Source organism: Kitasatospora sp. NPDC090091 (assembly GCF_044747365.1).
Classification (GTDB): Bacteria; Actinomycetota; Actinomycetes; order Streptomycetales; family Streptomycetaceae; genus Kitasatospora.
Genome location: NZ_JBIVDY010000005.1, coordinates 401,201 through 457,370 on the forward strand (window position 1 = coordinate 401,201; position 56,170 = coordinate 457,370).

A 56,170-nucleotide genomic window follows, 5' to 3' on the forward strand; every position below is an offset into this window, starting at 1 on the left:
CACGATGTAGCCGCCGCCCGCGTCCACCGCCGCCGAGGCGTCGCTGGAGCCGGTCAGGTAGCGGCTGTCGGCCGAGTGCTGCACGGCCGCCGAGGCCGCGTAGTGCAGCGTCTTCGTCGCGGTCTTGCCGCCGAGGCCGGTGACCTTGATGGTGAGGTCGGTGTAGCCGACGCCCTGGGCGGCGACCGCGAGGGAACGGGTCCCGGTGGTGCCGGTGACGGTGACGTCACCGGTGCGGGCCACCGAGCTGCGGGTGGTGGCGGAGGCGGCGACGGTGAGCGCCGAGGCCGCGGCGCCGCTCTGCGCGACAGTGACGGTGACGGTCGGGTCGCCGGTGGCGCCGACCGCGCCGGAGAGGTAGCCGGCCGAGAGCGTGATCGTGGGAGTGCCGTACGTCACGGCGGCGGCGGATCCGGCGGGCAGCGCGAGCACCGGCAGAGCGGCGACGGCGACGGCCAGCGGCAGCAGGCCGCGGGAGAGACGGGACACGGGGACAGCCCTTCGACGTGGGGGGCGGTGCGAGGTCCGGACCAGGGTGGGGCCCCTCGGCGAACGCCGCCCCTCCGACAGCGGGCCGCCGGACGAACAGCAACCCTCGTGCGGCTCCGCGCGGCCGGCGGGCCGTACCGTGGAGCGGCACCCGACAGAACGGTTCCACCATGACCGCCCCGCGCCCCTTCGTCCTGCTGAGCGCCGCCGTGTCGCTCGACGGACACCTCGACGACGCCGGCCCCGAGCGGCTGCTGCTCTCCAACCCGGCCGACTTCGACCGGGTGGACGAGGAGCGCGCCGCCAGCGACGCGATCCTGGTCGGCGGCAACACCCTGCGCGCGGACAACCCCCGGCTGCTGGTCAACGACCCCGCCCGGCGGGCCGCCCGGCTCGCGGCCGGCCGGCCCGAGTACCCGCTGAAGGTCACCCTCAGCGCGAGCGGCGCGCTCGACCCGTCGCTGCGGTTCTGGCACACCGGCGGCGCCCGGCTGGCGTACACCACCGACGCCGGTGCGGCCGTGCTGCGCCCCGCACTGGACGGGCTGGCCGAGGTGGTGGCCCTCGGCGGCACGGTGGACCTCGGCGCGGTGCTGGACGACCTCGGCGCGCGCGGGGTGCGCCGGCTGATGGTCGAGGGCGGCAGCAGCGTGCACACCCAGTTCCTGGCCCGGGGCCTGGCCGACGAACTCCAGCTGGCCGTCGCCCCGTTGCTGGTCGGGCAGGCGGACGCGCCGCGCTTCGTCCACCCCGCGGCCTTCCCCGGCGGCCCGGTCCGCCGGATGCGGCTGCTGGAGGCACGTACCGTGGGCGACGTCGTCCTGCTCAGGTACGCCCCGAAGGAGCCCGCCCCGTGACCGCCGACCTCGACTTCCTGCGGAGGGCCGTCGAGCTCTCCCGCCAGTGCCCGCCGTCCGGGACGGCGTTCTCGGTCGGCGCGGTGATCGTCGGCGCGGACGGCGAGGTGCTCGCGGAGGGCTACAGCCGCGAGTCCGACCCGCACGACCACGCCGAGGAGGCGGCCCTGGCCAAGCTCCCGGCCGACGACCCCCGGCTGCGCGGGGCCACCGTCTACAGCTCGCTGGAGCCGTGCGGACGGCGCGCCTCGCGTCCGCGGCCGTGCGCCCGGCTGCTGATCGCGGCGGGCGTCCCGCGGGTGGTGGTGGCCTGGCGCGAGCCGGCCACCTTCGTCGCGGAGACCCAGGGCGCGGCGCTGCTGGAGGCGGCCGGAATCGAGCTGGTGGAGCTGCCCGAGCTGGCCGAGGAGGCCCGCGCGGTCAACGCCCACCTGCTGGGCTGAGCCCGGCGGCCGGTGCCGGGGCCGCGCCCGAGGGTGCGGCCCCGGCACCGGTGGCTCAGCAGTGGGCGCGGGTGGCCAGCCAGCCGGCCATCGCCCGGACGCCGACGCCGATCGCCCGCTCGTCCGGGGTGAAGGTCTCGTAGTGCGGGTAGCTCGTCTCGATCCCCGACCCGGGGGTGCGGACCCCGAGGAAGGTGTAGGTGCCCGGGATCCGCTGCAGGAACAGCGCGTAGTCCTCCCCGTTGAAGGGGTAGGCGGTGTGGTTCACCGTCACCCCGCCCGGACCGAGCACCCGGCGCAGGTGCCGGGCCAGCGCGTCGGTCTCCTTCTCGGGGCAGACCAGCGCCGGGAACGGCGGCTTCGGGAAGGCGACCGCTCCCGCGTACGGCTGCGCCAGCCGGCGGAGCTCCTCGCGGATCTCGGGGGTCCGCTCCTCCGGCCAGCAGCGGAACTTCACCGCGACCGTGACCCGGCCCTCGGCGTCCGGCTTCTCCCCGGCCCTGGCCTGGGTCACCAGGAACCGGGCCAGCGGCCCGTCCGGCGTCTGCACGTCCGCGACCATCCGCTCCAGATCCGCGGGCAGCTGCGGCAGGGCCACCGTGCTGAGCGCGGAGATCTCGCCCGCCAGCCGGGCGGCCGCCCCGAGCGCGTCCGGACCGGTCAGTGTGATCAGCGCCTGATCCTGGCCGGGCAGCCCGGTGCCCGGGGTCACCGCGAACTGCCCCACCGGGTAGGGGCCGCAGTGCAGCGCGTGGATCTCCTCGGCGCCGGTGCGTTCCAGCACCCGCTCGCCGATCATCGCCTCGGCCCCGCGCAGGCTCTCCTCGCCGGGCTGGAAGAAGAACGCCACCGTGCCGCTGAGCCGGTGCCGCAGCTGCGCCAGCACCTGCGCGACGCCGACCCCCACGGTGGTGTGGATGTCGTGCCCGCAGGCGTGCGCCGCCGGGCGGTCCGGCTTCCGCGGCATGATGCCGTCCCCCGGCACGGCGTCCATGTCGGCGCGGTACGCCACCGTGCGCCCGGGGCGGGCACCCCGCAGGACGGCCACCACCCCGGTGCCGGGCACCGGGTTGCCGTCCTTGTCCACGGTGGCCCCCACCCCGGTGGTGACCTCCAGCCCGGCGGCCCGGAGCCGCTGCGCCACCGCCGCGGCGGTGTGCGTCTCGTGGCCGGCCGTCTCGGGGTTCGCGTGCAGCTCCCGCCGCAGGGCGAGCAGGTCGCCGTCGAGCCGCGCGGCCACCGCGTCGACCGCGGCCTGGTCGATCGGGTTGCGCCGGTGCGCGGAGTCCGCCGCGGCGGCCGCCGTCCCGGACGCCAGCACGGCACCCACCCCCGCGGCCGCGGTCCCGCCCAACAACGTCCGTCGGCTCAGGGCAGGCCTGTTCGAACGAGTCATGATTCCCCCATCGCATGATCAACTCACATCTGATCGACAGTCAATCAACCGACGACCGGGGGACGTCAATGTCCCACCGTCTCGAAACGGAACCGCCCGGCCACCGTCCGGGGACAGCAGCCGGGCGCTCCCGGATCCACACAGGGGTCAGACGTTGAAGCGGAACTCCACCACGTCGCCGTCCTGCATGATGTACTCCTTGCCCTCGATGCGGGCCTTGCCCTTGCTGCGGGCCTCGGCGATGGAGCCGGTCTCGACCAGGTCGTGGAAGGAGATGACCTCGGCCTTGATGAAGCCCTTCTGGAAGTCGGTGTGGATCACGCCGGCGGCCTCGGGGGCGGTGGCGCCCTTCTTGATCGTCCAGGCGCGGGTCTCCTTGGGACCGGCCGTGAGGTAGGTCTGCAGGCCCAGGGTGTCGAAGCCGACCCGGGCGAGGGTGGCGAGGCCGGGCTCCTCCTGGCCCATCGACTGGAGCAGTTCGAGCGCCTCGGCGTCGTCCAGCTCGATCAGCTCGGACTCGATCTTGGCGTTGAGGAAGATCGCCTCGGCGGGGGCCACCAGCTCGCGCTGGGCGTTCTTGAAGTCCTCGTCGGCCAGCTCGTCCTCGTCCACGTTGAAGACGTAGAGGAAGGGCTTGGCGGTCAGCAGGTGCAGCTCACGGATCGGGGCGGTGTCGAAGCCGGCCTCGAAGAGCGTCTTGCCGGTCTCCAGGATCGCCTGGGCGGCCTCGGCGGCGGCCAGGACGGGGGCGGTGTCCTTCTTCAGGCGCGCCTCCTTCTGGAGCCGGGGCAGCACCTTCTCGATGGTCTGGAGGTCGGCCAGGATCAGCTCGGTGTGGATGGTCTCGATGTCGTCCTTGGGCGACACCTTGCCGTCCACGTGCACCACGTCCGGGTCGGTGAAGGCGCGCACGACCTGGCAGATCGCGTCCGACTCGCGGATGTTGGCCAGGAACTTGTTGCCCAGGCCCTCGCCCTCGCTGGCGCCGCGCACGATGCCCGCGATGTCGACGAAGTCGACGGTGGCCGGGAGGATGCGCTGCGAGCCGAAGATCTCGGCGAGCTTGGCGAGGCGCTCGTCCGGGACGCCGACGACGCCGACGTTGGGCTCGATGGTGGCGAACGGGTAGTTGGCCGCCAGCACGTCGTTCTTGGTCAGGGCGTTGAACAGGGTCGACTTGCCGACGTTCGGCAGGCCGACGATTCCGATCGTGAGCGACATGAAGCGAAGTCCCGTGGGCTTGGAGGAGTTGGGTCGGCACCGTGCGGGCCGATCCCCCAGTCTACGGGCAGCGGGTCAGGCGCCGGCCGCCGCCGGTAGCGGCTCCAGGAACTCCAGCCGGTTGCCCAGCCGGTCGTGGCTGTGGAAGCGGCGGTGGCCGGGAAGCTCGCCGTCCCAGACGACGTCGTGACCGTGGGCGGCCAGGTGGTCGGCGAGCGCGTCCAGGTCGTGCACCTGGATCCCGGGGTGGCCCTTGCGGGAGGGACGGAACTCCGCCACCACGCCCAGGTGCACCTCGACCCCGCCGCCGCGGAACCAGCAGCCGCCGCGCGCGGCCAGCACCGGGGGCTTGGGGAGCTCGGCCATCCCGAGCACGCCCTGCCAGAAGGCGCGGCACTCGTCCTCGGCCCCGGCCGGGATGTCCAGCTGCACGTGGTGCAGCCGCGCGAAGGCGAATCCCGTGCTCATGCATCCCCCCGGACGAGTTGATCGACGATCACATCAGTACTCCGTTCGAAGACACGGAGCAAGCTCCCGAACGGCCATTACACAGTGTGGCGATGATCGGACCGTACGTTGGGTGGGTGGAGCAGAGCATCCGAACCCAGCCGCCAGGGCCCAGACGCCGACCGCCGAACGGCGCGGCCGGGGCCGCCGTCCCCGGCCCCGGGCGGGCCCCCGAGACCGCCGGACCGGTCGGAGCGGCCGCCCCCGCCTCCCGGCTGCGCCCGGTGGCCGGCGCCACCGACCGCGGCCGCTCGGCCGGCGCCCGGCCGCGGCTGCACCTGCCGTTCGCCGCGCGCTCCGGTGAGCGCGCCGACGGGCGGTCCCCCGAGCGCACCGGCGAACGCGGTGACGGCCGCCCGAACGGCCGCCTCTACGGGCGCCGGCGCACCGGGCGGCCGACCCGGCTGACCGCGGTCGGCACCGGCGTGGCCGCGATGGCCGCGACCGTCGCGGCGGCCGGCCTGGACCGGCTGCTCTTCGGCGGACTCGGGGTGCTGTTCGGCGTCGGCTACCTGCTGGTCTGCTTCCAGCTGGCCGTCCGGGTGCGCTTCGCCGACCTGCTGGCCGCGCCGATCAGCGGGCCGATCGCGTTCGCCGCCGCCCTGCTGCTGCTCGGCCCGGTCGCCTCCTCCGGGGTGACCGCCCAGGTGGTGGCGCTGGCAACCGGACTGGCGCTGCGGGCCGGCTGGCTGTTCTCCGGCACCGGCCTGGCCGCCGTGATCGTGCTGGCCCGGTTCGTCGCCCAGAAGCGGATCCACCGGACGCGCTGAGGGGCGGCCCACCGGCCGCCCCTCCCCACCGCACCCGCCCACCGCACCCGCCCGGGCCCTCCCGGCGATCCGGTCAGCCGGCGACGCGGGCCGCCGCCATCGCCGCCCCGACGATCCCGGCGTCGTTGCGCAGCTCCGCCGGGACGACCTGCGCCCCTCGCGCGCGCAGCAGCGGCAGGAACTTCTCGTGCTTGCGGCTCACCCCGCCGCCGATCACGATCAGCTGCGGCGAGAAGAGCATCTCCACCAGGTCGAGGTACTCGTCGACCCGCTCGGCCCACTGCGCCCAGCTCAGCCCGTGCCGCTCCTTGGCCGCCGAGGAGGCCCGCCGCTCGGCGTCCTTGCCGCGCAGCTCCAGGTGGCCCAGCTCGGTGTTGGGCACCAGCGCGCCGTCCACGAACAGGGCGCTGCCGATGCCGGTGCCGAAGGTGAGCACCAGCACCACGCCCGGCCGGCCGCGGCCGGCGCCGTGGGTGAGCTCGGCCAGCCCGGCGGCGTCGGCGTCGTTGAGCACGGTGGCCGGCAGGTCGAGCGCCTCGCGGAACAGCCCCTCGGCGTCCAGGCCGATCCAGCCCTTGTCGACGTTGGCGGCGGTCCTCGTCCGGCCGTTCACCACCACGCCGGGGAAGGTCAGGCCCACCGGGCCCTGGTGGTCGAAGTGCCGGACCACCTCGCGGACGGCGGCGACCACGGCCTCCGGTGCGGAGGGCTTCGGGGTGAGGACCTTGTGCCGCTCCTGGGCGAGCACGCCCCGGCCGAGGTCGACGGGGGCACCCTTGATGCCCGACCCGCCGATGTCCACACCGAATACCGCCGTCATGACGACCGCCCTCCGCCGACTCCGTTGTCCACGACCGCAGGCCGGGTTGTCCACAGCCTGTGCATACCTCTGCACCAAGCTACGAGAGCCCGCGCGGGTGCGCACAACGGAAGACCCGGCACCCCGTGGCGGGGTGCCGGGTCTGCGGATCCGGGGTCAGAGCTTGCCGGCGGCCTCGGCGCGCAGGTCGCGGCGGAGCTCCTTGGGCAGCGAGAAGGTCAGGTGCTCCTCGGCGGTCTTCACGGTCGACACGTCGCCGTAGCCGCGCGCGGCCAGCCACTCCAGGACGCCCTCGACCAGGATCTCCGGCACCGAGGCGCCGCTGGTCAGGCCGACCGTGGTGACGCCCTCCAGCCAGGACTCCTGGAGCTCCTCGGCGAAGTCCACCAGGTGGGCGGCCTTGGCGCCGTACTCCAGGCCGACCTCGACCAGGCGGACGGAGTTGGAGGAGTTCTTGGAGCCGACCACGATCAGCAGGTCCGTCTCGGGCGCCATCTGCTTGACGGCGACCTGGCGGTTCTGGGTGGCGTAGCAGATGTCGTCGCTGGGCGGGCTGACCAGCAGCGGGAAGCGCTTCTTCAGCTCGCCGACGGTGGCCATGGTCTCGTCCACCGAGAGCGTGGTCTGGGAGAGCCAGACGACCTTGGACTCGTCGCGGACCTGCACCTGCGCGACGTCCTCGGCCCCGTCCACCAGGTGGATCCGGTCCGGGGCCTCGCCCATGGTGCCGATGACCTCCTCGTGGCCCTCGTGGCCGACCAGCAGGATGTCGAAGCCCTCGTCGGCGAAGCGCACGGCCTCCTTGTGCACCTTGGTCACCAGGGGGCAGGTGGCGTCGATGGTGGCGAGCTTGCCGGCCTTGGCCTCGTCGTGGACGGAGGGCGCGACGCCGTGGGCGGAGAACACCACGATCGAGCCCTCGGGCACCTCCTCCGTCTCGTCGACGAAGATCGCGCCCTTCTTCTCCAGGGTCTGCACCACGTACTTGTTGTGGACGATCTGCTTGCGGACGTAGATCGGCGCCCCGTACTGCTCCAGGGCCTTCTCCACGGCGATCACGGCGCGGTCGACGCCCGCGCAGTAGCCCCGGGGGGCGGCGAGCAGGACACGGCGCTGCGCGGTGTTGGACATGGCTCCATCGTACGGGCGGCGGCGGGCCGCGCCGACGCGTGGCGCCTTCGGCCCGGTTTCGACCGCCGATGCCCGATCGTGGTCCCCATGAGCGAGCGAGTCGGAACCGGCGGCCTGCGGCGCAGCCTGGGCGTGCGCGATCTGATGGTCTACGGGCTGCTGTTCATCGCCCCGATGGCGCCGGTCGGCGTGTTCGGCGTGCTGGACGCGAAGAGCCACGGCGCGGTGGCCGCGGTCTACCTGGCGGCGACCGTCGCGATGGGGTTCACCGCCTGGTCGTACGCCCAGATGGTGCGGGCGGTGCCGCAGACCGGCTCGGTGTTCGCCTACGCGCGGGCCGGCCTGGGCGAGGGGCCCGGGTTCATCGCCGGCTGGATGGCGATGCTCGACTACCTGCTGATCCCGGCGGTGGCGTACCTCTTCTCGGGCATCGCGCTGCACTCGCTGGTCCCGGGCGTGTCGCGCTGGGTCTGGACGGCCCTGGCGGTGCTGGTGACCACCGCACTCAACCTGGCCGGGGTGCGGACGGCGGCCGCGGTCGGCTTCGCCGTGCTGGCGATGGAGCTCGCGGTGCTGGCGGTGTTCACGGTGGCGGCGGTGGTGGTGCTGGTGCGGGACGGCGCGCAGCGCGGCTGGGACACGCCGCTGACCGCTGTCGGGGGCTTCTCCGCGACCGCGGTGCTCTCGGCGGTCTCCGTGGCCGTGCTCTCCTTCCTGGGCTTCGACGCGATCGCCACCTTCGTCGAGGAGGCGGTGGGCGCCTCGGCGGCGGTGGCGCGGGCGGTCCTCTGGTGCCTGGTGCTGGCCGGTGTGCTCTTCGTGACGCAGACCTACCTGGCGGCGCTGCTGGAGCCGGTGACCCTGCAGGAGCTGGCCGCCGACCCGGCCGCCCAGGGCTCGGCGTTCTACGACACCGTGGAGGGCTCGGTCGGGCACTGGCTGCACGTGCTGGTGGCGGCGAGCAAGGCGATCGGCGCCGCCTTCGCCGCGCTCGCCGGCCAGGCCGCGGCCGGGCGGCTGCTGTACGCGATGGCCCGGGACGGGCGGCTGCCGCGCGTCCTCGCCGCCGTCGACCCGGCCTCGGCGGTGCCGCGCCGGGCGCTGCTGGCGGCGGCGGTGATCACGATGGCCGCGGCGGTCTGGGCGGCCGAGCGGGACGACGGGCTGGACCGGCTGACCTCGGTGGTCAACATCGGCGCGCTGACCGCCTTCGCGCTGCTGCACGCCTCGGTGGTCGGCTGGTACGCGGTCAGGCACCGCTCCCGCAACTGGCTGGGGCATCTGGTGCTGCCGGTGCTGGGCATCGCGGTGATCGGGGCGGTGGTCTACGAGGCCTCGCACACGGCGCAGATCGCCGGACTGGTCTGGTTGGCGGTGGGAGTCGTCGTCCTGCTCGTCCAGGGGGCCTCCGCTGTCGGCATCCGCCGATAGCCTCGTACGCATGGCCAACACCAGCTCCCCCGAAGCCCCGCTCCCGGTCGGCAAGGTCTCCGCGCTGATCGGCGGCTGGATCGACCGGCTCGGCGCGGTCTGGGTGGAGGGGCAGATCACCCAGCTCAGCCGGCGGCCGGGCGCGGGCGTGGTGTTCCTGACGCTGCGCGATCCGCAGGCGGACGTCTCGCTGACGGTGACCTGCTTCCGCTCGGTCTTCGACCGGGTCGCGGACGTGGTGCAGGAGGGCTCGCGGGTCGTCGTGCACGCCAAGCCGGAGTGGTACGCGGCGCGCGGGCAGCTCTCGCTCCGGGCGGCGGAGATCCGGATGGTCGGGCTGGGCGAGCTGCTGGCCCGGCTGGAACAGCTGAAGCGGCGGCTGGCCGGCGAGGGGCTGTTCGCGGCCGAGCGGAAGAAGCCGCTGCCGTTCCTGCCGCAGTGCATCGGCCTGGTCACCGGGCGCGGTTCGGCGGCCGAGCGGGACGTGCTGGAGAACGCCCGGCGGCGCTGGCCGGCGGTCCGCTTCGAGGTGCGCAACGTCCCGGTGCAGGGCCTGAGCGCGGTGGAGCGGGTGAGCGCGGCCGTACAGGAGCTGGACGAGCACCCCGAGGTGGACGTGATCATCGTCGCCCGGGGCGGCGGCAGCGTGGAGGACCTGCTGCCGTTCTCGGACGAGAGCCTCGTCCGGCTGGTCGCGGCGGCGCGGACGCCGGTGGTCAGCGCGATCGGGCACGAGCCGGACCAGCCGCTGCTCGACTTCGTCGCCGACCTGCGCGCCTCCACCCCGACCGATGCCGCCAAACGGGTGGTGCCGGACGTCGGCGAGGAGCTGGCGAAGGTGCGGAACCTGCGCGACCGGGCCCGCCGGCACGTCCTCGGCCGGGTCGACCGGGAGCAGCACGGGCTGGACGGCGTGCGCAGCCGCCCGGCGCTGGCCGTGCCGCACCGGATGCTGGACGGGCGCGGCCAGGAGGTCGCGGCCCTGCTGGAGCGGGCCCGGCGGACCCTCGGGCACCGGCTGGACCACGCGCAGAGCGACCTCGGGCACACGCTGGCCCGGGTGGTCGCGCTCTCCCCCGCGGCGACCCTGGAGCGCGGCTACGCGGTGCTCCAGCGGGCCGACGGCACGGTGGTGACCGACCCGGCGCAGGTCGGGGCGGGCGACGCGCTGCACGCCCGGGTGGCGGGCGGCGGTTTCTCCGTCACGGTGGCCGACGGCCCGGAGTAGGCCCTGTCCGGCCGAGCCGGGCGGAACGGGGGGCACGGTGTCGGTGTCAGCCCCTACGCTGGCACCCATGGCAGAGCAGGAGCAGGTGGAGGCGGCGCCGCGGACGCCGGACGACGCGCTCGGGTACGAGCACGCCCGGGACGCGCTGCTGGAGGTGGTGCGGCAGCTGGAGAACGGCGGCACCTCGTTGGAGGAGTCGCTGGCGCTGTGGGAGCGCGGCGAGCAGTTGGCGAAGGTCTGCCAGCGGTGGCTGGACGGCGCCCGGGCCCGGCTGGACGCGGCGCTGGCCGCCGAGGAAGGCGCGCCCGAGAGCGGCTGACGATGCGTCAGCCCAGGTCAGAGCCCCGGTGACGCAGCTCACATTGACGCCCGGGAACAGTTGAATCTTCACTCATGTTGTGCACGTGTGATCGGCGCCCGCCGGTCGGACCGACGAATTCCGTCCCCGTCACTCTTGAGGTGTAGAGAAGCATGACCACCGACGCTCTGGTACTGGACACCGCCGCTCAGGACCTGCTCTTCCGCGAGGCCCGTACCGCCAACACCTTCTCCGACGAGCCGGTGACCGAGGAGCAGATCCAGGCCGTCTACGACCTGGTGAAGTACGGCCCGACCGCGTTCAACGCGCAGCCGATGCGCGTCGTCCTGGTCCGCTCCGCCGAGGCCCGCGAGCGCCTCGTCGAGCACATGATGGACGGCAACAAGGCCAAGACCCTCTCCGCCCCGCTGGTCGCCATCCTGGCCGTGGACAACGAGTTCCACGAGGAGCTGCCGACCCAGCTGCCGCACTTCCCGCAGGCCAAGGACCTCTTCTTCACCGAGCGTCCGGTCCGCGAGTCCACCGCCAACCTGAACGGCGCCCTGCAGGCCGGCTACTTCATCGTCGGCATCCGCGCCGCCGGTCTGGCCGCCGGCCCGATGACCGGCTTCAACGCCGCGGGCATCAACAAGGAGTTCTTCGCCGACGGCGAGCACTCGGTGCTGGCCGTGGTGAACATCGGCAAGCCGGGCGAGGACGCCTGGTTCCCGCGTTCGCCGCGCCTGGCCTACGACGAGGTCGTCACCACCGTCTGAGCCTCCCGGCACGGCGAAGGGCCCCGCACCGGTTCCGACCGGTGCGGGGCCCTTCCGCACGGACTCGCCGCGACCGCGGAGACCCGGCCGCAGAAACCCGGCCGCACCGGCCCGCCGCGCCGCGGGGCGCGCCGCCGGCCGGTGCCGGGGCGCGGGACTACTTCAACGCCTGCGCCAGCTCGGCCAGCTCCTCGTACGAGGCGGTGCCGGTGAGCACGGTGGTGGCGGTGCCGCTCCGGCTGGTCAGCGCACGGTCCTTGGTGCCCTGCAGCCGCTCCCAGGCCTTCCCGGCCACATCGGCGGTGCCGTCCGGCTTCGCGCCGGCCACGACCGAGGAGAGCAGCGCGTCGCGGTCGAGGTCGCTCTGTTCGAGCGCCGCGTACTGGCCGGACGGGGTCACGAAGCCCAGGTGCCAGGCGTTGCCTTTGCCCCTGCCCAGCGAGGCGGGCTCGTAGCTCACCGAGGTGGCCCGCCACCGGTCGGACAGCCCCTCCGGGGAGAGCAGCGGGTACGGCGCGGCACGCTTCGCCGAGGCGGCGGCCACCTTGTACTCCTTCGCGTGGACCCCGTCACCGCTCGCGTCGTGCGGCAGGAACAGGTACCCGATCCAGACCACGACGCCGACCGCCAGCATCGACAGGACCATGTCCCGCACCGTCTGCCGGCCCCTCATGCCTCTGCTCTCTCCAGCCACCCCCACATGGTGACTCATCCGGTCCCGGACACCGGCACCCGGGGTGCCCTCGTACGGGTGAACAGGGGCAAACCGACCGCTTCCGGGCCCGGGCGGCGACCCGCGCCACAGACAGTCATGTCGTGGGCAGATACGATCGCAGAACCCTCACCACGGCGTTCGACCTGGCAGTAGTCGGGCGCTCACTGGCCGTCGCGTACAGAGAGGTAACGACGATGACCACGCAGTACCCGCACACCCTCCCCCGGGCCCTGGAGGTCGCGCCGGAGGCTCCCGACCGGAACCTCGCGCTCGAACTCGTCCGGGTCACCGAGGCCGCCGCGATGGCCGCCGGGCGCTGGGTCGGCCGCGGCGACAAGAACGGCGCCGACGGCGCCGCCGTCAAGGCCATGCGCACGCTCGTCTCCACCGTCTCGATGAACGGCGTCGTCGTCATCGGCGAGGGCGAGAAGGACGAGGCGCCGATGCTCTACAACGGCGAGCGGGTCGGCGACGGCACCGGCGCCGAGTGCGACGTCGCGGTGGACCCGGTCGACGGGACCACGCTCACCGCCAAGGGCATGAACAACGCCGTCGCGGTGCTGGCCGTCGCCGACCGCGGCACCATGTTCGACCCCAGCGCGGTGTTCTACATGGACAAGCTCGTCGCCGGCCCCGAGGCCGCCGAGTTCGTCGACATCACCGCGCCGCCGGCCGTCAACATCCGCCGGGTCGCCAAGGCCAAGGGCTCCGCCGTCGAGGACGTCACCGTGGTCATCCTCGACCGGCCGCGCCACCAGGGCCTGGTCCAGGAGATCCGCGAGGCCGGCGCCCGGATCAAGTTCATCTCCGACGGCGACGTGGCCGGCGCCATCATGGCCGCCCGCGAGGGCACCGGCGTCGACCTGCTGATGGGCGTCGGCGGCACCCCCGAGGGCATCATCGCGGCCTGCGCCATGAAGTGCATGGGCGGCGTGATCCAGGGCCGGCTCTGGCCGAAGGACGACGCCGAGCGCCAGAAGGCCCTCGACGCCGGCCACGACCTGGACCGCGTCCTCACCACCAACGACCTGGTCAGCGGCGAGAACGTGTTCTTCGTCGCCACCGGCATCACCGACGGCGAGCTGCTGCGCGGCGTCCACTACCGCCAGGAGACCGCCACCACCAGCTCGCTGGTCATGCGCTCCAAGAGCGGCACCATCCGGGAGATCCACTCCACCCACAAGCTGTCCAAGCTGCGGGCCTACAGCGCGATCGACTTCGACCGCGCCAACTGATCCCGGACGCACCCGCGTCGACGACGCCCGCGGCCTCGGCGGAATCCCCCTCCGCCGAGGCCGCGGGCGTTCCCGCCGTCCGGGCCCGCGCTCAGCCCGCTATCCGCCGGCCGGCCGGCACCCGGGCCGCCTCGCGCAGCTCGGTGTCCCGGCGCCGCCGCCGGGCCAGCACCACCCGGCGCTCGGCGGCCGTCAGCCCGCCCCAGACGCCGTACGGCTCCGGCTGGGCCAGCGCGTGCTCGCGGCACTCCAGCAGGACCGGGCAGCGGGCGCAGACCTGCTTCGCCTGCTCCTCGCGCGAGAGCCGGGCCGCCGTCGGCTCCTTGGAGGGCGCGAAGAACAGCCCCGCCTCGTCCCGCCGGCAGGCCGCGCCGGTGTGCCAGGGGTCGTCGTCGCCCTGCGGCTGCGACTGCGGCGCGGGCCGGTGCTCCAGCACCCGGGCGGTCGCTACCTGCGACACGACGGGCGGGGTGGTGGGCGACGCGACTGGCGCGGTGGGGCGGGACTCGATCGGATGCAGCACGGCCGTACTCCTGACGAGGCTCTCGGACACGGGGAAGCTCGCGCCCCTGCCCGGCTGCGAGCCCCCGCTCTTCACCCCCCGGGCCGGCCTCAGGCCGCCTCCGGTGCGCAGCCGTACAAGAAGCGATGTGCGAGAGGAACTACCCCACCGCGCCGCGATTCATGCACACTGCATGCAATCGACTACAGCCTGCACTCGCCGCAACGGCGAGTGCCCGGGCGGGAGTTGTTCCCACCCGGGCACTCGGGTACCCGGTCGCGGCCGGCGGCGGGGCCGCCGACCTGCCGGTTCTGCCCCGCACCGGTCAGATCGAGGAGGCCAAGGCGGCCTATTCGGTGCCGAGTTGCTTGCGCACCCATTCCTTGAGCTTCTTGCCCTTGCGCGGCTTGGCCTCGCAACCGCCGAACACCGCCGCGCCCTTGACCCGGACCACCGGTGCGTAAGGGTCCGCCGCCGTCTGCTCCTTGACGTCGAAGCCGCCGAAGATCCCGACGCCGCTGCCGTGCAGGCTGACGTTCTCCGGCACCTTGATCTCGACCCCGCCGAAGACGGCCATCACCTCGATGACCACCTCGGGCGACTCGAAGACGGCGTCGGTCAGGTCGATCTCGACCCCGCCGAACGCCGCGACCGCCCGCAGGTGCGAGCCGACCCGCCAACGCCCCTTGCGGGACGCCCCGCCGAAGATCGCGACCATGGTCGGTGCCTCCTGCCGGGCCGGCAGCCGCACCGGCCCGTCCGGGCGCGGGCCCTGCTCCGGGGCGCCCAGCGGGGGCTTCTCGAAGGAGATCGAGCGGTGCACCGGAAGGTCCCTGGTCAGCGGCACCAGGTCGCCCAAGGTCTTGGCGGAGTAGGCGGCTTCGATCCGCTCGGCGTGCTCCTCGACGTCCAGCCGGCCCTCGGCGTAGGCGTCCCGCAGGAGCTCGGCCACGCGTTCGCGGTCCGCGTCGGAGGCCCTCATCTCCGCCTCCGCCACCGGGGCGTGGTCGGCGCGGGCCGGCGGCTTCGTCTCCGGCTTGGTCATCGGTACGGGCGGCTGGCCCTGGTCGTCCCTCGACGGCGAGTTGTCCACGGAGTCAAGACTAGCCACCGGGGCAAGCCCCGTACGCATGTCCGAGTGAGCCCGGTCACGCAGGCGGACCTGTCCGCGTACGGCGCTCCGGCGGGTCCTACCCTTGAGGGTGCTTCGCCGACGCAGCCGGAACACGGAACACTAAGGACCTCCCCCATGGCTCCCACGCCAGACTTCGAGTACAGCGACCTGCTCCCCCTGGGCGCCGACCCGACCCCGTACCGCAAGCTGACCTCCGAGGGTGTCTCCACCTTCGAGGCCGGCGGCCGCACCTTCCTCCAGGTCGAGCCCGAGGCCCTGCGGCTGCTCACCGCCGAGGCGATGCACGACATCTCGCACTACCTGCGCCCCGCCCACCTCGCCCAGCTGCGCCGCATCCTGGACGACCCGGAGGCCAGCCCCAACGACCGCTTCGTCGCGCTGGACCTGCTGAAGAACGTCAACATCTCGGCCGGCGGCATCCTGCCGATGTGCCAGGACACCGGCACCGCGATCGTCATGGGCAAGCGCGGCCAGAACGTGCTGACCGAGGGCGGCGACGAGGCCGCCGTCGCGCGCGGCGTCTACGACGCGTACACCAAGCTCAACCTGCGCTACTCCCAGATGGCCCCGGTGACCATGTGGGACGAGAAGAACACCGGCAACAACCTGCCGGCGCAGATCGAGCTGTACGCGACCGACGGCGACGCGTACAAGTTCCTCTTCATGGCCAAGGGCGGCGGCTCGGCCAACAAGTCGTACCTGTACCAGGAGACCAAGGCGATCCTGAACGAGGCGAGCATGCTCTCGTTCCTGGAGCAGAAGATCCGCTCGCTCGGCACCGCCGCCTGCCCGCCGTACCACCTGGCGATCGTGATCGGCGGCACCAGCGCGGAGTTCGCGCTCAAGACCGCCAAGTACGCCTCCGCGCACTACCTGGACCACCTGCCGACCGAGGGCAACGCGAAAACCGGGCACGGCTTCCGGGACCTCGAACTGGAGGCCAAGGTCACCGAGCTGACCCAGAAGATCGGCATCGGCGCGCAGTTCGGCGGCAAGTACTTCTGCCACGACGTGCGCGTGGTCCGCCTGCCGCGCCACGGCGCCTCGCTGCCGGTCGCGATGGCCGTCTCCTGCTCGGCGGACCGCCAGGCACTGGGCAAGATCACCGCCGAGGGCGTCTTCCTGGAGCAGCTGGAGACCGACCCGGCCAAGTACCTGCCGGACACCACGGACGACCACCTCGACGACGACGTGGTGCGCATCGACCTCGACCAGCCGATGTCCGCCATCCGCGCCGAGCTCTCCAAGTACCCGGTGAAGACCCGCCTCTCGCTGACCGGCACGCTGGTCGTGGCCCGCGACATCGCGCACGCCAAGATCAAGGAGCGCCTGGACGCCGGCGAAGGCATGCCCAAGTACCTCCAGGACCACCCGGTCTACTACGCGGGCCCGGCCAAGACCCCCGAGGGCTACGCCTCCGGCTCCTTCGGCCCGACCACGGCCGGCCGGATGGACTCCTACGTCGACCAGTTCCAGGCCGCCGGCGGCTCGATGGTCATGCTCGCCAAGGGCAACCGCAGCAAGCAGGTCACCGACGCCTGCGCCCAGCACGGCGGTTTCTACCTCGGCTCCATCGGCGGCCCGGCGGCGCGGCTCGCCCAGGACTGCATCAAGAAGGTCGAGGTCCTGGAGTACGCCGAGCTCGGCATGGAGGCCGTCTGGCGGATCGAGGTCGAGGACTTCCCGGCCTTCATCGTCGTCGACGACAAGGGCAACGACTTCTTCCGCGAGACCACCGAGGGCCCGCTGATCACCAACCTGCGCGTCCGCTCCAAGGAGTAGCCGCTCCCGCCCCGACGGCACCCCTGACCGCCCCGGACCGCCCCGGCCGCGACCTCGCGGCCGGGGCGGTCCCGCGTTCCGGCGTGGCGGGCTCAGGCGTCGAAGTCGTACTCCAGGACGTAGGAGGCCGCGTCGAGGGTCATCTCGTTGAGCTCGACCACCTGCCCCTCGTCCGCGAAGGCCGTGCGGCAGATCAGGATGACCGGCGTGCCGGCCGAGAGCTCCAGGCGGGCGCTCTCCTCCGCGCTGGGCATCCGCGAGCGGACCTCCTCGCGGAAGTGGACCGGCTTCGCACCGATCTCCGCCAGCCGCGCGTAGGTGCCGCCGGGGCCGGTGTCCTCGCGGGTGATCGCCGTCCCCGCGACCAGGCCGGCCGGCAGGTACGAGGTGGAGAGCAGCACCGGCTTGCCGTCCAGGACGAACCGCCGGTGCCGGACGCACATCGGCGCGCCCGGGTCGGCCCCGAGCACCCGCGCCACGTGGTCCGGCGCCCCCTGCTCGGTGACCGAAACCTGGTCGACGACCAGCGTGCGCCGGTCGATGTCCGCCGACCATATCGACCGGCCCGAGCCCCACTGCCCCTCGGCGAGCCGCTGGATCCCGCGCCGCCGCAGCGGCCGGAAGTCGCGGACGAAGACCCCGGCGCCCCGGCGCGCCTCGGCGATGCCCTCGCTCTGCAGCACCCCGAGCGCCTGGCGGGCGGTCATCCGGGCGACGCCGTACTCGTCCATGAGGTCGTTCTCGCCGGGCAGCCGGTCGCCGGCGCGGTACTCGCCGGCATCGATGGCCGCCTTCAGCGTGTCGGCGATCCGCTGGTACTTGGGCTGTTTCTCGCCACTGCTGCCGACCATCGCCTTCTCCTCGTCCTCGCCCGGAAATCGTAGGCGCGCCCGCGGCCGTCGGTAAGCCGATAGGACCGGTCAGGGCCGTTGACATCTCTAGAGATATTAGCTTCTCTAGAGATGCTGGTCAGTACCAGAGCAAGGAGCACTGCGGTGAGCACCCGTAAGCGCGACGCCGCGGCCTACCGACCGCGAGTGGGTGAACTCGTCCTCGACAGCAGGACCGGACGCACCGGCATCTACATGGACACCATCGGCGGGGAGCACTACCTGCGTCCCGAGGCCGGCGGCCGCGAGTGGACGGCCCTCCCGGGCCAGGTCGGGCCGGTGCCGGACCGGGCCCCCGGTCCGGACCGGACCCCGACCCGAGCCCCCGGCATTGCCGCGGAACCGGATCGGGCCCCGACCCCGGCAGCGGAGTGCGGCTTTCGCAGGGAATCGGATCACTCGCCCGAAAAGTCGGCATTTGCGGCAATCAAGCAGAGATCCGCCCAGGAGACGCTATGGGGGATCTTGCAGGGTTCACGGCGAATCCGGAATTCCGGAACGGCCTGACGCCCCCTCCGTTATCGATAGCCGCAATGGCGAGTGCCCTACGCTCCGCATCATGCGGGGCGCAGGGCACTGGCGTGGCGCATGTTACGGGTGGGCCGCGATGATGCCCTGCGGCTCGAAGACCTCGCCCGGCTCACCGGTTGCCGGAGCAGTGGGCTCCACGACACGCTCGGACTCGTCGCCGAACAGGTCGTCTTCGAGGTCCGCCTTCTGATCGGCGGTCGGCTCGGTGTATTCGGTCGGGTTCGAGGACGCGGCCACTGCGCCCTCGACCGCCTTGCCCGCCTCCACAGCGGCCTCGTCGGCCGTCTTGGTCGGCTCGGGGGTCTCGCTCTGGTTGTTGGCCATGGGCGGCCGCCTTTCAGTCATCAAATGTCTTCGGCCCCACCGGCATGGCGCGGGCGCGTCGCCAGTATCGTAGGGTTGATTAAATGTCCGATAAACATCGTGCGGCTTGCCGTGTTGTCCGGCAGAGTCGGCCCTCCGCCTAAGCTGAAGCCATCACACGGCGGACCGCCGAGCGCCCTTCGCGGAATCGACACCACAGGCCATCGGGGGACTTCATGGAGTTTCGGGAAACGCCGCCCGCACCGGCGCTGCGCTTCCAGGTACTCGGTCCTGTCCAGGCATGGCTCGACGGCAAGCCCCTCGCGCTCGGCTCACCCCAGCAGCAGGCCGTCCTGACCACCCTCCTGCTGCACGCGGGACGCCCCGTGACCACCCAGGACCTCGTCGACGGCCTCTGGGGCGACCGGCCGCCGGCCCAGGCCATCGCCGCCCTGCGCACCTACGTCTCCCGTCTGCGCTCCGTCATCGAGCCCAAGCGCGAGGTCCGCGCACCGGCCGAACTCCTGGTCTCGGTGGCCGACGGCTACGCCCTCCACATCCCCCGCGACGCGCTCGACGTGACGGTCTTCGAGAAGCTCGCCGCCGAGGCCGCCACGGCCAGGGCGGCCGGCGAGGTGCAGGACGCGCACGAGCTGCTGCTGCAGGCGCTCGGCCTCTTCAGCGGACGCCCGCTGACCGGCGTCCCCGGGCCGTACGCCGAGGCGCAGCGGCTCCGCCTGGCCGAGCGCCAGATCGCCGTCGCCGAGGAGCGGTGCACCGCCGCCCTGGACATCGGCCTGCACGCCGAGGTGGTCGGCGAGCTCAACTCGCTCACCGCCGAACACCCGCTGCGCGAGCGGCTGCGGGAGCTGCTGATGCTCGCGCTGTACCGCTGCGGACGCCAGGCCGAGGCCCTGGGCGTCTACACCGACACCCGGAAGCTGCTCATCGACGAGCTGGGCGTCGAACCCGGTACCGGCCTGTCCACGATGCACTCGCGCATCCTGGCCGCCGACCCGGCGCTGACGCCCGCCGCCGCGGCGGCAGCCGCCCCCGTCCGCGAGGACAGCCCGGTCGCACCGCCGCCGCCGGCCCAGCTCCCTGCCGACGTCTCCGACTTCAGCGGACGGGAGGAGCTGGTCTCCGAGCTCTCCTCCGCCCTGATGAACGCCACCGGGCAGGCGGTCGTGGTGACCTCACTCGCCGGCATCGGCGGCGTCGGGAAGACCACACTCGCCGTCCACGTGGCCCACCGGGTGCGGGCCGAGTTCCCCGACGGGCAGCTTTACGTCGACCTCCGCGGCGCCGGGGCGTCGCCGGCCGACCCGGCGGTCGTCCTCGGCGACTTCCTGCACGTCCTCGGTGTCACCGAGAACCCCGACTCCCTCGAACAGCGTGCGGCCCTCTACCGCTCGCTGCTCGCCAGCCGGCGGATGCTGATCCTGCTCGACAACGCCCAGGACGCCGAGCAGATCCGACCGCTCATTCCGGGTGTGTCCGGCTGCGCCGTGCTCGCCACCAGCCGGGGCCGGCTCGCCGGCATTCCGGGCGCGCACCTGGTGGACGTCGAGGAACTGACTCCCCAGGAGGCACTGGCCCTCTTCTCGGCCATCGTCGGCGAACAGCGCGTCGCCGCGGAGCCCGAGGCCTCGATGGCGGTCGTGGCGGCCTGCGGCTTCCTCCCGCTCGCCGTCCGCATCGCGGCGGCCCGGCTGGCCAGCCGGCCCCGGTGGAGCGTCTCGGACCTGGCTCGTCGGTTAGCCGACCAGCGGCGCCGGCTGGACGAGCTCCAGCTCGGCAACCTGGCGGTGGAGACCACGATCGGCCTCGGCTACGGACAGCTGTCCCCGGCCGAGGCGCGCGCCTTTCGGCTGCTCTCCCTGATCGACTCCCCCGACATCCCGCTGGCGGCCGCCGCGGCGCTGCTCGGGGTGGACGAGCTCACCGCCGAGGACCTCGCCGAGGCCCTGGTCGAGGCCAACATGCTGGAGTGCTTCACGCCGGGCCGCTACCGGTACCACGACCTGCTCCGGCTCTACGCGCAACGCCAGAACGAGCGCACCGGCGACGCCGAGGAGCAGCGGTTGGCCACGCTGCGTCTGCTCGACCTCCTGCTGGCCACCGTCTACAACGCAGCCCGCGCGATCGAGCCGGACGACCAGTTCCCCGACCCGCTGAACCCACCGGCGTCGACCGGCCTGGCGCTGGCGACGAGCGAGGCCGCACGGGACTGGCTCCGTGCCGAGAACGCCCTGATCCTCGGGGCCGTGGAGGCCGCGACGGACGGGCCGCGAGAACTGCGGTACCCGGCGGTCGACCTGCTGATCCTGCTGAACAGCCTGGGCGCGGACCCCACGCACGGGCCCCGGGTCCGTCGGGCCCTGGAGATCGCGGGCCAGAGTGCCGGCGACGACTGCGAAGCGCTCGCCCGCGTCCACTTCGCCATCGGCGCCCTTCAGGGACTCACCAGCGACTTCCAGGGTGCGGAGCACTCCCTGCGCCGGAGTCTCGAATTCCAGGCGACGGCCGACACCGTGCTCCGTTCGGCCGCCACCAACATGCTCGGGATCATCCTCAGCATCGGCAACCGGCCCGCCGAGGCCCTGGCCTTCTTCGAACAGGCCCTCGCCATCAGCCGGGTGGTCGGAGCACCGATCGGCGAGGCCCGGTTGATCAGCAACATCGCCCGCGTCCAGCAACGGCTCGGCATGACGGAGACGGCCGTCCAGTCCGCCACCGACGCGGTGGCCGCGGCGCGCACCTCGAAGAACGGGCCGTGCCTCGCGGACACGCTCTACCAGCTCGGTGTGGTGCTCTCCTCGGGCGCCGCCGTGGCGCACCTGCGCGAGGCCCACGAGCTGTACCAGTCCCAGCAGAACCCGCTCTGGCAGGGCTACACCCTGGCCCGGCTCTCCTCCTCGCTGCTCTCCGCCGGGCAGCACGCCGAGGCGGCCGAGTCCGCCGAGGAGTCGCTGGCCATCGGGCAGGAGCTGGACTCCGCCTACTGCCAGGGGCTGGCCAACGCCGCGCTCGGCGAGGCCCTGCTCGGCCTCGCCCAGCCGGCGCGCGGTCTGGCGTGTCTACAGGAGGCCCACGCCATCTTCACGCGGCTCGGTGTGCCGGAGGCCTCCCCCGTTGCGGACCTCATCTCCCAGCAGCACACCGAGCCCCTCTCTCCCCCTGCGCCGTAGGCCGCCGTCCCCCCGGTCGGCAGCCTCCCCCAGGCGTTCGGTGCTCCCGCAGCCCCCCGGCTGCGGGAGCACCCTCAACGCTTCCCCGGCGCTGGACTCCACTGTGCACCGGGCCGATTGACGTTCGATAAACGACGGATTGTCAGCTCGAACCGCGGCGAAAGCGCAGGTCAGCGGCGCCTTTCCGGCAGGCGGGCGGCGTGCGGGCCGGTGCCGCACCACCCCGCCCCGCACCGATGTGCTTCCGCAACCCGGGCCGACGCACCCAACCGTCACGAGTTGGCCGGAAACGGACCCCATGGCGGAGTGATCACGCATATTCTCAGATGCCAGTACACACAGGTGCACTTTCCGGGCGGAGCATCCGGAAAGGGCAGCGCGGCGGCGCTCCCACGGTGCAGAGTGTCCCTGCACGGAGATTCCGTGCACTGTGTCAGCGTGCAGTCAGTGTGACGCGGGGAGCGTGACGTACCGCCACCGGCAGCGGGGCAGCACGGGCGCCGGGCGGACGGCGGCCCGGCCTCGTCCGGCCGACCGGAGGCCCGGGTGGAAAGGTGCCTCTCAATCGTGACGACCGGACAGATATCGGACCCGTTCCCCCTCGACGAAGACGCGGACGGCGACGACGGTCCCCACGTGCTGCGACGGCGGGCCGAACGGGCCCTTCAGGCCGTCGCCTTCGACACCATCGGCGCCGGCTACGCCGAGGCCTTCCCGGTCAAGGACGGCCAGCTCGCCTGCGGGCGCCGGCTGCTGGAGCGGCTCGAACCGGGCGACGCCGTCCTCGACGTCGGCTGCGGCACCGGCGACCCGACCGTCGGGCAGCTGACCGCCGCCGGGATGCGGGTCACCGGCATCGACCTCTCGGACGGCATGCTCACCCGGGCCCGGGCGGAGCGCCGTCCCGGCCCGCACGCGCCCGTCCTCCACCGCATCGACATGTACGACCTGGCCACCGAACGCGCCGACCGGGCGTGGGGCGTCCCCGCCCTCGGACCGCGCGGGAAGGGCACCTTCGCCGCCGTCACCGCCTTCTTCTCCCTGATGCTGCTCCCCCAGGACGAGATCCCCACCGTGCTGGCCCGGCTGCGCGAACTCCTGCGGCCCGGCGGGCTGCTGGCGCTCGGCACGGTCGAGGCCGACCTGGATCACGTTCCGCTCCCGTTCCTCGGACGGGAGCTTCGCATCAGCGGCTATCTGAGGGAGGATCTGGAACGGGTTCTGGTGGAGTCCGGGTTCGCCGTCGAGGAGCAGTCGGGGCACTCGTACGCTCCGGCCAGCACCTCGCTGCCGCCGGAGGAGCAACTGTTCCTGTGCTGTCGACGCGTCGGCTGAGCCCGGACCAACCCGGAAGACCACACATTCCACACCACTCCCCAGGACAGGCAGCCGTGCGCGACCAGCTCAACCCCGAGGCCGGACAGCCGCCTGCCCTGCCGGACCAACGCCGCCCTCCGCACCCGCCACCCCACCCGGCCGGTCCCGCCGCGCCACTGCCCGCACAGCCACTGCCCGCACAGCCGCTGCCCGCGCAGCCGGGCCCGGCCGGGGCCGCCCACGACCGGGTCGCCGAACGCCTCGCCTACCTCGACTCCGCCACCCGCCGGATCAACACCGCCCTCGACCTCGCCGCGACGCTGCGCAACATCTGCCGGGTCCTGGTGCCCACCCTCGCCGACGCCGCCGTCGTCCACCTGCGCGACCCGCTGCCCAACGTCGAGCGCGAGCCCGGCTTCCCGGACGAGCTGCGGATCCACCACAGCCTGGGCACCCGGCTCGGCCGCCGCGGCCGCTCCACCGCCGGGGGCGAGCAGCGCGGCTCCCGCCACGACGGCCGCTACGGCCCCCGCTACGGCGCCCGCTCCAGCGCCGACACCGGGCCGGCCACCCCGGTCACCCGGGGCGGCGCGCTGGCCCACACCCTGCTCAGCCGCCGGCCCGCCGAGCCGGCCGTCCTCGGCGCGGACGGCTGCGCCGAGGGGGACTCACGCGCCACCGAGCGCTCCACCGAGCTGCTGCGCGAGCTGTACGGCGCCCGCGGGGTGGCCCGGCTCGGCGCCGGCAGCTCGGTGCTCGCACTGCCGCTGCGCGGGCGCAAGGCCGTCCTCGGCCTGCTGGTGCTGATCCGCCGGCCGCCCGGGAAGACCGGCCGGCCCGCGTTCGACGCCACCGACACCGCGACCGCCGCCCACCTCGCCACCCAGGCCGGGCTCGCCGTCGACACCGCCCTGCGCTACGCCCGCGAGTGGGAGATAGCGAACGAACTCCAGCGCAGCATGCTGCCGTTGCGCCTCCCGCAGCCGCACGGCGTCCGGCTCTCCCAGCGCTACCTGCCCGGCGAGCGCGGCGCCCAGGTCGGCGGCGACTGGTACGACGCGGTGCCGCTGCCCGGCAACCGGGTCGCGCTGATCGTCGGGGACGTGATGGGCCACTCGCTGACCTCGGCCGCCATCATGGGCCAGCTCCGCACCAGTGCGCAGACCCTGGCCGCCCTCGATCTGCCGCCGCACGAAGTCCTCTACCACCTGGACGAACAGGCCCAACGCCTTGGCCGCGAGCAGCACCTCGCCACCTGCGTCTACGCGGTCTACGACCCGATCGCCAACCGGGTGGTGCTCGCCAACGCCGGCCACGTGCCGCCCGTCCTGGTCCAGCCCGACGGCAGCGCCGAGCTGCTGGAGCTGGACGCGGGCGCGCCGATCGGCGTCGGCGGGGTCGACTTCAACTCCGTCGAGCTCCCGGCCCCGCCCGGCTCCGCGCTGCTGCTCTTCACCGACGGTCTGGTGGAGACCCGCAACCGCCCGATCAGCGACGGGCTGGAGCTGCTGCGTGCCCGGCTCGCCGGCGCACAGCTCCATGCCCCCGAGCACCTCTGCCACGAGGCGCTGCGGATCCTGCCGCCCGGCGACCGGGGCGACGACATCGCGCTGCTGGCCGCCTGCTTCGACGGCATCCCGGCCGGGGACGTCGCGCACTGGTACCTCCAGCCGCGCAACGAGACACCGGGCAGGGCGCGCCGGCTGGCCGCGCACACGCTGCGCCGCTGGGGGCTGGAGGAGCTCACTGCGGCCACCGAGCTGATGGTCAGCGAGCTCGTCACCAACGCCGTCCAGCACGCCACCCGGCCGGTCACCCTGAGCCTGGTGCGCACCACCCGGCTGCGCTGCGAGGTCGGGGACGACAGCCCGCTGCTGCCCCGGCCGCGCCGCACCGGGCCGGACGACGAACGCGGGCGCGGGCTGCAGATCGTGGCCCGGTGCGCCGAGCGCTGGGGCGCCACCCGGCTGGGCACCGGCAAGGTGGTCTGGTTCGAGCAGCGCCTCCCCTGACGGCCGGGGACCCGACGGACGGGGCCCGACGGGCACGGACGGCCGGGCCCCGGCGGTCGTGCACCGCCGGGGCCAGCTGAGTCCGCTCGCGCCGGACGGCGCCCGTCGGTGTCAGACCCGCTCCGGGACCTTCGCCGGCTCGGCGGCCTCCGCGCCCTCCAGCTGCGCCATCAGCTGCTCGCCCTCCATGTCGACCCGCGGGACGACCTTCTCCAGGGCCTTCGGGAACCACCATGCGGCCTTTCCGAACAGCGCCATCGCCGCCGGCACCAGCGCCATCCGCACCACGAAGGCGTCCACCAGCACGCCCACCGCCAGCGCGAAGCCGATCGGCTGGACGATCGGGTCGTGGCCGAAGACGAAGCTGCCGAAGACCGAGACCATGATCAGCGCAGCCGCGGTGACCACCCGCGCGCCGTTCTTCACCCCGGCGACCACCGCGTCCCGCGGCGCCATCCCGTGGACGTGGTGCTCCTTCATGCCGGAGACCAGGAACAGCTCGTAGTCCATCGCCAGGCCGAACAGCACCCCGATCAGCAGGATCGGCACGAAGCTCACCACCGGCCCCACCTTGGGCACGTCGATCAGGCCGTCCAGCCAGCCCCACTGGTAGACCGCGACCACGGCGCCGAGTGAGGCGGTGATGCTGAGCAGGAAACCGGCCACCGCCTTCAGCGGCACCAGGACGGAGCGGAAGGCCAGCGCCAGCAGCACCAGCGCGATGCCCACGATCACCGCGACGAACGGCGGCAGCGCGTCGCCCAGCTTGGCCGAGACGTCGATGTTGGCGGCCGTGGTGCCGGTGACGTCGATCCGGGCGCCGGTCGCGGCCTTGATGCCGTCGCGCTGGTCGCGGATCTCGTTGACCAGCGTCCTGGTGTCGGCGTGGTCCGGGCCGGTGTGCGGGATGACGGTGAGCAGGGCGGTGCGGCCGGCTGCGTCCACGGCCGGCGGCAGCAGCGTCTGCACGCCCTTGAGCGTGGAGAGCTGCTGTGCCACGCCCTGCACCGCCTGATCCGGCTGCTGCGCGCCGCCGGCGTCGACGACCACCACGAGCGGCGCGTTGAAGCCGGGGCCGAAGCCCTCGCTGACCAGGTCGTACGCCTTGCGGGCGTCGGTCCCGGCGGCCTGCGAGCCGCCGCCGGGCAGGCCGAGGGTGAGACTGGCGGCCGGCACCGCGAGCGCGCCCAGCGCGGCCAGGCCGGCCAGCAGCACGGCGGCCGGCCGGCGGACCACGAAGGTCGCCCAGCGCTCGCCCAGGGTGGTCCGGTCCGAGGTCCGCAGCGCGCGCCGCCAGACCGGCAGGCGGTCGATGGCGCGGCCGGCGAAGCCGAGCAGCGCGGGCAGCAGGGTGATCGCGACGAGCACCGCCACCACGACGGCGCCGGAGGCCGCCAGGCCCATCACGGTCAGGAACGGCACCCCGGCGACGGAGAGCCCGGCCAGGGCGACCACCACGGTCAGGCCGGCGAAGACGACCGCACTGCCGGCCGTCGCGTTGGCGCGGGCCGCAGCCTCCTCCGGCTCCAGGCCCTCGGCGAGGTGGCGGCGGTGGCGGGAGAGGATGAACAGCGCGTAGTCCATGCCGACCGCCAGGCCGATCATCAGGGCCAGCACCGGCGCGGTGCTGATGATCTCGAACGAGCCGGAGAGGGCGAGCAGCCCGGCGAGCGCCACCCCGATGCCGACCAGGGCGGTCAGCAGCGGGAGTCCGGCGGCGACCAGCGAGCCCAGGGTGATCACCAGGACCACGCCGGCCACCATCAGGCCGACCGCCTCGCCGCCGTCGACCTGGGCCATCCGGTTGTAGGCATCGCCGCCGTAGGCCACCGTCAGCCCGGCCGCGCCGGCCGGGTCGGCGGCCGCCCGCACGGCGTCGCGCTGCCCGTCGGTGATGTCGCCGAGCTTCCGGTCGAAGGAGACCAGCGCGATGGCGATCCGGCCGTCCGGGGAGACCGCCTTCGTGGCGTACGGGTCGGGGGCGCCCGCCACCCCGGGGACGGCGGCGATCCGGCCGACCGCTTCGGTGACGGCCTTGGCGGTCTCCGGCGCGGTGATGCCGCCGGGCTGCGGAGCGGCGAAGACGACCTGCGCGGAGCCGTGGCCCTGGGCGGGGAAGGTGTCCTTGATCCGGTCCAGGGTGGCCTGTGCCTCGGTGCCGGGGACCTTGAACTCGTCGCTGGTCTTGCCCGCGAACGCCCCCGCGGCACCGCCCACGGCGATCAGGACGGCGAGCCAGACGGCGAGCACGGCGCGCCTTCGGCGGAAGCAGAACCGGCCGAGTCGGTACAGGTACGTGGCCATGGAGAACCTTCGATCAGGTCGGTCGGGCAGGCGGGTGCCCGAGCGGGTCGTGATCCACCGTACGCTCGACTTGGTCACATGACAAAGTCTGGCGACATGAGCTCATGACAAGTTCAATCGACACGGTTGTCCGACCATGGCGATACGCTGATCCAATGGCCCATGTCCCCGCCTCCGAACGACGCCCCCAGCTGATCCAGGCCGCCATCGATCTGATGAGCCGCGAGGGTGTCGCCGCCGGCAGCACCCGGGCGATCGCGGCCGAGCTCGGGGTGGCCCAGGCGACGGTGCACTACACCTTCGGCACCAAGAAGGACCTCTACCGCGCCGTGGTCGAGCAGCTGACCGCCGAGTTCATCGGCCACGTCCGCGCGGCCGCGCCGGGCGCCGGCGCCTTCGGCGGCCAGGTCCGCGCGATGGTCTACGCGCTCTGGGACAGCGCGGTCGGGGAGGGCGGCAAGTGCGCGCTGATGTCCGAGTTCTCCGCACTGGCGATGCGCGACGCGGACCTGCAGGAGATCATGCGCGCGCTCCAGTACGAGATCGAGGAGACCGCGGCCGAGCTGCTGACCGCGCTCGCCGCCGCGCACGAGCAGCCGCTGGCGGCGCCCGCGGCCGACGTCGCCGTCCACTTCCTGGCCGGCTTCCAGGGCCTGACCGACCGCTACCTGGTGCTCCGGGCGGCCGGCGAGGAGCCCGACCAGGAGTCGCGCCGGGCCCTTGACCTGCTGGTCGCCACCACCGTCGCGCTCTGTCTGGGCGCACCCGCCCGGCTGCCCTGAGCCCCGGAGCCGGGCCCGGGCGCCGCGAGGCCCCCGGCCGGTACGCGGCTCAGCGGCGCGTGACGCAAGGGCCCGACGGCCCACGGAACGTCAGCAGACGATCCGCACCGGCAGCTCGGCCAGCACCTCGCGCAGGCTCGCGGCGAACCGGTCGTACTCGGCGCTGCGGGCCGAGCCCGGGCGGGTGGCGAGCCCGATCCGGCGCCCCGGCGCGGGAGCGGCGAACCGGACGGCCGCCAGCCGGTCGGTGCGGCCCGCCTCGACGTCCAGCGCGGTGGCGGGCAGCAGCGTGACGCCGAGCCCGCCGGCCACCAGCTGGACCAGGGTGGAGAGGCCGGCCGCCCGGGTGGTGGAGCCATGGGGGTACCCCCGGCCGGAGGCCGGGGCAGGGTCGGCGCCGACCTCCCGGCAGATGTCGAGGGTCTGGTCACGCAGGCAGTGGCCCTCCTCCAGCAGCAGCACGTCCAGGTCGAGCAGCACGTCGCGCGGGGCGTCGATCCGGCCGGCCAGCGGGTGCCCGGGCGGGGTCACCAGGACGAAGTCCTCGTCGTACAGCGGGATGTCCCGGGTCGGCGCACTGCCGCCGGCCGGCAGCGCGAGCAGCAGCACGTCCAGCCGGCCGGCCGCCAACCCCTCCAGCAGCGACGGCGTCCGCTCCTCGTGGACGTGCAGCTCCAGCTCCGGGTAGCGGTCGCGGACCAGCCGCAGCACGGTCGGCAGCAGGTACGGCGCCACGGTCGGGATGACCCCGAGGTGCAGCGGGCCGGTGAACGGGCGGCGGGCCGCCTCGACCTCCTCGGTGAGCGCCTGCAGCGCGCCGAGCACCCGGTGGGCGTGCTCGGCCACCCGCTCCCCCAGGGGGGTCACGATCACCTTGCGCGTCGTACGCTCGATCAGCTGCGCACCGAGCGCCTCCTCAAGCGCGGCGACCGCGCCCGACAGGGCCGGCTGGCTGGTTCCGGTCGCGGCCGCGGCCTCCCGGAAGTGCCGGTGCTCGGCCACCGCGGCGAAGGCCCGCAGCTGGGCGACGGTGGGTGTCCGGGTGCCGCGGGATGTGGCACTCGCCACAGCGCCGTCGGGTTTGCGGGCGCCCGCCTTGCGCCCCTTGGGGCTGGGCTGGGAAGTCGGGGTATTGATAGCTCTCTCCGATCAGACACATCGAGTGTAGCTATTTCCCTGATCAGTCCACGATGTGGAATCGTGGAGAGCGTTCCGCAATCCGGACAAACTCCCCTCATCTCACTTCAGGAGAAGCGAACGTGCTCACGATCGGTGACAAGTTCCCCGAGTTCGAACTCAACGCCTGCGTCGACCTGGACGCCGCGAACGCCTTCGCCGAGATCAACCACAAGTCCTACGAGGGCAAGTGGAAGATCGTCTTCTTCTGGCCGATGGACTTCACCTTCGTCTGCCCGACCGAGATCGCCGCGTTCGGCAAGCTGAACGAGGAGTTCGCCGACCGCGACGCCCAGATCCTCGGCGTCTCCGGCGACTCGGAGTTCGTGCACCACGCCTGGCGCAAGGACCACAAGGACCTGCGCGACCTGCCGTTCCCGATGCTGGCCGACGTCAAGCACGACCTGATGCGCGCCTGTGGCGTCGAGGCCGCCGACGGCACCGCCCAGCGCGCGGTGTTCATCGTCGACCCGAACAACGAGATCCAGTTCGTCATGGTGACCGCCGGCTCCGTCGGCCGTAACCCCAAGGAGGTCCTGCGCGTGCTGGACGCCCTGCAGACCGACGAGCTGTGCCCGTGCAACTGGAACAAGGGCGAGGACACCCTCGACGCCCAGGCCCTGCTGGCGGGCTGACCACCATGGCTCTCGACGACCTGAAGTCCGCCCTGCCGGACTACGCCAAGGACCTCAAGCTCAACCTGAGCGCGGTCATCGGCAACTCCGACCTCCCCGCCCAGCAGCTCTGGGGCACCGTGCTCTCCTGCGCGATGGCCACCCGCAGCGCCGAGGTGCTGCGCCAGCTGGAGCCCGAGGCCAAGGCCAACCTCTCCCCGGAGGCGTACAACGCCGCCAAGGGCGCGGCCGCGATCATGGGGATGAACAACGTCTACTACCGGACCACGCACCTGCTCTCCGACAAGGAGTACAGCAGCATGCGGGCCGGTCTGCGGATGAACATCATCGGCACCCCGGGCGTCGAGAAGGCCGACTTCGAGCTCTGGTGCTTCGCGGTCTCCGCCATCAACGGCTGCGGCCAGTGCCTCGACTCGCACGAGGGCGTGCTCCGCAAGGCCGGCGTCGAGCGTGAGGTCATCCAGGCCTCGGTGAAGATCGCCGCGATCCTCCAGGCCGTGGCCGGCGTCCTCGACGCCGAGGCCGCCCTGGCCACCGTCGACGCCTGACGCAGACCGGGCGCACGACAGACGCGCGAAGGCCCCGCCGGACACCACGCCCGGCGGGGCCTTCGCGCGTCGGCGCGTCCGGGCGTCGGCGCGTCCGGTGGGCGTGCTCAGTCGGCCGCGGGCCGGACCGCGGCGGGCAGGTCGGGCACGGACGCAGCCGCGGCCGGAGCGGCGGAGGCAGCGGCGGCCGGAGCCGGCCGGTCGGCCGGGGCGGCGTGGGCGTGGCTGCGGGTGGCGGCGGCCTCGCGGGCCGCCACCAGGGCGGTGAAGACCGCCTGGCCGGCCTCGTTGCGGCGGCGGAGGTGGGTGACCACGGTGTTGGTGACCGCGATCAGCGGGACGGAGACGACGGCGCCGCCGATGCCGCCGATGATCGAGCCGGCCGCCACCCCGAGGACCACGCCGAGCGGGTGGACGCGCACCGCCCGGCCGAGGATCAGCGGCTGGAGCACGTGGCCCTCGATCTGCTGCACGGCGATCAGCACCACCAGCACCATCAGCGCGGTGAACGGCGTCGTGGTGACCAGTGCGATCAGCACCGCGACGGTCCCGGTGACGAGCGCACCGACCAGCGGGACGAAGGCCCCGAGGAAGATGATCACCGCCAGCGGCAGTGCCATCGGCACCCCGAGCAGCTGGATCCCGACGCCGATGCAGACCGCGTCGATGAACGCCACGCAGACGGTGCCGCGGACGTAGGCGGTGAGGGTGGCCCAGGCCTTCGGGCCGGCGCCGGCCATCGCGTACCGGGAGTGCCGGGGCAGCCCGCGCAGCGCCCAGTTCCAGATCCGCTCGCCGTCGTAGAGCAGGAAGAAAGTGGTGAAGAAGGCGAGCAGGACGGCGGTCAGCACCTCGACGGCGATCTGCGCGCCGGTCAGGCCGGCCGAGGTGAGCTGCTCGGTGTTGGTGCTGATCGCCTTGGTGATCTGGTTGGCGAAGTCGGTGATCTGCTGCTGGGTCAGGTGCAGCGGCCCGGTGATCAGCCAGTCCCGCAGGGTGGCGACACCGTCCTGGACCTTGGTGGTGACCGTGTTCAGGTTGGTGGTCACCTGCCAGACCACGAACCAGCCGACCAGCCCGATGCCGGCCAGGCCGCTCATGAACACCCCGCCCGCGGCCAGCGAGCGCGGCACGCCGTGCCGGCGCAGCCAGGAGACGGTGGGCTCCAGCAGCGCCGAGATCAGCAGCGAGGCGAGCACCGCGAAGGCCACCAGCCGCAGCATGTCGACGATGTAGAAGACGACGTAGAGCGCGGCGCCGAGCAGCAGCAGCCGCCAGGTGGACTCGGCGGCCACCCGCAGGCCCCAGGGGACGGCCTCGGCCGGGGTGGCGGGCCGGCCCGGGTGGTACTCCCGGCCGAACGCGGCATGGCCGGTCGGACTCGCGAAGGCCGGGGCCGGCGGCGCGACGGCGCGGGCCGTCTCCTCACGGGGCCCCGGCAGCGGCGCGGAGACCGGTTCCGCCGGGAGCGGCGCCGGCACCGCCGGCGGCGGCTCCACCGCGAGCGGGGGCTCGTAGGCCTCGGCCGCGATCGCGGCGCGCCGGCGCCGCTCGATCACCGCGGCCGCGCTCGCCACCACGGCCGCCCCCTTGGCCACGGTCTTGAAGGCCTTCCCGCCCCACGCCATCCTCGCTACCACCGCTCCCCGCTGGGCCCGCCGCGCCGGCGGGTACGCCGTGGGTCGCGCCACGGCCGTCAGGGATGAAACTACCCGCCCGGTGCACGGCGAGTCCGGCGGGCGGGTGGGTTGGCGGCGCCCGGGGCCGCTGCGAGCGGCCCGAGCCGGGCCCGCCGGCCGGGAGAGACCGGGGCAAAACCACCCGGACCGGCGGGTTTCAGGCGCGCGACAACGGGGAGGAGTCGGACGAGAACACAGGCCAACTGTCGGCGGACCGGCCGGTGCAGGAAGCAACCAGGACCCCTTCCCGTGCCCCGCGTCCGCATCCAGGACCGCACCGCCCGTGGGCGCACTGGTCAGCGCAGCCCGGGCGGGGCGGCCCGCCCCGCAGGCACGACGCAGCCCCCGACCCCGCTCAGGGCGGTCGGGGGCTGCGTCGGACGTCCCGGGTACCGGTTGTCTCTAGTACCAGTGGTGCGACTGCCAGAACGACCAGGCGCCACAGGGGCTGCCGTAGCGGCTGTTCATGTAGTTCAGGCCCCACTTGATCTGGGTGGCCGGGTTGGTGCGCCAGTCGGCGCCGGCCGAGGCCATCTTGGAGCCGGGGAGCGCCTGGACGAGGCCGTAGGCGCCGGAGCTCTTGTTGGTGGCCGTGTAGTCCCAGCCGCTCTCGCGCTTCACGATCTGGCTGAAGCACTGGAACTGCGCGTCGCTGCCGACGATCTGCTGGGCGATCTCCTGGACCGAGCCGGGGCTGACCGAGACCGGCGGGGCCGAGGTGTCGGTGGCGGCCATCGCCGAACGGGCCTTGGAGCGGTTGGCGGCGGCCTCGTCGGCCTTGCGCTTCTCCTCGGCCGCCTTGGCGGCCTTCTCCGCGTCGGCCTTGGCCTGCGCGTCGGCGGCGGCCTTCTGGCGCGCGGCCTCCTCGGCGGCCTTCTGCTCGGCCGCGGCCTTGGCGGTCGCCTCGGCGGCGGCCTGCTGGGCGGAGGCCTGCGTGCCGATGTTGTCGCTGATGGTCTGCGCCTGGGCGCCAGAGGGGACTTCGGCAAGCAGGGTCGCGCCGGCGACGTCGACCGTCTGCACGGCCTTGCCCTCGCTGCCCGAGGCCATGCCCACGACGGCACCGACAGCGGTGACGGCGGTGGCGGAGGCCACAGCAACTCCCCGGACCGAGATCCGAGTCACATGGATTCCTTCCAGCATCGCCCACGCGTGACCGTGCGGACGCAACATGCCCCTTGGCGCTGCCCTCCGTACGGTGCTGGTCACGGGAGGTACTGACCCGGCGTCCGGCCGCGGTGGCGACCGGGCGTTGAGATCGGGCGGCGTACGGCTCATCGGTGTTCAATTGTGCGTCCACCCACCGGAGTTGGCGGACCGTCCGGACCGGACCACCGGTCGCCCGGGGCCCTGTCATGCCGTACGCGGGGCCTGACAGAACCCTCACCATGCCGCACCGGACGCTGTCGACGCAATTCCCCGTTGCGTGGCGGATGTCACATTCACCGCACCGGGGTTCTCCGGACAGAAAGCACTCGATGTGATGAAACGGGCGGAGGCCCGCTCCGTCAGGAGCGGGCCCCACGCCCGGAATTGACCATATTGTCCGACTATGCCCGGAACGCTCCGGTCACGGGTGGATGTCCTCCAGCATCTCCGTGACCAGCGCCGCGATCGGCGAACGCTCGGACCGGGTGAGCGTGATGTGCGCGAACAGCGGATGCCCCTTCAGCTTCTCCACCACCGCCACCACGCCGTCGTACCGGCCGACCCGGAGGTTGTCCCGCTGCGCCACGTCGTGAGTGAGCACCACCCGGGAGCCCTGGCCGATCCGCGACAGCACCGTGAGCAGGACGTTCCGCTCCAGCGACTGCGCCTCGTCCACGATCACGAAGGCGTCGTGCAGGGAGCGCCCGCGGATGTGGGTCAGCGGCAGGACCTCCAGCATGCCCCGGGAGATGACCTCCTCGATCACGTCCGGGGTGGTGACGGCGGAGAGGGTGTCGAAGACCGCCTGCGCCCAGGGGCTCATCTTCTCCGTCTCGGAGCCCGGCAGATAGCCGAGCTCCTGGCCGCCGACCGCGTACAGCGGCCGGAAGACCATCACCTTGCGGTGCTGCTGCCGCTCCAGCACGGCCTCCAGACCTGCGCACAGGGCCAGCGCGGACTTCCCGGTGCCGGCCCGGCCGCCCATCGAGACGATGCCGACCTCCGGGTCGAGCAGCAGGTCCAGCGCGACCCGCTGCTCGGCGCTGCGCCCGCGGAGCCCGAAGGCCTCGCGCTCCCCGCGCACCAGCCGGACCCGGCCGTCGCCGGTGACCCGGCCGAGTGCCCGGCCGCGCTCGGAGCTGAGCACCAGTCCGGTGTGGACGGGCAGCTCGGCGGCTCCCTCGACCGCCACCGTGGCGTCGTGGCCGGCCGCGAACAGCGCGTCCACGTCGTCCGCCGGGACGTGCAGCTCGGACATGCCCGTCCAGCCCGAGGTGACCGCCAGCTCTGCCCGGTACTCCTCGGCGAGGAGCCCGACCGAGCTGGCCTTGATCCGCAGCGGGAGGTCCTTGGAGACGACGGTGACGTCGTACCCCTCGGCCTGCAGGTTCCGGGCGACCGCCAGAATCCGGGTGTCCGCCTCGCCCCCGCCGGCCCGGTAGCCGACCGGCAGTATCGACAGGTCGGAGTGGTTGAGCTCGACCCGGATGGTGCCGCCGAGCTCGCCGACCGGGATCGGCTCGTCGAGCCGGCCGAAGCGGATGCGGTAGTCGTCGAGGAGTCGCAGCGCCTGGCGGGCGAAGTAGCCCAGCTCCGGGTGGTGCCGCTTGGCCTCCAGCTCGGTGACGACCACCACCGGAAGGACGACCTCGTGCTCCTCGAAGCGGGTCATGGCGAGCGGGTCCGCCAGGAGCACGCTGGTGTCGAGAACGTACGTGCGCCGGTCTGGTGTCCGGCGGCTCTTGGAACTGACCACTAGGCCTCCAGAGCGGATGACCCTGCGTCATCCGCGGCAAGCCGGCCCCCGCTGCCCCGGTGGCCTCGGGGCCGGTCTGATCGGAGTATTCCCAGGCGAGGGGCGGTGCATTCGCGTCCCCGGCGAACTGACGGATCATTGCCGGTGAACGTTTGGCCTCGCACTCCGTCCGGGTACGCCAGCTCTACTGGACGCAGATCGGCCCCACGGGCGCTGTGCGCCGCGGGGCCGATGGGGTGGGAGGGGTCTCCCGGTGGGGCGGAAGGGGCCTCAGAGACCCATCCGCCGGTTCCGCTGCTCGAACGCGCGCAGGGCGCGAAGGAAGTCGACCTTCCGGAAGGCCGGCCAGTACGCCTCGCAGAAGTAGAACTCGCTGTGCGCGCTCTGCCAGAGCAGGAAGCCCGAGAGCCGCTGCTCGCCCGAGGTGCGGATGACCAGGTCCGGGTCGGGCTGGCCCTTGGTGTAGAGGTGCTCGGCGATGTGCTCGACGTCGAGGATCTCGGCCAGCTCCTCGATCGAGGTGCCGCGCCCGGCGTGCTCCTGGAGCAGCGAGCGGACGGCGTCCGCGATCTCGTGCCGGCCGCCGTAGCCGACGGCGACGTTGACCGTGATCCCGTCGATCCCAGCGGTCTCCTCGGCGGCGCGCTTGAGCACGTCGGCGGTGTGCTGCGGCAGCAGGTCCAGCGCGCCGACCGGGTTGACCCGCCAGCGGCGGGCGGCGGCCAGGCCGGTGACGGCGTCCTCGATGATCCCGAGCAGCGGGACCAGCTCGTCCGCGGGCCGGGAGAGGTTGTCGGTGGAGAGCATCCACAGGGTGACGACCTTGACGTGCGTCTCGTCGCACCAGCCGAGGAACTCGCTGATCTTGTCGGCGCCGCGCTGGTGGCCGTAGGCGGTGGAGCCGCCGGTGGCCTTCGCCCAGCGGCGGTTGCCGTCGAGGATCACGCCGATGTGGTGCGGGGTGCGGGCCAGGTGCACCTCGACCCGGCGACCGTAGAGGCCGTACATACCGTCCAGCAGGGTGCGCAGCCCCGGCGTGCGTTCGACGACATCGCGCAGACCCATGGTTTTCGGCCCCTCCGTAACTCTTCACCGGGGTGCGTCACAACCCCGGGCGCAGCCTACTCCCGCCCGGACGTGCTGGGTAAAGCCGCAGGTAGCGGTCAGGTCACGGTCCTGTGCGGACTCTGTCGCGACCGGTACGGCAGCCGTGGCCGGAAGACATCCGCCGGGCAGCCGGCCGCCTCCGGGAGAGACGGCTACGGAACGGTATCCGGTTCCTTAAGGAATCCGTAAGCCGGCCGTTCCGTCCTTGACGGCCGGCAATGGTCTAGTCCAGCTTTTGACCCAGGCGGAAGAGCACCGGACTCCCGCCCGCCAAGGCACCACTGCGGATGCATGCCCTCCCCCACACGCGGCCGCCGCGCCCCCCACCGCGGCGGCCGCTCCTTCCCCAGGAGCCCACCTCCATGGCCCGTACGCAGAACCAGCCCGCGCACCGGCGCCGGCGCAGCCCCCTGCCGGCCCTCGCCGCCGGCGCCACCGCTCTCGCCCTGGCCGGCAGCGGTCTGGCCCTCCTCGCCGGCGGCGCCAACGCGGCCGCCGGCAACCTGGTCACCAACGGCGGATTCGACGGCGGCTCGCTAGCCGGGTGGTCCTGCACCGGCGCCGCGGCCGGCGTCACGGCCCCCGTCCACTCCGGCAGCGGCGCGCTCCAGGCCACCCCGGGCGCCGGCGACACCGCCGAGTGCACCCAGACCGTCAGCGTGCTGCCCAACACCAGCTACACGCTGAGCGCCTGGGTCCAGGGCCCGTACGTCTACCTCGGCGCGCGGGGCACCGGCGGCACCGAGCCGAGCACCTGGTCGAACCAGAACAGCTGGAACCAGCTCTCCTCGACCTTCACCACCGGCGCGAACACCACCAGCATCACGGTGTACCTGCACGGCTGGTACGGCCAGAGCGCCTACCTCGCCGACGACGTCACGCTGAGCGGCCCCGGCGGCACCTCCACCCCGAGCCCCACCGCGACGCCCACCCCCACGCCGACGGCCACCGCGACCGCCACCCCCACGGCCACCGCGACCCCGACGCCGACCGCGACGCCCACCCAGACCGCCACCCCGACGCCCACGGCGACCGCCACCGGCACCACCCCGCCGGCCACCGGCCTGCCCAAGCACGTGGTCACCGGCTACTGGCACAACTTCGACAACGGTGCGACCGTCCAGAAGCTCGGCGACGTCCAGAGCGCCTACGACATCATCGCGGTCTCCTTCGCCGACGCGGTGCCCACCCGGACCGGCGCGATCAGCTTCACCCTCGACCCGGCGCTCTCCAAGGCCCTCGGCGGCTACACCGACGGACAGTTCCGCGCCGACGTGAAGGCCAAGCAGGCGGCCGGCAAGAAGGTCGTCCTCTCGATCGGCGGCCAGAACGGCGCGATCACCGTCGGCGACGCCACCGCGGCCGCCGCGTTCGTGGACAGCGCCTACGCGATCATCAAGGACTACGGCTTCGACGGCGTCGACGTCGACCTGGAGAACGGCGTCAACCCGACCCACCTCGGCAACGCGCTGCACAGTCTCCAGGCCAAGGCCGGCCCCGGCTTCATCCTGACGATGGCCCCGGAGACCATCGGGATGTACAGCACCGCCGGCGCCTACTTCCAGCTCGCGCTGAACACCAAGGACATCCTGACCGTCGTCAACACCCAGTTCTACAACTCGGGCGGGATGAACGGCTGCGACGGCAAGGTCTACAACCAGGGCACCGTCGACTTCATCACCTCGCAGGTCTGCACCCACATCCAGGGCGGCCTGCGGCCCGACCAGGTCGGCATCGGCGTCCCGGCGTCCAGCCGGGCGGCCGGCGGCGGCTACGTCCCGCCGTCCGTGGTGAACAACGCGCTGGACTGCCTGGCCACCGGCCGCAACTGCGGCAGCTTCGTCCCGCCGGCCAAGTGGCCGACCATCCGTGGCGCGATGACCTGGTCGACCAACTGGGACGCCAACAACGGGAACGCGTTCTCCGACGCGGTCGGCCCGTTCGTCCACCAGATGCCGTAACTCCCCGCGGCGCGCGGCTCCTTGAGGGTGGGGCCGGCGCACCGGCGGCGGGCCCGCCGTACCCGACCGGTACGGCGGGCCCGTCCGCGTCCCCGGGGTCGGGCGGTCCCGGCCGCCACCGCCGGCCCCCGGCGCTATTGCAGCAGCACCGCGGCGGCCGCGCCGAGCAGCAGGAAGGGGCCCATCGGCAGGTCGAGCCCGCGCACCGGCCGGCGGCGCAGCACGGCCACGACGGCCAGCCCGACCGACCAGAGGCCGGCCAGCACGGCGGCCGCGAACAGCCCGCCGAACGCGGCCGACCAGCCGTAGCGGCCGAGCAGCGCGCCGAGGCCGAGCGCCAGCACGGTGTCCCCGGGGCCCATCAGCCCGAACCAGGCGGGCAGTTCGAACAGCGCCGCGGCGGCGAGCGCCACCAGCAGGCAGCGCAGCAGGACGCCGGGGCTGCCGTCGGCCAGCTCCAGGGCCACCAGCAGCAGCGCCAGCCCCGCCGCCAGCGTCCAGCTCAGCGCGTACGGCAGCCGGCGCACCCGGGCGTCGGTGAAGCCAAGCACCACGCCCGGCCCGGCCGCCCAGAGCAGCAGGGCCGCGTCGGCCGGGTGCGCCGCCGAGAGCGCGGCCGCCACCGCCAGCGCGGTGACCGCCTCCACCTGCCCCGCACCAGGGCCCAGCCGCTCGCGGCAGCCCGGGCAGCGGCCGGTCGGCGGCAGCCCGCGCAGTTCCCGGTCGCAGGCCGGACAGCGGGTGCACCAGGGCTGTCCCTCGGGCACGGCGTACCGCACCACCAGCCCGCGCAGGGCCGGCGCCACCAGCACTCCGGCCAGCACCGCCCCGAGTACGGCGACGATCACAGCACCCCTCCCGCCACACCGGGCCTCCCGCGAGGGAACCGGCCCGCCATCGTCCTCGTCCGAGCGTTGGGGCCCGTCCGATCGATCCCGTCGGACCGGCGCGCGGTTTTCGTGCGCCCGGCAGGATCGGGCGGACAGGACCCGGACGGCGCCCGGCGACCCGGGTGCCGCACCGACCACATCATCCACGGGGAACACATCTTGACGAAGACCCAGACGGTTCTGCGCGCCGCTGTCCCGGCCGCGGCGCTGGCCATGCTGCTGACGGCCTGCGGGCCGGAGAACGACACCCCGGTCGACCCGGGCGCGGCGGGCGCCGGGGGCGCGACCGCCCCCGCCACGGCCCCGGCCACCACGCAGCCCCCGGCGGCCGGCGGATCGGCGGGCGCGGGCGGCGCGGGCGCCACGGCCGGTACCGGCGGTGCGGCCGCCGGCGGCGCGGGCACGGGCGGGGCGGGCACCGGCGGGGCAGGCACCGGCGGGGCGGGCGCCAACCCCGCCCCCTCGGCCACCACCAGCGGCAACCCGATCGGCGGCGCGAGCGGCGGCAGCGGCAAGGTCGGCTTCGGCAACCCGCTGGCGCTCACCGCCACCGGCAGCTACCAGGGCAAGACCAAGGCCGACGTCACCCCGGTCTCGGTGGTCAAGGGCACCGCGGCCGAGATCGCGCCGTTCAACTTCAAGCCCGCCGACCTGGAGGGCAGGACGCCGTACTACGTCACGGTGTCGTTCACCAACCGCACCGGCGCCCCGCTGACCGACGAGTACTTCATCATGCGGTTCAAGGTGAACACGGACGCCAAGGCGACCGGCATCCTCCCGGCCCCGACGATCACGAAGTCGATCCCGCAGTGCGACGCGGGCAAGAAGCCCGGCACCCTGGCGGACGGCCAGAGCCAGCAGCAGTGTGCTGTCTATCTCGTTCCGAACGCCACCCCGCCGCAGTTCCTCACCTTCGGCAGCGTTCTGGACACCGAGCCGCTGGTCTGGAAGGTCGGCTGACGGCCCCGCCTGCCGATCGAAGGCAGACCCTCGGGGCGGTCCGACGCGTGCCCCGGTGCGCGCGCCGAACCGCCCCGATCTGCCCCTAAAGTAGGCAGGCATGCAGGTCATCCAGTCCAGCAAGCTCGCCAACGTCTGCTACGACATCCGCGGCCCGGTGCTCGACGAGGCGATGCGGCTGGAGGAGCAGGGCCACCGCATCCTGAAGCTCAACACCGGCAACCCCGCCGTGTTCGGCTTCGACGCGCCGCCGGAGATCCTCCAGGACATCCTGCGCAACCTCGCGTCCGCGCACGGCTACGGCGACTCCAAGGGCCTGCTCTCCGCCCGCCGCGCCGTGGTGATGCACTACGAGGAGCGCGGGCTGCACGGGCTCACCGTCGAGGACGTCTTCCTCGGCAACGGCGTCTCCGAGCTGATCCAGCTCGCCATGACGGCGCTGCTGAACGACGGCGACGAGGTGCTCGTCCCCGCACCGGACTACCCGCTCTGGACCGCCTCCGTCTCGCTGGCCGGCGGCACGGCCGTGCACTACCGCTGCGACGAGCAGTCCGAGTGGTACCCGGACCTCGCCGACATCGAGGCCAAGGTCACCGACCGGACCAGGGCGATCGTGGTGATCAACCCGAACAACCCGACCGGCGCGGTCTACCCGCGCGAGGTCCTGGAGGGCCTGGTCGAGATCGCCCGCCGGCACAAGCTGGTGGTCTACGCGGACGAGATCTACGACAAGATCCTCTACGACGACGCCGAGCACATCCCGCTGGCCACCCTGGCGCCGGACCTCTTCTGCGTCACCTTCAACGGCCTCTCCAAGGCCTACCGGGTCGCGGGCTTCCGCTCGGGCTGGATGGTGCTCTCCGGCGACCGGAACCGGGCCCGCAGCTACATCGAGGGCCTGACCGTGCTCGCCTCGATGCGCCTGTGCGCCAACATGCCGGCCCAGCACGCGGTGGCCGCGGCGCTCGGCGGCCGGCAGTCGATCCGGGACCTGGTGCTGCCCGGCGGCCGGCTGCTGGAGTCCCGGGACGCCGCCTACCGGCTGCTCAACGAGATCCCGGGCGTCAGCTGCGTGAAGCCCAAGGGCGCGCTCTACGCCTTCCCCCGGCTGGACCCGAAGGTCTACAAGATCAAGGACGACGCCCAGATGGTGCTCGACCTGCTGCGCGCCGAGCGGATCCTGCTGGTCCAGGGCACCGGGTTCAACTGGCCCGAGCCGGACCACTTCCGGCTGGTCACCCTGCCCCGGGCCGAGGACATCACCGACGCCGTGACCCGGATCGGCGCCTTCCTCGGCGGCTACACCCAGCCCTGACGGCGGGCGGGGCGCAGCACGTGCGGAGGCCTCCGGAACCGTCCCGAGGCCTCCGCGGGCTCCGAGGGCTCCGGAGACGACTACGGCCGGAGCCCCGGTCGCCGGACGATCTCCTTGGTCGGGGAAAGATCGTCCAGCAGGGGCTCCGGCCGTCCTGTCGCTCGGTCGACGCGCGATTCGTGCCACGCGCCGACCGTTCGCCGGCTGAGGCTCAGGCTCAGCCGAGGCGGGCGACGAGGTTTCGGTACTCGTCCCACAGCTCGGTCGGCGTGTGGTCGCCGAAGAGCTCCAGGTGGGCGGGGACGAGTGCGGCTTCCTGGCGCCAGATGTCGGCGTCCACGGTGAAGAGCAGCTCACGGTCGGCCTCGGAGAGCTCCAGGCCCTCCAGGTCGAAGCCGTCGATGGACGGCAGCACTCCGATCGGGGTCTCGACGCCCTTGCCGTTGCCCTCCAGCCGCTCGACGATCCACTTCAGCACGCGGCTGTTCTCGCCGTAGCCGGGCCAGACGAACTTGCCCTCGGCGTTCTTGCGGAACCAGTTCACGTAGTAGATCTTCGGCAGCTTGCCGGTGTCCGCCTGGGCGCCGACCTTCAGCCAGTGGGCGAAGTAGTCGCCCATGTTGTAGCCGCAGAAGGGCAGCATCGCGAACGGGTCGCGGCGCAGCTCGCCGACGGTGCCCTCGGCGGCGGCGGTCTTCTCGGAGGCGATGTTCGCGCCCAGGAAGACACCGTGCTGCCAGTCGAAGGACTCCGTCACCAGCGGGACGGCGGTGGCGCGGCGGCCGCCGAACAGGATGGCCGAGATCGGCACACCCGCCTGGTCCTCCCACTCGGGGGCGATGGTCGGGCACTGCGCCGCCGGGACGGCGAAGCGGGCGTTCGGGTGGGCGGCCGGGGTGCCGGACTCCGGGGTCCAGTCGTTGCCGCGCCAGTCGGTGAGGTGGGCCGGCGGCTCGTCGGTCAGGCCCTCCCACCAGACGTCGCCGTCGTCGGTCAGGGCGACGTTGGTGAAGACCGTGTTGCCCCAGAGGGTGTCGATGGCGTTGGCGTTGGTGTCCACGCCGGTGCCGGGGGCGACGCCGAAGAAGCCGGCCTCGGGGTTGATGGCGTACAGGCGGCCGTCGGCGCCGAAGCGCATCCAGGCGATGTCGTCGCCGATCGTCTCGACCTTCCAGCCCGGGATGGTCGGCTGGAGCATGGCCAGGTTGGTCTTGCCGCAGGCCGACGGGAAGGCGGCCGCGACGTACTTGGCCTCGCCGGACGGCGGGGTGAGCTTCAGGATGAGCATGTGCTCGGCCAGCCAGCCCTCGTCCCGGGCCATGGTCGAGGCGATGCGCAGCGCGTAGCACTTCTTGCCGAGCAGGGCGTTGCCGCCGTAGCCCGAACCGAAGGACCAGATCTCCCGGGTCTCCGGGAAGTGCGAGATGTACTTGGTGCTGTTGCACGGCCACGGCACGTCCGCCTGACCCTCGGCGAGCGGAGCGCCGACGGTGTGCACGGCCTTGACGAATTCGCCGTCCTCGCCGAGCTGGTCCAGCACGGCCCGGCCCATGCGGGTCATCACGCGCATGGAGACGGCGACGTAGGCGGAGTCGGTGATCTCGACGCCGTACGCGGCCAGCGGGGAGCCCACCGGGCCCATCGAGAACGGCACCACGTACATGGTGCGTCCCTTCATCGCGCCGCGGAACAGGCCCTTCTCGCCCTGGAAGACCTCCCGCATCTCGGCGGGGGCCTTCCAGTTGTTGGTCGGGCCGGCGTCCTTCTCCTGCTCGGAGCAGATGTACGTGCGGTCCTCCACGCGCGCCACGTCCGTCGGGTCCGAGGCGGCGTAGTAGGAGTTGGGGCGCTTTTCCTCGTTCAGCTTCTTGAAGGTGCCCTGAGCCACCAGCAGGTCCGCGAGGCGCTGGTACTCCTCCTCGGACCCGTCGCACCACTCGATGCGGTCGGGCTGGGTGAGCTCCGCGATCTCGCTCACCCAGGCAAGCAGACGCTTGTGGCGGGTGGGCGCGAGGTTCTCGTTCGACACGATCGCTCCTTCACGCCATCTCGGCGAGGAGACGGCGTAGCGGGGGTTTGAGGGTGCTTGCAGCGTAGCTCCGGCCTCCAGCCCCGAATACGGCGCAGCGGTGAAATTGACGCATCTTTTACTACAAGACGTCTGATTACTGGTTGGTAACCGGGCGCTTTCGGCCGAGCCGGACCCCGCCGAACCCCGCTTCGATTACTCCAAAACGTCCAAGTAGTGATGATCGCCACTTCCTACGAGCCGGTAACCTACGGAGCCGTAGGTAGCGGATAGCATGCTCCGCATGACTGCTGAGCTCCTGGAGAGCACGGAGAGCACGGAGAGTGCAGAGGGCAAGCCCAAGTGGCGCGGCTGGCTGCACGCCGGGATGTTCCCCACCACGGTGGCCGCCGGGATCGTGCTGATCTGCCTGGCCGACTCCACCCCCGCCAAGATCGCCTGCGCGATCTACTCCGCCAGCGCCTGGCTGCTGTTCGGGGTCAGCGCGGTCTACCACCGCTTCACCTGGGGTCCGCGCGGCGACGCGGTGCTGCGCCGGCTCGACCACGCGAACATCTTCCTGATCATCGCGGGCACCTACACCCCGTTCACCATCCTGCTGCTGGACGGCGCCGCGCAGCAGGTGCTGCTCTGGGCGGTCTGGGGCGGCGCGCTGGCCGGGATAGCGTTCCGGGTGTTCTGGGTCGGGGCGCCGCGCTGGCTGTACACGCCGGTGTACATCGCGCTGGGCTGGGCCGCCGCGTTCTTCCTGCCGGACTTCCTGCGCACCGGCGGCGTCGCGGTCCTGGTGCTGATGATCGTGGGCGGCGTGCTCTACAGCGTCGGCGGAGTGGTGTACGGGCTCAAGCGGCCCAATCCGTCACCGCGCTGGTTCGGCTTCCACGAGGTGTTCCACGCCTTCACCCTCGGGGCCTTCATCGTGCAGTACGTCGGCGTCTCACTGGTGGCGTACAGCGCGGCCAACTGAGCCCTGCGCCCCGTGACGGGCGGTCGGCCGGTCCAGTGACCGGGCGGCCGCCCGTTCCGCTGTCCACTCCCGGGCGGGACGGCACCCCTGGGCGGGGCGGTCGTGGCCGGGGCGGTCACGGTCGGGGCGGTCACGGTCGGGGCGGTCACGGTCGGGGCGGTCATGGGCGGCGTGGTCATGGGCGGCGTGGTCACGGTCGGAGAGCTCGCGGGCGGGGGCTTCCCGGTCAGGGATCTCGCGGGCGGACGCCTCGCGGTCGGGGAGCTCGCGGGCGGACGCCTCACGACCGGAGTGCCCCTGGGGGTGGTGGTCGCGGCCCGCGCGGTCAGGGCCCGTCGACCCCTCGGCCCGCTGCGCCTCCCGGCGCTCGGCCCGGGCCCCCGGCCGCGGGAGGGAACGGGCCCGCCGCGCGTCCAGCGCCTCGCGCGCCCGACGGCAGCGCTCGCAGTGCGCCGCGTCCGGCGCACCCCCCGCCTCCTGGTGACCGCGCGGCGCGACCGGCCGGCGGAGCCGCCGCCAGCGCCGACCGACGTGGACCATCAGCAGCAGCACCTCGACCCCGGCGACCGCCAGCACCAGCACGGCGCCGTTGATCAGATAGGCCGCGACCACGGCCAGCGCCGAGGTCACCACCACTGCCGCGCCCCAGATCTGGGCGGTCGACTCCCTGTCGGCCATTCGGTATCCCCTTCCTGCGCCGGGCTCGTGGTCGGCTCCTGCCGCCCCACCCCTTCTCCGCTCTCGGCACGCGTCGGCCTGCAACTGACCGACTGCCACATCGTATCTACCGACAGTCACCCGGAGCCGCCCCGAAGCGGCGAACGACAGATCAACGTTGCGTCAATTCCCCGTGCGGAACCCTCACTTCCAGGACACATTACCGAGCGTGACCGAAACGCCACCGCTTTGCCACATTGACGGCTGCATTCTTTTGGTAGTTACTGTCATTTGAGAGGAACTTCCCGCTCGCGCTCTAGGCTCCCGGAGGTTGCCGTGCCGACCACCCCTGCCCAAACCCCGTCCGGACCGGACCCACGACGCTGGCTGGCGCTGGTCGCCGTCGCGCTCAGCGCCCTGGTGATCAGCTTCGACATGACGATCCTGAACGTCGCCCTGCCCACCCTGGCCTCCCAGCTGCGGGCCACCACCGGCCAGCAGCAGTGGATCGTCGACTCATACACCGTCGTCTTCGCCGCCGCGATGCTGCCCGCCGGCCTGATCGGCGACCGGTTCGGCCGCCGCCGGACGCTCACCACCGGCCTCGCCCTGTTCGCCCTCGCCTCCGCCGTCGGCATGCTCGCCGACAGCCCCGGCACCGTGGTCGCCGCCCGGGGCGCGATGGGCCTGGCCGGCGCCCTGGTCATGCCGATGTCCCTGGCGGTGATCCCCGGGCTCTTCCCCGCCGCGGAACAGCGCCGCGCGACCGCCGTCCTGTCCACGGCGCTCGCCGCCGGCGCCCCGCTCGGACCGCTGATCGGCGGCTTCCTGCTCCAGCACCTCTGGTGGGGCTCCGTCTTCGCGATCAACATCCCGCTGACCGTCGTCGGCATCGTCGCCTGCGTGCTGCTGCTCCCGGAGACCCGCAACCCCGCCGCACCCCGGCTCGACCTGCTCGGCGCCGCGCTCGGCGCGGGCGGGCTGGCGGCGCTCACCTTCGGCATCATCGAGATCCCCGAGCGCGGCTGGGCCGATCCGCTGGTGCTCGGGACGCTCGTCGGCTCGCTGGCCGCCCTCACCGCCCTGGTCCTGCGCAGCCGCCGGCAGCAGGACCCGATGCTCGACCTCGCCCTGCTCGCCGACCCGGCCTTCCGCTGGTCGGCGGTGGCCGCGACGCTGGTCTCGCTCGTGCTGTTCGGCGCCTTCTTCGTCCTGCCGCTCTACTTCCAGAGCGTGCTCGGCGCCGACGCCTTCGGCACCGGCCTGCGGATGATGCCGATGATGCTCGGACTGATGGTGGCCGCGAAGCTCAGCGACCGCCTGGTCGCCCGCACCGACCCACGGACGGTGATCACCCTCGGGCTGGCTCTGCTGGCCGCCGCCCTGCTGCTCGGCAGCCGGACCGGGACCTCCGACGGCTACGGCCTGGCTGCGGTCTGGCTCGTCCTGCTCGGCCTGGGCATGGGCCTGGCGCTGATCACCGCCCAGGCCTCCGCCATGCTGACCCTGCCGCCCGCCCGGGCCGGCGTCGGCTCCGGACTGCTCCAGACGCTTCGCCAGGTCGGCGGCGCGATCGGGGTGGCCGTCTTCGGCAGCCTGCTGTCCGGCTCGTACCGGGGTGCGCTGGAGACCTCGGTGTTCCCCGCGGACGCGGTGCACCGGGCCGAGCAGTCGGTGGTCGCCGCCGACGCGGTGGCCGCCGCCACCGGGGACCGGGCGCTGGCCACCGCCGCGCACACCGCCTACGTGCACGGCATGACGGTGGTGCTGCTGGCCGCCGGGGTGATCGCGGCGCTGTCGGCGGTCCTGGTCGCGCTGCGGATGCCGGCCGCGGAAGCGCGCGAGGCCGTCGCAGGCGGTGCGGAGGCCGGTGCGGAGGCCGAGAGCGGCGCAGGTGTCGAGGTCGGTGCGGGCGCCGCGGACGCCGTCGGGGGCGGTGCCGCCAGCGGTGCCGGCCGGCTCCCGGGGAACGCCGCCGCGCCTGCGGCCGATCACCGATAATCGAAGGTATGAGCGCAGCGCGGCCGACAGCGGCAACCCCGGCATCCGCGGCACGACCGACGACCAATCCGGTCCAGGCGATGCTGGAGGAGCCGCTGTCGCTGCGCGAGCGGAAGAAGCTGAAGACCCGCCAGGCCATCCGCCGCGAGGCGTACCGGCTGATCACCGAGCAGGGCTACGAGAACACCACCGTGGAGCAGATCGCCGCCGCGGCCGAGGTCTCGCAGTCCACCTTCTTCCGGTACTTCGCCACCAAGGAGGACTTGGTCCTGACCGACGAGTACGACCCGGCGTTGGTCGCCGCGCTGCTCGCCCGCCCGGCGGACGAACCGTTTCTGCGCTCCTGCCGCGAGGCGATCATCGGCCTGATCCGCGAGCTGGTCCAGCACGAGCGCGAGGAACTGCTGACCCGGATGCGGCTGGTCAACGACGTCCCGGCGGTGCGCGCCCGGCTGCACGAGACCGCCAACGACCCGCAGCAGCTCTACCTCACCGTGCTGACCAGGCGGGCCGGCGTCGAGGAGCCGACCTTCGAGATGCGGATCACCGCCGCCGCGATCGGCGCGGCCACCACCGAGACGGTGCTGCGGTGGGCGGACAGCGGCGGCACGCAGGACATCGCGGAGCTGGTGGACCACACCTTCGCGCTGCTGGAGCACGGCTTCGCGGGCGTCTAGGACCGCACAGGGCGGGGTCCGGAGGCCGGACCCCGCCCGTCGTCGGGTGGGCGCCCGCCCTCGTCGGGCGCCCACCGCCGCCGGCCCGCTACCCGAGCCGGGCTCCCGGCCGCCGCCGCAGAGCCGCCGCCCCGCCCACGAGCGCGGTGACGCCCAGGGCCGCGGCCACCGTGGCCGGCAGCACGGCACCGCCGCCTCCGCCGCCCGCCGCCTCCGCGGACTGCACGGAGTGCCCGGGCTGCCCGGACTGCTCCGACTGCGCCGTGGCGTCCGGCTGGTAGCCGCCGCCCTTCCCCGCCCGGTCGTACGCCGAGCCGGGCAGCTTGTCCCCGTACCGCTGCCGGACGAGCTGCTGGTAGGCCGCCAGGCTCACCCCGGACGCACCCACCGAGCGCCGCGCCTCGTCGGACAGCGGGAGCACCCGGCCGTCCCGCAGCACGTACCAGGCGTTCAGCTGCGGCTCGCGGAACGCCGTCCCGCCGCCGCTGCCGGCAGCCCGAGCCGCGTAGTCGCTCTCGTCACCGCCGGAGGCGATGTTGACGACCTGCCAGGTGCCGCCCTGTTTGACCGTCCAGACCGAGGCGATCTGCCCGTCCGCCGAGACGACCCTGCTGGCCGCGAACTCGGCCCTCGCCACCGGCGCGCCCGGGGTCCCGGCCACGAAGGCCGCGTCCAGGGTGTAGACCGGCACGGTGTCGCCGGCGAGCCGCGGGGCGGCCGCCTGCGCGGCCCTGGCCTCCTCGGCCGCGCCGACCGTCAGCCGGCCGGTCGGCGGGACGCCCTTGCGGGCGAAGAAGTGGCCCAACCGGTCCAGGACCGCCGGGCTCTGGGCCGCGCCGCGGGCCTGCGCCAGCTCGGCGGCGGCGACCGGCGCGGGGGTACCGGCGGGAGCACCGGCCGGGTCGTCGGCGTGGGCGGCCGGAGCGGCGGCCAGGCCGAGACCGGTGACGAGCAGGAGGCCTGCGGCGGCCTTACGGATGCTGGTCATGGTCGCCCCTCACACGCCGATCCGGTACAGGGAGTGGGTCCAGGAGAACGTGCCGTTGGACACGTAGTAGTTGTAGTCCGCCCAGTTGTAGCGGTAGTTGGACGGCCACGGATCGCCCCAGTAGACCCAGTTGTTCGAGGTGTCGTAGCCGTAGACCACGTGCATGTGGCCACCGCCCGAGCTCCACTGGATCCGGGTCTCGATCGGCCGGTCGGCGTTCACCTCGGTCTGCACGGTGCTGTAGCGCAGGTACCCGTTGACGTACGAGCCCGGGTTGATGCCGATCCGGCTGAGGCCGTTCTGGACGTCGCCGAGCGTGGCCTGGCTGTTGGGGCAGCTGGAGTCGATCGCCCGGCCGAACGCGGCGTTGCAGAACTGGTTCTGGCTGTAGGAGTAGCCGAACCAGGTGGCGATCGTGTTGCCGCTCGCCGCCCAGCACCAGTTGCTCTGCTGTTGCTGCTGCATGGTGATGTTGAGCTTCTTGTACGTACCGGCCAGGTCGGCGGTGCTGCCCGCCGCGGCCGCCGGCCGCACCTGGGCGGGCGGCGCGGACCGGACGGAGAGGACGGAGGGGGCGGACGGCGCGCCGTCGGGGGCGGCGGAGGCCGGGGCGGCGGCCGCGACGCTGAGCGCCGGGCCGAGCACGCCGAGCGCGAGCACCGAGACCGCGCGGCGCAGGCGTATCCGTGGAACTGACATGGGGGCGTTCCTCCTTGCGCAGGCAGAGGAGTGGAGATGTGTGGGGGGTGCGGTCCGGATCGCGCCATGAGCATCACTCCGTTGACAGAGCCTGGTCAACAGCCCTCGTGTCCCCCGTTCCCGGGTGTGAACGCCACCACCCGGATGTGAACGCCGCCCCGCGAACCCCGGCGCCCCCAGGCGCCACCGGTGACAAACCGCCCTCCACATGTGAATATTCACGACCGAACGAACCGGTGCCCGCCCCGCTCGACACGAGGAGGCCGCCATGCAGCGGACCGACCAGGCCGACCTCGCCACCGTCCTGCGCACCGGGCCCTTCCACCTCGCCCTGCGCACCGCCATCGCCGCCCGCGGCCTGGCCCTGCACCGGGTGCGCCAGCACCTCGCCCAGCGCGGCGTCCACGTCGGCCTCACCAGCCTGAGCTACTGGCAGCAGGGGCGCCGCCGCCCCGAACGGACCGAATCCCTGCGCGCGGTGGCCGCGTTGGAGGAGGTACTGGACCTCCCCGAGCACTCCCTCACCCGGCTGCTCGGCCCGCGCCGGGCCACCCCCGCCGACCCGGCCGGCCCGCCCGTGCGCCCCTACCGGGACCTGATCATCCCGGCCGTCGCGGTCGACGACCTGCTCGCCACCATCGCCGGCCCCCGCGACACCGGCCTGCACACCATCACCCACATCGAGCGGGTCCGGATCGGCGCCGACCGGCGGATGGTCCGCCGCGACTCCCAGCACGCCCTGCGCGCCCACCGCGACGGCATCGACCGCTACCTGGCCATCTACCAGGGCGACCCCGGCTGCGACATCACCCGGGTCGGCGTCCGCGCCGAGGAGAACTGCCGCCCCGGGCGGATCCGCCGCGACGCCGCCCACGACCTCCTCGTCGTCGAGCTCCTGCTCGACCGCCGCCTCCGGGCCGGCGACACTCACCTGCTCGGCTACGGCTTCGACGACGCCCCTTCGTCCGGGCCCAGCAGCGAGTACGTCCGCGGCTTCAACTCCGGCGCCGGCCAGTACGTCCTCCAGGTCACCTTCCACCCGGCCGCCCTCCCGGTCCGCTGCCACCGCTTCGCCCTCCGCTCCCCCGGCGAGAAGCCCTACGAGACGGAGGAGCTGACCCTGGACGGCCACCACTGCGTCCACCTGGTCGGCACGGCCCTGCAGCCCTGCCTGCTGGGGATCCGGTGGGACTGGGAGTAGCGGTGGGCGGGGTCAGTGCGACCAGTAGGGATCGTCGACGGGGTCGTCGACGACGGACCCGCTGGAGTCGACCTGCCGCTTCCCCAGCGAAGCCACCGGGCCGTACTCATGAGCCGGCCGGTACCGGACGAAGTCGATGTCGACGCCGAACGAGACGCTGTTGTACGTCCCGTCCGAAGATGCGCTGAGCCCCACGAACAGATCGTCCTCTGTCGTGCAGCCGAGGGAGGCCAACCCCGGGTTGTACTGCCCGGTCTCGGTGCGCTCCACGTGGCCACACCCCAGTCCCTCCCGGTTCCGGCTGATCTGGTCGAACAACCCCTGGAGCTTCGTCTGCGCGATCCGGGTTCGGATGGTGACCGATCCGGCCGCTCTTCCAGTCCGCGGCATGCTGCACGTACGCCTTGTACAGCCGGCCGTACGCGTCGGCCGCCGCGTACAGATCGGCCGTCTTCGCGTTCTTCAGACTCGCGAAATCCACTCGTCAGCCCCCGCGCCGTCACTCCCGAGTGCTCCCCGTGCACGCACCGCTACCATGGCGTGTACGACCGGCAGCGCAGCCGAGGGGGAGACGGGTGGCCGGGGGAACGGGCTTCACGGTGCGGCCGGACGAGTTGAGCGCCGCCGGGAGCAACGCGCAGGCGGTGGCCGGGAAGGTCCCCGAGGAGACGGCGAGGCTCGCGGCGCCCAGTGACAAGGCGGCCGCGGGCCTGCCGGGCTGGCAGAGCGGGCCGGCGCTGCACGACTGCTCGGCCGCGTGGAAGGCGCTGCTCGACGGGCTCGCCGAGGACATGCGGACGGCGGGCGGCAACCTGATCACCACCGCCCACAACTACCGCACCAGCGACCGGTCGATGGGCGGCACGCCGGTGGCGCAGAGCGGCGGCACCGACCCCTTCGGCACCCGGATCCGCCAGTCACCGGGGGTTCACGCGATCGACTGGCCTGCCCGATCGGCCCGACCCGCCTGCGCGGCGGGCTCCGCCCGGCCCGCCTGATCCGCCTGATCCGCCGTCACTTTCAGCACCGGCCGCTCGGCCCTGCGCAGGGCGTCGTACCCGGGGTCGATGGTGCCGAACAGCCGGTCCCACACCGTGGTGTAGAAGCCCAGGTTGACCGCGGGGTCGGCGTGGTGGGCGGCGTGGAACATCGGCAGCGCCACCCAGCGGAACACCGCGCGCCGCCGGACGCCGACCGGGAACGGCTCGACGCCCAGGTGCCCGAGCAGGCCGAAGAGCAGGTTGAGGCCGATGTACCCGAAGAGCGCCGCGGCGGAGATCTCGCCGCACAGGCAGAGCACCGCGGTCCAGGTGCCGCCGAAGCCGAGCACCTCCAGCGGGTGCAGCACGAAGAGGGTCGACGGCCGCGGATCCGGGTAGCCGTGGTGGATCTCGTGCGCCAGCCGGTAGAGCCGGCGGCGGTGGGCCAGCCAGTGGCCGCCGTACATCAGGCCGTCCATCACCAGGGCGAACACCAGCAGTTCGACGGCCGCGCGCAGGCCGGTGTCCGCCGAGAGCCGGATCCAGCCGGCCTGCCAGAGTGCCCAACCCGCCACCCCGAGGGCGGCGTTGAGCAGGACGGCGGTCACCGTGAGGAGCCGCTCGCGCCGGTCGGGCGGCGGCGGGAGCGGCGTCACGCGCCGGTCGCCGAAGCGCCGGACCAGCAGTCCGCCGGCGACCAGCGCCACCAGAAACAGCCCGATGTTGGCGAGCAGTGCGCCCGCCACCACCGCGGCCGGGCTCAACCCGGCCGCCCACGCCAGCAGTCCGTCCATCATCGTGCCCCCACTCCGCGGCCGCCCCGGTCGGGCCCGGAGGCGGGCCGCCCTCAACCGCGGAAGTCCAGGATGGGGCAGCCTCCCACCGGCCGGTAGCCGGTCGGCCGCCCCGGCCCGGCCACTACCCCTCCGTGCCGCCGGACTCCGTCCCGCCCGGCTCCGTCCCGGCGAGGTCCGCCCGCGCCCCGAGCCGTTCGGCCAGCGCCGCCGGATCGGTGGTCGGCGCGTCGCAGGCGAAGTGCCGGCAGACGTACGCGGCGGGCGCGTCGTCGACCAGCGGCCGGCCGGCCAGCAGCGGCACCTCGTCCGACGCGGCGCCCGGCCCGCCGACCGCGACCACCGCGCCGGGCGCGGTGCCCAGCAGCGCGGCGCGGTGCAGCGCGGCGGTGGCCGGCGTCCCGGCCGGGCCGATCACCGCGACCTCGCGCGGCCCGTCGGCCAGCGCCTCGGCGACGGCCAGACCCCAGCCGATGAACCGCGGCGCCCGGCCGGCCAGCGCCCCGACGATGCCGAGCGCCCGCTCGGCGGCGGTGCGGTGGCGCGACGAGCCGGTGTACGCGGCGTAGGTGAGCAGGGCCCCGGCGGCGGCGGTCCAGCCGGACGGGGTGGCGTTGTCGGTCGGGTCCTGCGGCCGCCGGATCAGCTCCTCGGCGTCGTCCGCGGTGTCGTACAGCGCGCCGGAGGCCTCGTCGGCGAAGTGCTTGAGCACCGTGTCGAGCAGCCCGCCGGCGAGCTGCAGCCACTCGGCCTCGCCGGTGACGGCGAAGAGCGCGAGGAACCCCTCGGCGGTGTCGGCGTAGTCCTCCAGGACGCCGGCGTTCGCACCGGCCCGGCCGTCCCGGGAGGTGCGCAGCAGCCGGCCGTCGGGGGTGAGGTGGACGGCGAGCAGCAGGTCGGCGGCGCGCTCGGCGGCCTCGACCAGGTCGGGCCGGTCGAGTAGCGCGCCGGTCTCGGCGAGCGCGGCGATGGCGAGCCCGTTCCAGGCGGCGACCACCTTGTCGTCGCGCGCGGGCGCGGGGCGGGCGGCCCGCGCCTCGAACAGCCGGGCCCGGACGCGCTCGTGGGCCTCGGGGTCCTCGGGGTCGGCCGGCAGCTGCAGCACCGATGCGCCGTGCTCGAACGTCCCGGCCGCGGTCACCTCGAACAGCTCGGCGGCGTACCGGCCGTCCTCCTCCCCCAGCACCTCGGCCAGCTGCCCGGGCGTCCAGGCGTAGTACGCGCCCTCGGCCTGTTCGCCGCTGGCCCGGTCCAGGCTGTCCGCGTCCAGGGCCGAGGCGAACGCCCCCTCGGGGGTGCGCAGTTCGCGCAGCAGGAAGTCTGCGGTGGAGAGCGCCACCCGGCGGGCGAGCGGGGAGCCGGTGGCCCGCCACAGGTGCAGGTACGCGCGGAGCAGCAGCGCGTTGTCGTAGAGCATCTTCTCGAAGTGCGGCACCACCCAGCCGGCGTCCACCGCGTAGCGGGCGAAGCCGCCGCCGAGCTGGTCGTGGATGCCGCCGCGGGCCATCGCCTCGGCGGTCCGCCCGGCCATCTCCAGCGCCGCCTCGGAGCCGGTCCGGGCGTGGTGGCGGAGCAGGTACTCGATCACCATGGCCGGCGGGAACTTGGGCGCGCCGCCGAAGCCGCCGCGCCGGGTGTCGAACTCCCGGCTGAGCGCGACCAGCGCCTGGTGCAGGTCGGCCTCGGCGGGGGGCTGGTGCACGCCGGCGCCCACCGCGTAGACCGAGGCGCGCTCGGCCAGGTCGGCCCGGATCCGGGCGGCGACCTCGCCGACCTCCTCGCGCCGGTCCCGCCAGGCCGCGTCCACGCCCTCCAGCACCTGCCGGAAGGACGGCATCCCGTGCCGGGGCTCGGGCGGGAAGTACGTCCCGAAGTAGAACGGGTCCTTGTCGGGGGTGAGGAAGACCGTCATGGGCCAGCCGCCCTGCCCGGTCGCCGCCTGCACGGCCTCCATGTAGACGGCGTCGACGTCCGGGCGCTCCTCCCGGTCGACCTTGACCGCGACGAACCGCTCGTTGGCGTACGCGGCCACCCCGTCGTCCTCGAAGGACTCGTGCGCCATCACGTGGCACCAGTGGCAGGCGGCGTAGCCGACGCTCAGCAGCACCGGCACACCGCGCCGCCGTGCCTCCTCGAAGGCCTCCGGCCCCCAGGGCCACCAGTCCACCGGATTGTCGGCATGCTGCAGGAGGTAGGGCGAGGTCGCGTCCGCGAGACGGTTCGGCATGCCCCCATCCTTGCGCATCGGCGCGCGGACGGGGGCGCGGTCTCACTCCTTCGGCGCCTCGGGCTCCTCGACGAAGTCGACGCGCTTGAACTGCTTGTTCATCGACTTCGCCAGGAACCAGGTGGCCACGCCGAGGGCGGCGAAGACCACGAAGCCCAGCAGGCCGGGGGTCACCTTGGTCTCGTCGAGGGCGAGCTCGGCGGCGAGGTGGGTGAGGTTCACGGGGGCACTCATATCTCTATGGTGGCCCGGCTCACGGGGAGCCGGGCCACCGGGGGGCGGTTCAGTCGCGCGTGTCGGCGGCCTCGGCCGCCAGGCTGGGGGTGCGCAGGCCGGCGAACAGGTCGTCCTCCGGCAGGTCGACGTCGATCAGGGTGCGGGCCATCTCGTAGTCCTCGGTGGGCCAGACCTCGCGCTGGACGTCGAGCGGGACGCGGAACCACGGGCCGTCCGGGTCGATCTGGGTGGCGTGCGCGATCAGCGCGCGGTCCCGGGTCTCGAACCAGTCCTCGCAGCGGACCCGGGTGGTGATCTCGCGCTCCTTGCGGCCGCTCTTCTCCCATCCCGCGATCCACTCGCCGTAGGGCGACTCCAGGCCGTGCTCGGTGAGGTAGGCGTGCAGGGCGCGGATCCGGCCCATCGGGAAGCCGTGGTTGTAGTAGAGCTTCAGCGGCTGCCAGGGCTCGCCGGCGTCCGGGTAGGCGTCCGGGTCACCGGCGGCGTCGAAGGCCAGCATGGTGATCTTGTGGGTCATGATGTGGTCCGGGTGCGGGTACCCGCCGTTCTCGTCGTAGGTCGTGATGACCTGCGGCTTGAACTCGCGGATCAGCCGCACCAGTGGCTCGGCCGCCTCCTTGACGTCCTGGAGGGCGAAGCAGCCCTCCGGCAGCGGCGGCAGCGGGTCGCCCTCGGGCAGGCCCGAGTCGACGAAGCCCAGCCAGGCCTGCTTGATCCCGAGGATCGCGCGGGCCTCGTCCATCTCCTTGCGCCGGACCTCGTGGATGTTCTCCTCGATCTCCGGCCGCCCCTGCAGCTTGGGGTTGAGGACCGACCCGCGTTCCCCCCCGGTGCAGGTGGCCACCAGCACGTCCACCCCCTGGTCGACGTACATGGCCATGGTGGCCGCGCCCTTGCTGGACTCGTCGTCCGGGTGGGCGTGCACCGCCATCAGTCGCAACTGCTCAGTCAACGCGTGCGTTCCTTCCACAATGTCCGGGCGTCCCGCCCGCAAGGCCGGTCCGCCCATCGGTCTGAGCCGCTCGGTTCGGGGCCGCGTCACCGCGGGACCGGCCGGAGAGTGCGCCGCGGCGATCAGCCGCCGCGCCGCCGACACGGCCGAGCCCCGCCCCCGCCGGACCGGCCGCGGGCGTGCCCCTCCTATAGTGACGGACTGGAGGAGCGTCGCATTCCCCCGGCATCACCGGGGCGTCGCCCGGCCCCCGGGCCGGGAGCAGGCCCTCGCAGGAGAGGAACGAGCCCGATGACCGCAGGCACCACCACCCCGCAGCTGCCCGAGGGGCGCTACGGCCGACGCGACGACCGCGAGACGGACCGCCGCCTCAAGGCGGTGGGCGCGGTCTGCGCCGTGGTCGCGCTGGGTCTGCTGGCCTGGCTCGGCGGCTCCTACCTGATCCGCGAGACCACGATGAACGGGCTCGTCCCGACCTTCGAGGCGGTCTCGGACGGCGAGATGAAGCTGCACCTGGCC

At 73.3% G+C, this 56,170-nt stretch carries 50 protein-coding genes and 1 pseudogene (2 of these 51 cut by a window edge); 24 read left to right on the top strand and 27 right to left on the bottom strand.

The annotated features are described in order from the left end of the window. On the bottom strand, positions 1 to 489 hold the beginning of the coding sequence (locus tag ACIPSC_RS11610) for a hypothetical protein (RefSeq protein WP_400824865.1). It extends 894 nt beyond the left edge of the window; the window shows 489 of its 1,383 coding nt (coding positions 1–489); the start codon lies at positions 487 to 489; its stop codon lies off the left edge, out of view. A gap of 170 nt (positions 490 to 659) precedes the next feature. On the opposite strand from ACIPSC_RS11610, the pseudogene ACIPSC_RS11615 reads away from it, so the two are divergent. Continuing rightward, positions 660 to 1,789 (top strand): annotated as a pseudogene (locus ACIPSC_RS11615) (dihydrofolate reductase family protein). A gap of 55 nt (positions 1,790 to 1,844) precedes the next feature. Here ACIPSC_RS11615 and ACIPSC_RS11620 read toward each other — a convergent pair. From ACIPSC_RS11620 to ACIPSC_RS11630, 3 genes are all read right to left on the bottom strand, one after another. Continuing rightward, positions 1,845 to 3,185, bottom strand: coding sequence for a M20 family metallopeptidase (locus ACIPSC_RS11620; RefSeq protein WP_400824866.1), 1,341 nt, complete (start codon positions 3,183 to 3,185; stop codon positions 1,845 to 1,847). 147 nt (positions 3,186 to 3,332) lie between these two features. Then, positions 3,333 to 4,406, bottom strand: a complete 1,074-nt coding sequence (gene ychF, locus ACIPSC_RS11625; RefSeq protein ID WP_313765365.1) for a redox-regulated ATPase YchF — start codon at positions 4,404 to 4,406, stop codon at positions 3,333 to 3,335. Between the two features lie 75 nt (positions 4,407 to 4,481). Next, positions 4,482 to 4,874, bottom strand: coding sequence for a glyoxalase (locus ACIPSC_RS11630; protein ID WP_400824868.1), 393 nt, complete (start codon positions 4,872 to 4,874; stop codon positions 4,482 to 4,484). A 116-nt stretch (positions 4,875 to 4,990) separates the two neighbouring features. Here ACIPSC_RS11630 and ACIPSC_RS11635 point away from each other — a divergent pair, with 116 nt between their 5' ends. Continuing rightward, positions 4,991 to 5,683: a DUF6542 domain-containing protein gene (locus ACIPSC_RS11635; protein WP_400824870.1), complete on the top strand. Its 693-nt coding sequence runs from the start codon at positions 4,991 to 4,993 to the stop codon at positions 5,681 to 5,683. Positions 5,684 to 5,756: 73 nt separating this feature from the next. Here ACIPSC_RS11635 and ppgK read toward each other — a convergent pair whose 3' ends face one another. After that, positions 5,757 to 6,503, bottom strand: coding sequence for a polyphosphate--glucose phosphotransferase (gene ppgK, locus ACIPSC_RS11640; RefSeq protein WP_400824872.1), 747 nt, complete (start codon positions 6,501 to 6,503; stop codon positions 5,757 to 5,759). A gap of 156 nt (positions 6,504 to 6,659) precedes the next feature. Further along, on the bottom strand, positions 6,660 to 7,634 hold the full coding sequence (locus ACIPSC_RS11645; RefSeq protein WP_400824873.1) for a 4-hydroxy-3-methylbut-2-enyl diphosphate reductase: 975 nt from the start codon (positions 7,632 to 7,634) through the stop codon (positions 6,660 to 6,662). 87 nt (positions 7,635 to 7,721) lie between these two features. On the opposite strand from ACIPSC_RS11645, the gene ACIPSC_RS11650 reads away from it, so the two are divergent. From ACIPSC_RS11650 to ACIPSC_RS11665, 4 genes are all read left to right on the top strand, one after another. Then, a complete protein-coding gene (locus ACIPSC_RS11650) occupies positions 7,722 to 9,065 on the top strand; it encodes an APC family permease (protein WP_400824874.1) in 1,344 nt (447 codons plus the stop codon). Positions 9,066 to 9,075: 10 nt separating this feature from the next. Next, complete coding sequence (xseA, locus tag ACIPSC_RS11655; protein ID WP_400824876.1) at positions 9,076 to 10,293, top strand: exodeoxyribonuclease VII large subunit; 1,218 nt, start codon at positions 9,076 to 9,078, stop codon at positions 10,291 to 10,293. A gap of 67 nt (positions 10,294 to 10,360) precedes the next feature. Then, positions 10,361 to 10,612, top strand: a complete 252-nt coding sequence (locus tag ACIPSC_RS11660) for an exodeoxyribonuclease VII small subunit (protein ID WP_238951037.1) — start codon at positions 10,361 to 10,363, stop codon at positions 10,610 to 10,612. Positions 10,613 to 10,764: 152 nt separating this feature from the next. Next, positions 10,765 to 11,367 carry a malonic semialdehyde reductase gene (locus ACIPSC_RS11665; protein ID WP_400824878.1) on the top strand — a complete coding sequence of 201 codons (603 nt, stop codon included), beginning with the start codon at positions 10,765 to 10,767 and terminating at the stop codon, positions 11,365 to 11,367. A gap of 157 nt (positions 11,368 to 11,524) precedes the next feature. Here the strand turns inward: ACIPSC_RS11665 and ACIPSC_RS11670 are convergent, their stop codons facing one another. After that, positions 11,525 to 12,040 carry a DUF4245 domain-containing protein gene (locus ACIPSC_RS11670; protein ID WP_400824879.1) on the bottom strand — a complete coding sequence of 172 codons (516 nt, stop codon included), beginning with the start codon at positions 12,038 to 12,040 and terminating at the stop codon, positions 11,525 to 11,527. A gap of 236 nt (positions 12,041 to 12,276) precedes the next feature. On the opposite strand from ACIPSC_RS11670, the gene glpX reads away from it, so the two are divergent. Beyond that, positions 12,277 to 13,317 carry a class II fructose-bisphosphatase gene (gene glpX, locus ACIPSC_RS11675; protein WP_313765355.1) on the top strand — a complete coding sequence of 347 codons (1,041 nt, stop codon included), beginning with the start codon at positions 12,277 to 12,279 and terminating at the stop codon, positions 13,315 to 13,317. A 91-nt stretch (positions 13,318 to 13,408) separates the two neighbouring features. Here glpX and ACIPSC_RS11680 read toward each other — a convergent pair whose 3' ends face one another. Further along, on the bottom strand, positions 13,409 to 13,753 hold the full coding sequence (locus ACIPSC_RS11680; protein WP_400825000.1) for a WhiB family transcriptional regulator: 345 nt from the start codon (positions 13,751 to 13,753) through the stop codon (positions 13,409 to 13,411). A gap of 415 nt (positions 13,754 to 14,168) precedes the next feature. Next, positions 14,169 to 14,912 carry a DUF1707 domain-containing protein gene (locus ACIPSC_RS11685; RefSeq protein ID WP_400824881.1) on the bottom strand — a complete coding sequence of 248 codons (744 nt, stop codon included), beginning with the start codon at positions 14,910 to 14,912 and terminating at the stop codon, positions 14,169 to 14,171. Positions 14,913 to 15,068: 156 nt separating this feature from the next. Between ACIPSC_RS11685 and ACIPSC_RS11690 the strand changes: the two genes are divergently transcribed. Continuing rightward, on the top strand, positions 15,069 to 16,736 hold the full coding sequence (locus ACIPSC_RS11690) for a fumarate hydratase (RefSeq protein ID WP_400824883.1): 1,668 nt from the start codon (positions 15,069 to 15,071) through the stop codon (positions 16,734 to 16,736). 92 nt (positions 16,737 to 16,828) lie between these two features. Here ACIPSC_RS11690 and ACIPSC_RS11695 read toward each other — a convergent pair whose 3' ends face one another. After that, complete coding sequence (locus ACIPSC_RS11695; protein ID WP_400824885.1) at positions 16,829 to 17,587, bottom strand: GntR family transcriptional regulator; 759 nt, start codon at positions 17,585 to 17,587, stop codon at positions 16,829 to 16,831. Between the two features lie 144 nt (positions 17,588 to 17,731). Here ACIPSC_RS11695 and ACIPSC_RS11700 point away from each other — a divergent pair, with 144 nt between their 5' ends. Then, positions 17,732 to 18,133, top strand: a complete 402-nt coding sequence (locus tag ACIPSC_RS11700) for a hypothetical protein (protein WP_400824886.1) — start codon at positions 17,732 to 17,734, stop codon at positions 18,131 to 18,133. An 84-nt stretch (positions 18,134 to 18,217) separates the two neighbouring features. Here ACIPSC_RS11700 and ACIPSC_RS11705 read toward each other — a convergent pair whose 3' ends face one another. After that, positions 18,218 to 18,481, bottom strand: coding sequence for a hypothetical protein (locus tag ACIPSC_RS11705; protein WP_400824887.1), 264 nt, complete (start codon positions 18,479 to 18,481; stop codon positions 18,218 to 18,220). 215 nt (positions 18,482 to 18,696) lie between these two features. Between ACIPSC_RS11705 and ACIPSC_RS11710 the strand changes: the two genes are divergently transcribed. From ACIPSC_RS11710 to ACIPSC_RS11720, 3 genes are all read left to right on the top strand, one after another. Further along, positions 18,697 to 21,651, top strand: a complete 2,955-nt coding sequence (locus tag ACIPSC_RS11710; protein WP_400824888.1) for an AfsR/SARP family transcriptional regulator — start codon at positions 18,697 to 18,699, stop codon at positions 21,649 to 21,651. Positions 21,652 to 22,218: 567 nt separating this feature from the next. Beyond that, on the top strand, positions 22,219 to 22,986 hold the full coding sequence (locus ACIPSC_RS11715) for a class I SAM-dependent methyltransferase (protein ID WP_400824889.1): 768 nt from the start codon (positions 22,219 to 22,221) through the stop codon (positions 22,984 to 22,986). A 56-nt stretch (positions 22,987 to 23,042) separates the two neighbouring features. Continuing rightward, positions 23,043 to 24,980 carry a SpoIIE family protein phosphatase gene (locus ACIPSC_RS11720; protein WP_400824891.1) on the top strand — a complete coding sequence of 646 codons (1,938 nt, stop codon included), beginning with the start codon at positions 23,043 to 23,045 and terminating at the stop codon, positions 24,978 to 24,980. Between the two features lie 111 nt (positions 24,981 to 25,091). On the opposite strand, the gene ACIPSC_RS11725 is transcribed toward ACIPSC_RS11720, so the two are convergent. After that, complete coding sequence (locus ACIPSC_RS11725; protein WP_400824893.1) at positions 25,092 to 27,284, bottom strand: MMPL family transporter; 2,193 nt, start codon at positions 27,282 to 27,284, stop codon at positions 25,092 to 25,094. 155 nt (positions 27,285 to 27,439) lie between these two features. Between ACIPSC_RS11725 and ACIPSC_RS11730 the strand changes: the two genes are divergently transcribed. Then, positions 27,440 to 28,066, top strand: a complete 627-nt coding sequence (locus tag ACIPSC_RS11730; protein WP_400824894.1) for a TetR/AcrR family transcriptional regulator — start codon at positions 27,440 to 27,442, stop codon at positions 28,064 to 28,066. A gap of 90 nt (positions 28,067 to 28,156) precedes the next feature. On the opposite strand, the gene ACIPSC_RS11735 is transcribed toward ACIPSC_RS11730, so the two are convergent. Next, on the bottom strand, positions 28,157 to 29,134 hold the full coding sequence (locus ACIPSC_RS11735; RefSeq protein WP_400824895.1) for a LysR substrate-binding domain-containing protein: 978 nt from the start codon (positions 29,132 to 29,134) through the stop codon (positions 28,157 to 28,159). Between the two features lie 191 nt (positions 29,135 to 29,325). Here ACIPSC_RS11735 and ACIPSC_RS11740 point away from each other — a divergent pair, with 191 nt between their 5' ends. Continuing rightward, entirely contained in the window at positions 29,326 to 29,877 is a 552-nt protein-coding gene (locus ACIPSC_RS11740; protein WP_313765344.1) for a peroxiredoxin, read from the top strand. 5 nt (positions 29,878 to 29,882) lie between these two features. Further along, positions 29,883 to 30,425, top strand: coding sequence for an alkyl hydroperoxide reductase (locus tag ACIPSC_RS11745; RefSeq protein ID WP_313765343.1), 543 nt, complete (start codon positions 29,883 to 29,885; stop codon positions 30,423 to 30,425). A 107-nt stretch (positions 30,426 to 30,532) separates the two neighbouring features. Here the strand turns inward: ACIPSC_RS11745 and ACIPSC_RS11750 are convergent, their stop codons facing one another. From ACIPSC_RS11750 to ACIPSC_RS11765, 4 genes are all read right to left on the bottom strand, one after another. After that, the gene (locus ACIPSC_RS11750) at positions 30,533 to 32,053 is read right to left on the bottom strand and encodes an AI-2E family transporter (RefSeq protein ID WP_400824897.1); all 1,521 of its coding nucleotides are present in this window, start codon (positions 32,051 to 32,053) and stop codon (positions 30,533 to 30,535) included. Between the two features lie 453 nt (positions 32,054 to 32,506). Then, complete coding sequence (locus ACIPSC_RS11755; protein WP_400824900.1) at positions 32,507 to 33,229, bottom strand: transglycosylase SLT domain-containing protein; 723 nt, start codon at positions 33,227 to 33,229, stop codon at positions 32,507 to 32,509. A gap of 445 nt (positions 33,230 to 33,674) precedes the next feature. Next, the gene (locus tag ACIPSC_RS11760; RefSeq protein ID WP_400824901.1) at positions 33,675 to 35,009 is read right to left on the bottom strand and encodes a PhoH family protein; all 1,335 of its coding nucleotides are present in this window, start codon (positions 35,007 to 35,009) and stop codon (positions 33,675 to 33,677) included. 270 nt (positions 35,010 to 35,279) lie between these two features. Next, on the bottom strand, positions 35,280 to 36,074 hold the full coding sequence (locus tag ACIPSC_RS11765; protein ID WP_400824903.1) for an isoprenyl transferase: 795 nt from the start codon (positions 36,072 to 36,074) through the stop codon (positions 35,280 to 35,282). Positions 36,075 to 36,478: 404 nt separating this feature from the next. Here ACIPSC_RS11765 and ACIPSC_RS11770 point away from each other — a divergent pair, with 404 nt between their 5' ends. Then, positions 36,479 to 38,077 carry a chitinase gene (locus ACIPSC_RS11770; protein WP_400824905.1) on the top strand — a complete coding sequence of 533 codons (1,599 nt, stop codon included), beginning with the start codon at positions 36,479 to 36,481 and terminating at the stop codon, positions 38,075 to 38,077. A gap of 134 nt (positions 38,078 to 38,211) precedes the next feature. On the opposite strand, the gene ACIPSC_RS11775 is transcribed toward ACIPSC_RS11770, so the two are convergent. Further along, on the bottom strand, positions 38,212 to 38,925 hold the full coding sequence (locus tag ACIPSC_RS11775) for a prepilin peptidase (RefSeq protein WP_400824907.1): 714 nt from the start codon (positions 38,923 to 38,925) through the stop codon (positions 38,212 to 38,214). Between the two features lie 201 nt (positions 38,926 to 39,126). Between ACIPSC_RS11775 and ACIPSC_RS11780 the strand changes: the two genes are divergently transcribed. Together ACIPSC_RS11780 and ACIPSC_RS11785 are read left to right on the top strand one after the other, a co-directional pair. Further along, positions 39,127 to 39,927, top strand: coding sequence for a hypothetical protein (locus ACIPSC_RS11780; protein ID WP_400824908.1), 801 nt, complete (start codon positions 39,127 to 39,129; stop codon positions 39,925 to 39,927). Between the two features lie 100 nt (positions 39,928 to 40,027). Beyond that, complete coding sequence (locus ACIPSC_RS11785; RefSeq protein WP_400824909.1) at positions 40,028 to 41,242, top strand: pyridoxal phosphate-dependent aminotransferase; 1,215 nt, start codon at positions 40,028 to 40,030, stop codon at positions 41,240 to 41,242. Positions 41,243 to 41,459: 217 nt separating this feature from the next. Here ACIPSC_RS11785 and ACIPSC_RS11790 read toward each other — a convergent pair whose 3' ends face one another. Then, positions 41,460 to 43,271, bottom strand: a complete 1,812-nt coding sequence (locus ACIPSC_RS11790) for a phosphoenolpyruvate carboxykinase (GTP) (RefSeq protein ID WP_400824910.1) — start codon at positions 43,269 to 43,271, stop codon at positions 41,460 to 41,462. A 274-nt stretch (positions 43,272 to 43,545) separates the two neighbouring features. Between ACIPSC_RS11790 and ACIPSC_RS11795 the strand changes: the two genes are divergently transcribed. Next, positions 43,546 to 44,238, top strand: coding sequence for a hemolysin III family protein (locus ACIPSC_RS11795; protein WP_400824913.1), 693 nt, complete (start codon positions 43,546 to 43,548; stop codon positions 44,236 to 44,238). Here the strand turns inward: ACIPSC_RS11795 and ACIPSC_RS11800 are convergent. Further along, positions 44,209 to 44,916, bottom strand: coding sequence for a hypothetical protein (locus ACIPSC_RS11800; protein ID WP_400824915.1), 708 nt, complete (start codon positions 44,914 to 44,916; stop codon positions 44,209 to 44,211). The two genes, ACIPSC_RS11795 and ACIPSC_RS11800, sit on opposite strands and share 30 nt — an antisense overlap. Before the next feature lie 315 nt (positions 44,917 to 45,231). Between ACIPSC_RS11800 and ACIPSC_RS11805 the strand changes: the two genes are divergently transcribed. After that, positions 45,232 to 46,896: an MFS transporter gene (locus ACIPSC_RS11805; RefSeq protein ID WP_400824918.1), complete on the top strand. Its 1,665-nt coding sequence runs from the start codon at positions 45,232 to 45,234 to the stop codon at positions 46,894 to 46,896. Between the two features lie 8 nt (positions 46,897 to 46,904). Continuing rightward, positions 46,905 to 47,573 carry a TetR family transcriptional regulator gene (locus ACIPSC_RS11810; protein ID WP_400824919.1) on the top strand — a complete coding sequence of 223 codons (669 nt, stop codon included), beginning with the start codon at positions 46,905 to 46,907 and terminating at the stop codon, positions 47,571 to 47,573. 88 nt (positions 47,574 to 47,661) lie between these two features. Here ACIPSC_RS11810 and ACIPSC_RS11815 read toward each other — a convergent pair whose 3' ends face one another. Together ACIPSC_RS11815 and ACIPSC_RS11820 are read right to left on the bottom strand one after the other, a co-directional pair. Beyond that, positions 47,662 to 48,561, bottom strand: coding sequence for a hypothetical protein (locus tag ACIPSC_RS11815; protein ID WP_400824920.1), 900 nt, complete (start codon positions 48,559 to 48,561; stop codon positions 47,662 to 47,664). A 9-nt stretch (positions 48,562 to 48,570) separates the two neighbouring features. Beyond that, on the bottom strand, positions 48,571 to 49,260 hold the full coding sequence (locus ACIPSC_RS11820) for a papain-like cysteine protease family protein (protein ID WP_400824921.1): 690 nt from the start codon (positions 49,258 to 49,260) through the stop codon (positions 48,571 to 48,573). A 268-nt stretch (positions 49,261 to 49,528) separates the two neighbouring features. Between ACIPSC_RS11820 and ACIPSC_RS11825 the strand changes: the two genes are divergently transcribed. Continuing rightward, positions 49,529 to 50,461: a hypothetical protein gene (locus tag ACIPSC_RS11825; protein WP_400824922.1), complete on the top strand. Its 933-nt coding sequence runs from the start codon at positions 49,529 to 49,531 to the stop codon at positions 50,459 to 50,461. 12 nt (positions 50,462 to 50,473) lie between these two features. Here ACIPSC_RS11825 and ACIPSC_RS11830 read toward each other — a convergent pair whose 3' ends face one another. Continuing rightward, positions 50,474 to 50,731 (bottom strand): hypothetical protein, encoded by a 258-nt coding sequence (locus ACIPSC_RS11830; protein WP_400824925.1) that lies wholly within the window; start codon positions 50,729 to 50,731, stop codon positions 50,474 to 50,476. Positions 50,732 to 51,036: 305 nt separating this feature from the next. Between ACIPSC_RS11830 and ACIPSC_RS11835 the strand changes: the two genes are divergently transcribed. Then, positions 51,037 to 51,459 (top strand): hypothetical protein, encoded by a 423-nt coding sequence (locus ACIPSC_RS11835; RefSeq protein WP_400824926.1) that lies wholly within the window; start codon positions 51,037 to 51,039, stop codon positions 51,457 to 51,459. Here the strand turns inward: ACIPSC_RS11835 and ACIPSC_RS11840 are convergent. The 4 genes from ACIPSC_RS11840 to mca form a co-directional block, all read right to left on the bottom strand. Next, positions 51,390 to 52,238, bottom strand: a complete 849-nt coding sequence (locus ACIPSC_RS11840) for a sterol desaturase family protein (protein WP_400824927.1) — start codon at positions 52,236 to 52,238, stop codon at positions 51,390 to 51,392. The two genes, ACIPSC_RS11835 and ACIPSC_RS11840, sit on opposite strands and share 70 nt — an antisense overlap. Before the next feature lie 121 nt (positions 52,239 to 52,359). Further along, entirely contained in the window at positions 52,360 to 54,462 is a 2,103-nt protein-coding gene (locus ACIPSC_RS11845; protein ID WP_400824928.1) for a thioredoxin domain-containing protein, read from the bottom strand. Between the two features lie 42 nt (positions 54,463 to 54,504). Next, positions 54,505 to 54,696 (bottom strand): hypothetical protein, encoded by a 192-nt coding sequence (locus ACIPSC_RS11850; RefSeq protein WP_148643133.1) that lies wholly within the window; start codon positions 54,694 to 54,696, stop codon positions 54,505 to 54,507. A gap of 49 nt (positions 54,697 to 54,745) precedes the next feature. Then, a complete protein-coding gene (gene mca / locus ACIPSC_RS11855) occupies positions 54,746 to 55,651 on the bottom strand; it encodes a mycothiol conjugate amidase Mca (RefSeq protein ID WP_400824929.1) in 906 nt (301 codons plus the stop codon). Positions 55,652 to 55,942: 291 nt separating this feature from the next. Here mca and ACIPSC_RS11860 point away from each other — a divergent pair, with 291 nt between their 5' ends. After that, positions 55,943 to 56,170 carry the 5' portion of a DUF4307 domain-containing protein gene (locus ACIPSC_RS11860; RefSeq protein WP_400824931.1) on the top strand. It continues 186 nt past the right edge of the window, so 228 of the gene's 414 nt are visible here — the first part of the coding sequence; its start codon is at positions 55,943 to 55,945; its stop codon lies beyond the right edge, outside the window.

Excerpts from the sequence above, each read along its gene's own strand:
- ACIPSC_RS11850 (WP_148643133.1), bottom strand. The coding sequence starts at position 54,696 with ATGAGTGCCCCCGTGAACCTCACCCACCTCGCCGCCGAGCTCGCCCTC.
- ACIPSC_RS11795 (WP_400824913.1), top strand. The coding sequence starts at position 43,546 with ATGCTCCGCATGACTGCTGAGCTCCTGGAGAGCACGGAGAGCACGGAG.
- ppgK (WP_400824872.1), bottom strand. The coding sequence starts at position 6,503 with ATGACGGCGGTATTCGGTGTGGACATCGGCGGGTCGGGCATCAAGGGT.
- ACIPSC_RS11840 (WP_400824927.1), bottom strand. The coding sequence starts at position 52,238 with ATGATGGACGGACTGCTGGCGTGGGCGGCCGGGTTGAGCCCGGCCGCG.
- ACIPSC_RS11785 (WP_400824909.1), top strand. The coding sequence starts at position 40,028 with ATGCAGGTCATCCAGTCCAGCAAGCTCGCCAACGTCTGCTACGACATC.
- ACIPSC_RS11660 (WP_238951037.1), top strand. The coding sequence starts at position 10,361 with ATGGCAGAGCAGGAGCAGGTGGAGGCGGCGCCGCGGACGCCGGACGAC.
- ACIPSC_RS11770 (WP_400824905.1), top strand. The coding sequence starts at position 36,479 with ATGGCCCGTACGCAGAACCAGCCCGCGCACCGGCGCCGGCGCAGCCCC.
- glpX (WP_313765355.1), top strand. The coding sequence starts at position 12,277 with ATGACCACGCAGTACCCGCACACCCTCCCCCGGGCCCTGGAGGTCGCG.
- ACIPSC_RS11815 (WP_400824920.1), bottom strand. The coding sequence starts at position 48,561 with ATGACCAGCATCCGTAAGGCCGCCGCAGGCCTCCTGCTCGTCACCGGT.
- ACIPSC_RS11690 (WP_400824883.1), top strand. The coding sequence starts at position 15,069 with ATGGCTCCCACGCCAGACTTCGAGTACAGCGACCTGCTCCCCCTGGGC.
- ACIPSC_RS11695 (WP_400824885.1), bottom strand. The coding sequence starts at position 17,587 with ATGGTCGGCAGCAGTGGCGAGAAACAGCCCAAGTACCAGCGGATCGCC.
- ACIPSC_RS11845 (WP_400824928.1), bottom strand. The coding sequence starts at position 54,462 with ATGCCGAACCGTCTCGCGGACGCGACCTCGCCCTACCTCCTGCAGCAT.
- ACIPSC_RS11820 (WP_400824921.1), bottom strand. The coding sequence starts at position 49,260 with ATGTCAGTTCCACGGATACGCCTGCGCCGCGCGGTCTCGGTGCTCGCG.
- ACIPSC_RS11725 (WP_400824893.1), bottom strand. The coding sequence starts at position 27,284 with ATGGCCACGTACCTGTACCGACTCGGCCGGTTCTGCTTCCGCCGAAGG.
- ACIPSC_RS11665 (WP_400824878.1), top strand. The coding sequence starts at position 10,765 with ATGACCACCGACGCTCTGGTACTGGACACCGCCGCTCAGGACCTGCTC.
- ACIPSC_RS11645 (WP_400824873.1), bottom strand. The coding sequence starts at position 7,634 with ATGTCCAACACCGCGCAGCGCCGTGTCCTGCTCGCCGCCCCCCGGGGC.
- ACIPSC_RS11745 (WP_313765343.1), top strand. The coding sequence starts at position 29,883 with ATGGCTCTCGACGACCTGAAGTCCGCCCTGCCGGACTACGCCAAGGAC.
- ACIPSC_RS11670 (WP_400824879.1), bottom strand. The coding sequence starts at position 12,040 with ATGAGGGGCCGGCAGACGGTGCGGGACATGGTCCTGTCGATGCTGGCG.
- ACIPSC_RS11825 (WP_400824922.1), top strand. The coding sequence starts at position 49,529 with ATGCAGCGGACCGACCAGGCCGACCTCGCCACCGTCCTGCGCACCGGG.
- ACIPSC_RS11705 (WP_400824887.1), bottom strand. The coding sequence starts at position 18,481 with ATGGCCAACAACCAGAGCGAGACCCCCGAGCCGACCAAGACGGCCGAC.
- ACIPSC_RS11650 (WP_400824874.1), top strand. The coding sequence starts at position 7,722 with ATGAGCGAGCGAGTCGGAACCGGCGGCCTGCGGCGCAGCCTGGGCGTG.
- ACIPSC_RS11710 (WP_400824888.1), top strand. The coding sequence starts at position 18,697 with ATGGAGTTTCGGGAAACGCCGCCCGCACCGGCGCTGCGCTTCCAGGTA.
- ACIPSC_RS11630 (WP_400824868.1), bottom strand. The coding sequence starts at position 4,874 with ATGAGCACGGGATTCGCCTTCGCGCGGCTGCACCACGTGCAGCTGGAC.
- ACIPSC_RS11750 (WP_400824897.1), bottom strand. The coding sequence starts at position 32,053 with ATGGCGTGGGGCGGGAAGGCCTTCAAGACCGTGGCCAAGGGGGCGGCC.
- ACIPSC_RS11800 (WP_400824915.1), bottom strand. The coding sequence starts at position 44,916 with ATGGCCGACAGGGAGTCGACCGCCCAGATCTGGGGCGCGGCAGTGGTG.
- ACIPSC_RS11620 (WP_400824866.1), bottom strand. The coding sequence starts at position 3,185 with ATGACTCGTTCGAACAGGCCTGCCCTGAGCCGACGGACGTTGTTGGGC.
- ACIPSC_RS11810 (WP_400824919.1), top strand. The coding sequence starts at position 46,905 with ATGAGCGCAGCGCGGCCGACAGCGGCAACCCCGGCATCCGCGGCACGA.
- xseA (WP_400824876.1), top strand. The coding sequence starts at position 9,076 with ATGGCCAACACCAGCTCCCCCGAAGCCCCGCTCCCGGTCGGCAAGGTC.
- ACIPSC_RS11765 (WP_400824903.1), bottom strand. The coding sequence starts at position 36,074 with ATGGGTCTGCGCGATGTCGTCGAACGCACGCCGGGGCTGCGCACCCTG.
- ACIPSC_RS11730 (WP_400824894.1), top strand. The coding sequence starts at position 27,440 with ATGGCCCATGTCCCCGCCTCCGAACGACGCCCCCAGCTGATCCAGGCC.
- ychF (WP_313765365.1), bottom strand. The coding sequence starts at position 4,406 with ATGTCGCTCACGATCGGAATCGTCGGCCTGCCGAACGTCGGCAAGTCG.